The sequence below is a fragment of the Enterococcus sp. C74 genome, assembly GCF_040887125.1.
Taxonomy (GTDB): Bacteria; Bacillota; Bacilli; order Lactobacillales; family Enterococcaceae; genus Enterococcus_B; species Enterococcus_B hirae.
Genome location: NZ_JBFOFA010000009.1, coordinates 115343 through 157522, shown reverse-complemented (window position 1 = coordinate 157522; position 42180 = coordinate 115343). Strand labels below are relative to the sequence as shown.

Annotated in this window: 27 protein-coding genes, 18 tRNA genes, 1 riboswitch and 1 other annotated feature (1 of these 47 running past the window's edge); of the genes, 40 read left to right on the top strand and 5 right to left on the bottom strand. The window is 39.4% G+C overall.

Annotated elements, in window-relative coordinates:
- Window positions 1–9 precede the first annotated feature (9 nt).
- The 22 genes from AB3H93_RS11925 (at window position 10) to AB3H93_RS11820 (ending at window position 6628) form a co-directional block, all read left to right on the top strand.
- Window positions 10–83, top strand: a tRNA-Pro gene (locus tag AB3H93_RS11925).
- A 19-nt stretch (window positions 84–102) separates the two neighbouring features.
- Window positions 103–175 (top strand) — tRNA-Ala (locus AB3H93_RS11920).
- Between the two features lie 28 nt (window positions 176–203).
- Window positions 204–277 (top strand) — tRNA-Met (locus AB3H93_RS11915).
- A 14-nt stretch (window positions 278–291) separates the two neighbouring features.
- Window positions 292–365 (top strand) — tRNA-Ile (locus tag AB3H93_RS11910).
- Window positions 366–389: 24 nt separating this feature from the next.
- Window positions 390–479 (top strand) — tRNA-Ser (locus tag AB3H93_RS11905).
- Between the two features lie 46 nt (window positions 480–525).
- A tRNA-Met gene (locus AB3H93_RS11900) sits at window positions 526–599 on the top strand.
- Between the two features lie 46 nt (window positions 600–645).
- Window positions 646–722 (top strand) — tRNA-Asp (locus AB3H93_RS11895).
- Window position 723: 1 nt separating this feature from the next.
- A tRNA-Gly gene (locus AB3H93_RS11890) sits at window positions 724–794 on the top strand.
- A gap of 14 nt (window positions 795–808) precedes the next feature.
- Window positions 809–882, top strand: a tRNA-Ile gene (locus AB3H93_RS11885).
- 24 nt (window positions 883–906) lie between these two features.
- Window positions 907–994 (top strand) — tRNA-Ser (locus AB3H93_RS11880).
- 16 nt (window positions 995–1010) lie between these two features.
- Window positions 1011–1082, top strand: a tRNA-Glu gene (locus AB3H93_RS11875).
- 18 nt (window positions 1083–1100) lie between these two features.
- A tRNA-Ser gene (locus AB3H93_RS11870) sits at window positions 1101–1190 on the top strand.
- A 46-nt stretch (window positions 1191–1236) separates the two neighbouring features.
- Window positions 1237–1310 (top strand) — tRNA-Met (locus AB3H93_RS11865).
- Between the two features lie 43 nt (window positions 1311–1353).
- A tRNA-Asp gene (locus AB3H93_RS11860) sits at window positions 1354–1427 on the top strand.
- Window positions 1428–1430: 3 nt separating this feature from the next.
- Window positions 1431–1503: transfer RNA gene (locus AB3H93_RS11855), tRNA-Phe, on the top strand.
- A gap of 4 nt (window positions 1504–1507) precedes the next feature.
- A tRNA-Gly gene (locus AB3H93_RS11850) sits at window positions 1508–1578 on the top strand.
- 15 nt (window positions 1579–1593) lie between these two features.
- Window positions 1594–1667 (top strand) — tRNA-Ile (locus tag AB3H93_RS11845).
- Window positions 1668–1679: 12 nt separating this feature from the next.
- Window positions 1680–1751 (top strand) — tRNA-Glu (locus tag AB3H93_RS11840).
- A 343-nt stretch (window positions 1752–2094) separates the two neighbouring features.
- Window positions 2095–2173, top strand: a riboswitch (SMK box riboswitch).
- A complete protein-coding gene (metK, locus tag AB3H93_RS11835; protein ID WP_368020628.1) occupies window positions 2171–3364 on the top strand; it encodes a methionine adenosyltransferase in 1194 nt (397 codons plus the stop codon). It overlaps the preceding riboswitch by 3 nt.
- Window positions 3365–3532: 168 nt before the next feature.
- Window positions 3533–5008 (top strand): MDR family MFS transporter, encoded by a 1476-nt coding sequence (locus AB3H93_RS11830; protein ID WP_368020627.1) that lies wholly within the window; start codon window positions 3533–3535, stop codon window positions 5006–5008.
- A gap of 154 nt (window positions 5009–5162) precedes the next feature.
- Window positions 5163–5951 (top strand): alpha/beta hydrolase, encoded by a 789-nt coding sequence (locus tag AB3H93_RS11825; protein WP_368020626.1) that lies wholly within the window; start codon window positions 5163–5165, stop codon window positions 5949–5951.
- A gap of 131 nt (window positions 5952–6082) precedes the next feature.
- On the top strand, window positions 6083–6628 hold the full coding sequence (locus tag AB3H93_RS11820) for an acyl-CoA thioesterase (RefSeq protein ID WP_010736958.1): 546 nt from the start codon (window positions 6083–6085) through the stop codon (window positions 6626–6628).
- 153 nt (window positions 6629–6781) lie between these two features.
- On the opposite strand, the gene AB3H93_RS11815 is transcribed toward AB3H93_RS11820, so the two are convergent.
- Window positions 6782–7438 carry a TetR family transcriptional regulator gene (locus AB3H93_RS11815; RefSeq protein WP_368020625.1) on the bottom strand — a complete coding sequence of 219 codons (657 nt, stop codon included), beginning with the start codon at window positions 7436–7438 and terminating at the stop codon, window positions 6782–6784.
- 117 nt (window positions 7439–7555) lie between these two features.
- On the opposite strand from AB3H93_RS11815, the gene AB3H93_RS11810 reads away from it, so the two are divergent.
- The 7 genes from AB3H93_RS11810 (at window position 7556) to AB3H93_RS11780 (ending at window position 19795) form a co-directional block, all read left to right on the top strand.
- A complete protein-coding gene (locus AB3H93_RS11810; RefSeq protein WP_034868009.1) occupies window positions 7556–9268 on the top strand; it encodes an ABC transporter ATP-binding protein in 1713 nt (570 codons plus the stop codon).
- A 2-nt stretch (window positions 9269–9270) separates the two neighbouring features.
- Window positions 9271–11040: an ABC transporter ATP-binding protein gene (locus AB3H93_RS11805; protein ID WP_368020624.1), complete on the top strand. Its 1770-nt coding sequence runs from the start codon at window positions 9271–9273 to the stop codon at window positions 11038–11040.
- Between the two features lie 236 nt (window positions 11041–11276).
- Window positions 11277–16091 (top strand): prealbumin-like fold domain-containing protein, encoded by a 4815-nt coding sequence (locus tag AB3H93_RS11800; protein ID WP_368020623.1) that lies wholly within the window; start codon window positions 11277–11279, stop codon window positions 16089–16091.
- 66 nt (window positions 16092–16157) lie between these two features.
- Window positions 16158–16403 carry a hypothetical protein gene (locus AB3H93_RS11795; protein ID WP_368020622.1) on the top strand — a complete coding sequence of 82 codons (246 nt, stop codon included), beginning with the start codon at window positions 16158–16160 and terminating at the stop codon, window positions 16401–16403.
- Entirely contained in the window at window positions 16400–17434 is a 1035-nt protein-coding gene (locus tag AB3H93_RS11790) for a pilin N-terminal domain-containing protein (RefSeq protein ID WP_368020621.1), read from the top strand. Before AB3H93_RS11795 ends, AB3H93_RS11790 begins: the two co-directional genes overlap by 4 nt.
- Window positions 17427–18941, top strand: coding sequence for a SpaH/EbpB family LPXTG-anchored major pilin (locus AB3H93_RS11785; protein WP_368020620.1), 1515 nt, complete (start codon window positions 17427–17429; stop codon window positions 18939–18941). Before AB3H93_RS11790 ends, AB3H93_RS11785 begins: the two co-directional genes overlap by 8 nt.
- Window positions 18942–18967: 26 nt before the next feature.
- The gene (locus AB3H93_RS11780) at window positions 18968–19795 is read left to right on the top strand and encodes a class C sortase (RefSeq protein ID WP_368020619.1); all 828 of its coding nucleotides are present in this window, start codon (window positions 18968–18970) and stop codon (window positions 19793–19795) included.
- Window positions 19796–19975: 180 nt separating this feature from the next.
- On the opposite strand, the gene AB3H93_RS11775 is transcribed toward AB3H93_RS11780, so the two are convergent.
- The 3 genes from AB3H93_RS11775 to AB3H93_RS11765 all read right to left on the bottom strand — a co-directional run bounded on the left by AB3H93_RS11775 (window position 19976) and on the right by AB3H93_RS11765 (window position 22398).
- A complete protein-coding gene (locus AB3H93_RS11775; protein WP_010721030.1) occupies window positions 19976–20545 on the bottom strand; it encodes a class I SAM-dependent methyltransferase in 570 nt (189 codons plus the stop codon).
- Complete coding sequence (locus AB3H93_RS11770; protein ID WP_010736968.1) at window positions 20545–21501, bottom strand: TIGR01212 family radical SAM protein; 957 nt, start codon at window positions 21499–21501, stop codon at window positions 20545–20547. The genes AB3H93_RS11775 and AB3H93_RS11770 overlap by 1 nt, the downstream gene beginning before the upstream one ends.
- Before the next feature lie 246 nt (window positions 21502–21747).
- Window positions 21748–22398 carry a phosphatase PAP2 family protein gene (locus AB3H93_RS11765; RefSeq protein ID WP_010721028.1) on the bottom strand — a complete coding sequence of 217 codons (651 nt, stop codon included), beginning with the start codon at window positions 22396–22398 and terminating at the stop codon, window positions 21748–21750.
- 381 nt (window positions 22399–22779) lie between these two features.
- On the opposite strand from AB3H93_RS11765, the gene AB3H93_RS11760 reads away from it, so the two are divergent.
- From AB3H93_RS11760 to celB, 8 genes are all read left to right on the top strand, one after another.
- The gene (locus tag AB3H93_RS11760) at window positions 22780–24780 is read left to right on the top strand and encodes a muramidase-2 (protein ID WP_368020618.1); all 2001 of its coding nucleotides are present in this window, start codon (window positions 22780–22782) and stop codon (window positions 24778–24780) included.
- Window positions 24781–24879: 99 nt separating this feature from the next.
- Window positions 24880–25090, top strand: a binding site (T-box leader).
- 125 nt (window positions 25091–25215) lie between these two features.
- Window positions 25216–27630, top strand: a complete 2415-nt coding sequence (gene leuS, locus AB3H93_RS11755; protein WP_034868000.1) for a leucine--tRNA ligase — start codon at window positions 25216–25218, stop codon at window positions 27628–27630.
- Between the two features lie 1071 nt (window positions 27631–28701).
- The gene (locus AB3H93_RS11750) at window positions 28702–32391 is read left to right on the top strand and encodes a hypothetical protein (RefSeq protein WP_368020617.1); all 3690 of its coding nucleotides are present in this window, start codon (window positions 28702–28704) and stop codon (window positions 32389–32391) included.
- 221 nt (window positions 32392–32612) lie between these two features.
- Window positions 32613–32927 carry a PTS cellobiose transporter subunit IIB gene (locus tag AB3H93_RS11745; protein ID WP_010721024.1) on the top strand — a complete coding sequence of 105 codons (315 nt, stop codon included), beginning with the start codon at window positions 32613–32615 and terminating at the stop codon, window positions 32925–32927.
- Between the two features lie 16 nt (window positions 32928–32943).
- Window positions 32944–34923, top strand: a complete 1980-nt coding sequence (locus AB3H93_RS11740; protein ID WP_010736973.1) for a transcription antiterminator — start codon at window positions 32944–32946, stop codon at window positions 34921–34923.
- A 12-nt stretch (window positions 34924–34935) separates the two neighbouring features.
- Window positions 34936–35262, top strand: a complete 327-nt coding sequence (locus AB3H93_RS11735) for a PTS cellobiose transporter subunit IIA (protein WP_010721022.1) — start codon at window positions 34936–34938, stop codon at window positions 35260–35262.
- 14 nt (window positions 35263–35276) lie between these two features.
- Complete coding sequence (locus AB3H93_RS11730) at window positions 35277–35795, top strand: hypothetical protein (protein ID WP_368020616.1); 519 nt, start codon at window positions 35277–35279, stop codon at window positions 35793–35795.
- Window positions 35795–37138, top strand: a complete 1344-nt coding sequence (celB, locus tag AB3H93_RS11725) for a PTS cellobiose transporter subunit IIC (protein WP_010721020.1) — start codon at window positions 35795–35797, stop codon at window positions 37136–37138. The genes AB3H93_RS11730 and celB overlap by 1 nt, the downstream gene beginning before the upstream one ends.
- A gap of 156 nt (window positions 37139–37294) precedes the next feature.
- On the opposite strand, the gene AB3H93_RS11720 is transcribed toward celB, so the two are convergent.
- The gene (locus AB3H93_RS11720; protein WP_207427406.1) at window positions 37295–38797 is read right to left on the bottom strand and encodes a UDP-N-acetylmuramoyl-L-alanyl-D-glutamate--L-lysine ligase; all 1503 of its coding nucleotides are present in this window, start codon (window positions 38795–38797) and stop codon (window positions 37295–37297) included.
- 351 nt (window positions 38798–39148) lie between these two features.
- On the opposite strand from AB3H93_RS11720, the gene AB3H93_RS11715 reads away from it, so the two are divergent.
- The 3 genes from AB3H93_RS11715 to AB3H93_RS11705 all read left to right on the top strand — a co-directional run.
- Window positions 39149–39994 (top strand): hypothetical protein, encoded by an 846-nt coding sequence (locus AB3H93_RS11715; protein WP_368020615.1) that lies wholly within the window; start codon window positions 39149–39151, stop codon window positions 39992–39994.
- 95 nt (window positions 39995–40089) lie between these two features.
- On the top strand, window positions 40090–41736 hold the full coding sequence (locus AB3H93_RS11710) for a polysaccharide biosynthesis protein (protein ID WP_034700493.1): 1647 nt from the start codon (window positions 40090–40092) through the stop codon (window positions 41734–41736).
- A gap of 83 nt (window positions 41737–41819) precedes the next feature.
- On the top strand, window positions 41820–42180 hold the 5' portion of the coding sequence (locus tag AB3H93_RS11705; RefSeq protein WP_034700491.1) for a pseudouridine synthase. The gene runs 365 nt beyond the window's last position; the window shows 361 of its 726 coding nt (coding positions 1–361); the start codon lies at window positions 41820–41822; its stop codon lies beyond the right edge, outside the window.

Here is a 42180-nt window from a genome sequence, read left to right as displayed (position 1 = left end):
TTATATCAACGGGAAGTAGCTCAGCTTGGTAGAGCACTTGGTTTGGGACCAAGGGGTCGCAGGTTCGAATCCTGTCTTCCCGATAGATAATAATTTTCACACGGGGCCTTAGCTCAGCTGGGAGAGCGCCTGCTTTGCACGCAGGAGGTCAGCGGTTCGATCCCGCTAGGCTCCATTTCATTTGAATAATGAATATCTTTTTTCGCGGTGTAGCTCAGCTGGCTAGAGCGTCCGGTTCATACCCGGGAGGTCGGGGGTTCGATCCCCTCCGCCGCGATTTTTAAAGAGCCTGGACCTTTAGCTCAGTTGGTTAGAGCAGACGGCTCATAACCGTCCGGTCGTAGGTTCGAGTCCTACAAGGTCCATAGTGACGTTGTAAGTTCCATATTGGAGGATTACCCAAGTCCGGCTGAAGGGAACGGTCTTGAAAACCGTCAGGCGGGTAAAACCGTGCAAGGGTTCGAATCCCTTATCCTCCTTACTTTGTGAGTTACTATAAAGTAGTTGATTCGCAAATCATATTATCGCGGGATGGAGCAGTCTGGTAGCTCGTCGGGCTCATAACCCGAAGGTCGTAGGTTCAAATCCTGCTCCCGCAATTGACTTTGATTTTTCAAAGTCGACAATTAAAAAAACTAAAATCATGGTTTGGTAGTTCAGTTGGTTAGAATGCCTGCCTGTCACGCAGGAGGTCGCGGGTTCGAGTCCCGTCCAGACCGCCATGCGGGTGTAGTTTAGTGGTAAAACCACAGCCTTCCAAGCTGTTGTCGCGAGTTCGATTCTCGTCACCCGCTTTTAGTTTTTTTATGGGCCTATAGCTCAGCTGGTTAGAGCGCACGCCTGATAAGCGTGAGGTCGATGGTTCGAGTCCATTTAGGCCCATTAGTACAAAATCTTATTGGTTTTGGGGAAGTACTCAAGTGGCTGAAGAGGCGCCCCTGCTAAGGGTGTAGGTCGGGAAACCGGCGCGAGGGTTCAAATCCCTCCTTCTCCGTTTCAATATTTTACCTGGCCCGTTGGTCAAGCGGTTAAGACACCGCCCTTTCACGGCGGTAACACGGGTTCGAATCCCGTACGGGTCATGATTATAGTTTTATATTGGAGGATTACCCAAGTCCGGCTGAAGGGAACGGTCTTGAAAACCGTCAGGCGGGTAAAACCGTGCAAGGGTTCGAATCCCTTATCCTCCTTTCTTTGAGAGTTACTACAAAGTAGTTGATTCGCAAATTATATTATCGCGGGATGGAGCAGTCTGGTAGCTCGTCGGGCTCATAACCCGAAGGTCGTAGGTTCAAATCCTGCTCCCGCAATTGACTTTGATTTTTCAAAGTCACCAAATAAGAAACTAAATATGGTCTGGTAGTTCAGCTGGTTAGAATGCCTGCCTGTCACGCAGGAGGTCGCGGGTTCGAGTCCCGTCCAGACCGTTTGGCTCGGTAGCTCAGTTGGTAGAGCAATGGATTGAAGCTCCATGTGTCGGCAGTTCGATTCTGTCCCGCGCCATAATGCGGGTGTAGTTTAGTGGTAAAACCACAGCCTTCCAAGCTGTTGTCGCGAGTTCGATTCTCGTCACCCGCTTTTAGTTTTTTTTATGGGCCTATAGCTCAGCTGGTTAGAGCGCACGCCTGATAAGCGTGAGGTCGATGGTTCGAGTCCATTTAGGCCCATTAGTTTCACCTGGCCCGTTGGTCAAGCGGTTAAGACACCGCCCTTTCACGGCGGTAACACGGGTTCGAATCCCGTACGGGTCATTAAAGATACTTTCTAAAGTATCTTTTTTTATTTGTAAGAATGATTTCAAAAGACTTAAGATAGTTATCGTAGGCGATGATTGTTTTAGGTCTTTTTATTTGATTCTATAGGTGATCAGAAATAGAATGAAAAAAATTTGGTTCTGCTGCAAAGGATTTGTTGTATACTTATGCTCCTAAACTTTGAACCTTTTTTATTTGCTATTCTTTAAACATGTAGCATAGTGAAGCGAAATGATTACCTGGGATAAAGGAAATAACCAGCATAATCAATGAACTATTCAAATTTTTAAGTAATTACGTTAAAAAAACAAGCGTAAATTTCAAATATCTGCTATACTTGGTTCGTTGCAAGTTCCCGAGAGGATCCGTCATCGACGGAGATGCCTTGTAACCGAATTTAACTAGGGGGAATCACTATGGGAGAAAGACATTTATTTACCTCAGAATCTGTTTCTGAAGGACATCCAGATAAAGTTGCTGATCAAATCAGTGATGCGATCTTGGATGCAATTTTAGCAAAGGATCCAAATGCACGTGTGGCTTGTGAAACATCTGTTACCACTGGTCTTGTATTGGTATTTGGAGAAATCTCAACCACTGCCTACGTGGATATTCAAAAAGTGGTACGTCAAACGATCAAAGAGATTGGCTACACACGAGCAAAATTTGGCTTTGATGGAGATACAGTAGCTGTATTAGTTGCAATTGATGAACAATCACCAGATATCGCTCAAGGTGTTGATGAAGCACTTGAGATTCGTGACGAAGCGAAGAGAGATGTATTGGATGAGATCGGTGCTGGAGACCAAGGATTGATGTTTGGTTTTGCAGTCGATGAAACACCTGAATTAATGCCTTTACCAATTGCATTAAGCCATCGTCTAGTTCGTCGTTTAGCTGATTTACGTAAATCCAATGAATTAACTTATCTACGTCCAGATGCAAAATCACAAGTAACAGTTGAATATGATGACAATGGTCAGCCAGAACGAGTGGATACCATCGTTATTTCAACACAACATGATGATGCAGTGGACAATGAAACAATTCGTCATGACGTCATTGAAAAAGTAATAAAAGAAGTTATTCCAGCTGAATTACTTGATGACAACACAAAATACTACATCAATCCTACTGGTCGCTTTGTTATTGGGGGACCTCAAGGAGATGCTGGGTTGACGGGAAGAAAAATCATCGTTGACACATATGGCGGCTATGCTCGTCATGGTGGTGGAGCATTTTCTGGGAAAGATGCTACTAAGGTTGACCGTTCAGCAAGTTATGCCGCTCGTTACATTGCGAAAAACATTGTAGCAGCTGGTTTGGCAAGAAAAGCTGAAGTTCAGTTAGCCTATGCGATCGGTGTTGCACAACCTGTATCTATTTCAATCAATACTTTTGGTACGTCAACTGTTCCAGAAGAAGACTTGATTGCCGCTGTGAGAGAAAACTTTGATCTACGACCTGCAGGTATTATTGAAATGCTTGATTTACGTCGTCCAATTTATCGTCAAACAGCAGCTTATGGTCATTTCGGTCGTACGGATATCGAATTGCCATGGGAAAAAACAGATAAAGTTGATGCAATTAAAGCAAGCTTAGCAAAATAGCTTTTTGATGGCTGGAATGGTTCTCTTTATGGGATCATTCCAGTTTTTTTTATCCTAACGACTGAAGAGAAATCCATGGTCGTTTTTGATTCGTGTTTTTGATAAATGATAAAGCCTATTTTTTTTGGCTAAAATTTATTTGGCAACAACAAAAAAAGGAGGAATAAGATGAAAAGAGAAACAAACGTCAAATTAGTAACGATCAGTGTGTTTATTGCAACTTTCATGACAGCAATTGAAGGAACGATCGTGACCACTGCGATGCCTACGATCGTCGGCTCTCTTCACGGTATGGAGATCATGAATTGGGTATTTTCGATTTATTTACTAACGAATGCGATGCTGACACCGATCTATGGCAAACTTGCAGATAAAGTGGGGAGAAAACCTATTTTTATCTTTGGAACGCTATTATTTATTATTGGTTCTTTATTTTGTGGACTTTCTCAAACCATGATGGGGTTGATTGCTGCTCGTGCTGTTCAAGGAATGGGCGCTGGAGCAATGATGCCAGTGGCGTTAACGATCATTGGCGATTTATATACGATTGAAAAAAGAGCAAAAGTTTTAGGTTTGAACAGTTCGGCTTGGGGAATTGCTAGTGTTTTTGGACCATTAGCTGGAGGTTTTATTGTAGAAACGATCAGTTGGCATTGGATCTTTTTTATTAATGTACCAATCGGGCTTTTATTGATGGTTTTGATCTGGCTTTATTTGAACGAGCCACAGAGAGAACATGAGTCGAAACCGATGGATCTATTCGGGAGTTTTAGTTTGATGGCGATGTTGGTTGCTTTACTTCTTGGATTTCAATTGTTAGGGGATCAAGGATTTACTCCAGTAGTGATCGGGCTTTTGATCGGAAGTCTTCTTCTATTATTTTTATTTATTGTAGCCGAAAAAAGAGCCAAAGACCCTGTGATCATGTTGCATCTTTTTGCTAATCCACTATTTGTGGTCGTGAATCTAGCAGCTGCTTTAGCTAGTGGGTTCTTAATGGGCATCGATGTGTATATCCCGATGTGGATGCAAGGGGTATTGGGGCTAAATGCTGCAGTAGGGGGATTGGTCTTAGCACCGCTTTCACTTGTTTGGATGGTCGGTTCTTTCTTAGCAAGTAAGTGGATGACTCAAATGGCAACGAATTGGGTATTACGAATTGGTCTGTTAATTGCTTCCCTAGGTGGTGCCTGGCTCTGGTTAATGCCATTTGAAAGTAATTTTTTATGGTTCTTTGCTATTTCAACGGTCATTGGTGTAGGACTAGGAATCACCATGACTACCTCAACTGTTAGTGCCCAAAATAGTGTGTCTCGAGATCAACTAGGGGTAGCTACCTCGTTCAATACATTGGTGCGGACGATTGGACAAACTGTGATGGTGGCAGTCTTTGGCTTATTGATCAATGGAGTAACACAACGGGAGCTAAATGCGACTAATTTGACGAATGATGCAGATATCATGAATAAGCTAGTCAACCCACAAACAGCTAAAAACATTGCGTCAGAGTTGATCACGCCTTTACGGAAGATTTTATATGAAGGATTGCATCAAGTCTATTTTGTGGGGCTATTACTAGTAGTGGTCGCTTTTGCATTGACATTTGTCGTTCGTGAAAAAAGTGATAGAATAAGAGAGTATTAGTACAAGAAAGTAGTACTAAATGTTACTTTGTGAGGTCGTTTGACCAATTATTTCACAACGATAACCGGTGTTAGAATAGTTGTTTTATCAAAATTTGTCATTATTGGTCAGGTCAAAAACACTATTTTTCACACCTTAGAGAGGATGTTTCAACGTGGCATTTATTCAAGCAAATATTTATTCAAATGTTTTAGAGATGGAAGTAAGCCTGAATGTAATCCTTCCACAAACAACAAATAAAGTGATCGGTACGAGTTCACAACAAGCGACAACAGATGTTCCTGTGTTATACCTTCTGCACGGAATGGGAGGAAATCATAGTGTCTGGGAGCGTCGGACGTCGATTGAAAGATATGTCGCAGACCATGGATTAGCGGTCATTATGCCTTCTACTGATCTAGGTTGGTATACCGACACGGCCTATGATATGAAATACTGGACGTTTATTTCAGAAGAGCTTCCCGAAATCTGTCATGAACTGTTTCCACAATTAACGACAAAAAGAGAAAAGACTTATGCTGCTGGATTATCAATGGGTGGCTATGGTGCTTTGAAACTTGGACTAGCAAAACCAGAAAATTTTGCTGCAATCATTTCTTTATCAGGAGCCATTTCAGTAGGCAATCGGATGGATGATTTATTGATGATTCGAAAGGCAAAATTCTGGGAGGGCGTATTTGGACCGTTAGATCAGATCAAAGGTTCAGTTAATGATCCTCAGTATTTATTAGAAGAATTAGTAAAGAGCGACAAAACAGCACCTCGTATCTACTTGGCATGTGGAGAATCAGATTTTCTTTATCAAGCAAATCAAGAAATGACCGATTCATTGAAAGCAAATGGAATTGGCGTAACCTTCGAACATGGTCCTGGTGAACATAATTGGGTATTTTGGGATCAGTGGATTCAACGTGCTTTGGAATGGTTATTTGAAGAAAAATAGGGGAAGAATCCTTGATCTTTCTTAGCTTTTGAGACTATTTTTCAGGACGATCGCTAGGGCTAGGACATTGTCTTGGCCTTAGCTTTTTTCTAAGACGAATCATAAGGTAATAATTTGAAAGAGGTGTTTTTTTGGAAGAGATAAAACATTGTAAAGAATCGATAGTCATCCAAACACATCGGATTTTTCCATTTGATCTTAATCCTTTTGGGTTTTTATTTGGTGGGAAATTGATGACGATGATCGATGATGCTGCGTCGATCTCTGTGACAAGACATTGTCGTAGAGGTGCAGTTACCGCTTCTTTAGACAGCTTGAATTTTTTGAAGCCATTGCATGAAAACCATTCTGTGTGTGTAGAATCTTATGTAAGTGGTACTCATCATAAATCGATGGAAGTATTCGTTAAAATTATTGGAGAAAATCTGACAACTGGGGAGCGTTACTTAGCCGCAACTTGTTTTACAACATTTGTCGCTGTTCCGTCTCATATGAATGAAGAAACGGAATTTACAGTACCTAAAGTCATACCTGACACGGCAGAAGAAAAACTAGTGTGCGCAGGATACGAAAAACGGCGCAAACAGCGCTTACAAGAACGAGAAGACTACCGAGCTTTTGCTGCTCAATTATCAACAGACCTTCCTTGGTTAAAAAATGAAGGAATAGATGATTAGACTGCTTCATCTAGGATAAGTGAAATGGCTAAACTAGTAGCTAAACTGGCTATTACTTGTGGAATAGGAAGGTCTATTCATGTGGTCAACTCAAACAGTAAACAAAAAATCATGAAGGCAAGTTCGCGAACTTGCCTTCATGTCTTTTTTTGTTTACGATTCTTTTTGTACAGCCAACCCTTGAAGATAGATCGTCACGCTATCAAGAAAGAGTTGTTTTTCATTTTCTTGGTGCTGGTGAGCGGTGATACTAGCCTTTAGTCCAACTAGTGCATTTTCTTCGACATAACTTTTCATAGAAAGAATAGCATCTTTGAGTAAGTGATTACCGGTCATGATTTTGTGCCGAAGATTCTGTTCATGCTGTTGATCCATCAGTTGACCAATCAACAAGTTATGAAGTGCAAACACTGCTTGACGACTACGGTCAATCGAAAAGCCCGCTTGGATAAGAATCTGGATCATCATTTCTAAGTGTTCCAAACGACTCGCATAAGAAGGAACGGTATTGATTTCTAGCTCTGCACCACAAGGAAAGTGGGTGTAAAGGTCGTAGTAGTTTTCCATGAATTGAACAAGGCGTTCCTGCCAAGGTAAATGAGGATCGGGAATGATTAGTTCATTTTCCATGAATTCAGCCATTTTTTGGAGCAAGTCTTGCTTATTTTTGAAATACCAGTAAAGCGCAGGGGCTTTTACTTGAACTTTTTGAGCAAGGTTTCGCATAGATAGTTTTGATAGTTCTTGCGTTTCTGCCAGAATCGCAAAAGCAGATTTGATAATCATTTCTTGGGAAAGCTTTGGTTCCAAATTTAATCAACCTCTTGTATTGCAATATTTTTTTAAACATGGTAAATTGTTAGTCGGCCTTATTTTACAGTGTTAAATAAGACCTGTCAATTTTAATAAAAAGGGGTGTAACAACCAATGGGCTTAATTTTAAGACATGCAAAAAAATACAAAGTTGCTGTATTTATTTCATTGTTTTCTGTAGCGATTATGGTAAGTGCCGCATTATGGCAACCGAAGCTTTTACAACAAGTATTAGAAGCTATTATTACAGAAGATAACGACAAGATGAAAACGATCGGTGTATACTTGATCAGTTTAGCTTTATTAGGACTGGCAGCTGGAGTTTCAAATACGATTTTTTCAGCGAAAGTGGCACAAGGGATTAGTGCTGATATTCGGGAAGAAGCATTTCGTAAAATCCAGACTTTTTCATTTGGAAATATCGAAAAATTCTCTGCTGGAAATCTGGTAGTTCGACTAACAAATGATATTACACAAATTCAAAACCTAGTCATGATTTCTTTACAATCGCTCTTTAGAATTCCATTTCTGTTTATCGGGGCTTTTGTTTTGGCAATGATGACGATGCCGCAATTATGGTGGATCATTGTCGCATTGATCGTAGCAGTTTTCTTGATTACAGCTTTATCATTTACCAGAATGGGTAAACATTTTATGATCATCCAAAAACTGATTGATAAAGTCAATAGTATTGCCAAAGAAAATCTTATGGGGATCCGTGTAGTCAAATCTTTTGTCCAAGAAGACAATCAATTGAAAGAGTTTAGTAAAGTCAGCGAAGATCTAACGAAACACAACATCATTGTGGGAACCTTGTTTTCTGTGATGATTCCATCCTTTATGTTGGCTGCTAATTTAGCAGTAGTTGGCGCAATCTTTTTTGTTAGTGATTTAGCAAAAGATGATCCAACCTTAATCGGTGGTTTGGCTTCTTTCATGAACTATTTGATGCAGATCATGATGGCAATCATTATTGGTGGAATGATGATGATGATGACATCAAGAGCTGCAGTTTCATTGAAACGGATCAAAGAGATTTTAGACACAGAACCAGATTTAACATACCAAGATGTGCCAGAACAGGATTTAACTGGATCAGTCACTTTTGATCATGTTTCTTTCCGTTATCCTGGCGATGATGCAGACACATTGAAAGACATCAGTTTTTCGATCCAACCAGGTGAAATGGTGGGGATTGTTGGTGCAACAGGAGCTGGTAAATCGACACTCGCTCAGTTGATTCCACGATTGTTTGACCCAACAGAAGGAAAAGTGGAAGTAGGCGGCGTAGATTTAAGACAAGTCAATGAAAAAAGCTTACGTCACACTGTATCCTTTGTTTTACAAAAAGCGATCCTTTTCTCTGGAACGATTGCGCAAAACTTGCGTCAAGGGAAAAAAGATGCTTCTGAAAAAGATATGGAACATGCTTCTGCGATTGCTCAAGCACAAGAATTTATCGAAAAATTAGCAGATCGCTATGAGGCTCCTGTGGAAGAACGTAGTAGTAACTTTTCAGGTGGACAGAAACAGCGGTTGTCTATTACCCGAGGTGTCATTGGTGATCCTAAGATTTTGATCTTAGATGATAGTACCAGTGCATTAGATGCACGTTCTGAAAAGTTGGTTCGTGAAGCATTAGCAAAAGAATTAAAAGGCACTACTACGATTGTGATCGCTCAAAAAATCGCTTCTGTTGTCAAAGCAGACCGGATTCTTGTATTAGATGAAGGCAGATTAGTGGGTGAAGGAACACACGAAGAACTAGTAGCAACCAATCGGGTGTACCAAGAAATTTTCGAAACACAAAAAGGAACGGAGGAGTAGCCATGACTGATTTAATAAAAGCCAGTAAGTTTTTCTATCACTATTTAAAACGGTATAAGGTCTCCTTTTTCTTTATTTTTGTTACAGTTATCATTGCCACTTATCTTCAAGTGAAGGCGCCACAATATATCGGAGAAGCCTTTCAAGAACTAGCTAACTATGTTGGGGCTTTGATGCAAGGAGTCGATGATAAGAGTCGCTTCGTTTCCATTATTTGGAAACTATTAATGTTTTATGTTTTAGCGAGTGCCGCAAACTTCATTTACAGTATCTTATTTACGCAAGTGGTGGGTAAATCGACGAATCGGATGCGTATTGGTTTATTCAATAAACTAGAAAAATTGACGATCCGCTTCTTTGATTCTCATCAAGATGGGGAAATTCTTAGTCGATTTACGAGTGATTTAGATAATATCCAAAATAGTTTGAACCAAGCTTTGCTCCAAGTAATCACCAATATCGTTTTACTTTTTGGGATATTGATTATGATGTTCCGCCAAAATGTTGAGTTAGCTTGGGCAACAATTGCTTCTACACCAGTGGCAGTTTTGATTGCTGTTTTGATTATCCAAAAGGCAAGAAAATACGTTGATTTACAACAAGACGAAGTTGGGAAATTGAACGGCTATATGGATGAAAAAATCAGTGGTCAACGTGTCATCATCACCAATGGATTACAGGAAGAGACAATTGATGGTTTCTTAGAACACAATGAGACTGTTCGTAAAGCAACGTTTAAAGGACAAGCTTATTCAGGATTGCTTTTCCCAATGATGCAAGGGATGTCTTTAGTGAATACCGCAATCGTCATTTTCTTTGGTGGATGGTTAGCACTGAATGGGGATCTGGAACGCTCGGTTGCTTTAGGATTGGTAGTTACGTTCGTTCAGTATTCCCAACAATATTATCAACCATTGATGCAAATTTCATCTGGTTATAGCATGATCCAATTAGCGATCACAGGGGCACGTAGACTGAATGAGATGTTTGCTGAAAAAGATGAAGTAAAACCAGCGAATGGTCAATCCTTTAATGGGATCGATAAAGGCTTATCTTTGGAACACGTTGATTTTGGTTATAACCCTGATAAATTAGTGTTAAATGATGTATCTATTGATGTAAATAAAGGCGAAATGGTCGCGTTAGTTGGACCGACTGGCTCAGGTAAAACAACGATCATGAATCTATTGAATCGTTTTTATGATGTGAATAGTGGTGCAGTAACGATTGATGGGACAGACATCCGTGAGTATGATTTAGATGCTTTACGAAAACATGTAGGAATCGTTTTACAAGAATCCGTCCTATTCTCGGGTACTATTCGCGACAATATTGTCTTTGGGAAACCTGATGCGACAGATGAAGAAGTGATCAATGCCGCTAAGCAGGCGAATATTCATGACTTTATCATGAATCTAGAAAAAGGGTATGAAACAGAAGTATCTGAAGAAAACAACTTGTTCAGTACCGGTCAGAAACAATTGATCAGTATTGCCAGAACGATCATTACGAATCCTTCATTGTTGATTTTAGATGAAGCAACAAGTAACGTGGACACAGTAACAGAAGCTAAAATCCAAAAAGCCATGGACGAAGCAATCAAAGGACGTACTAGTTTTGTGATTGCCCACCGGTTAAAAACGATTTTAAATGCGGATCGTATTGTTGTTTTACGTGATGGAAAAGTAATCGAAGAAGGAAATCATCATCAGTTGTTGGCAGAAGATGGCTTCTATGCTGAACTTTATCATAATCAGTTTGTCTTTGAATGATCTGTTTTTGATGAACAAATAAGCTAACTAATAGACTACTTAGAAGAGGGAATGGCTCTTTTCTAAGTAGTCTTTTTTTGCATATAGAGATCTCTTTGACTTTTGCTATTGTGAGATAAGAATCGTTATTTTTCAGACTTGTCTGAAAAAGTTGAAGTAAGCTGTTTCAAGAAACCTGTTATATTTCATGTTAAATAAGGCGCTCCTTAAAAACTATAAAAAGGCAGGTAATGGGTATGAAGGTAAAAATAAGGCAGGTGTGCTTACAATTGATGATGCTCTTGACGATTTTGGTTCCTTTGTCCAACCCGCTCTTTTTGATGGGGCCGCTAGTCCATGCTTCCTCAAATGGTCATTTCCAGGTAACTGGACAACCAACAGGTTTTCAATTAGGTGAGGCTTACGGGAACAATGATAACGGCGTCCAATTGATGATCGATCCTGAAAAAGACGGCACGTATACGAGTGATTTGCCCGAAACAGGCGTTCCAAGCGATACGAATGTCCGCCTTCAAATCAATTGGTGGTTGGTCGATGACGATATTTATCCTAGTGGCGATCTAATGGCTAATGAACGCTATACGATCATTGAAAATATTCCTGACACATTATTGATTCCAGCAGGTGGTCTATCGGGCGAATTGATGGATGAAACTGGACGATTTTCTTTTGGCACGTTTTATGTAAATGAGGATCGTAGTATAGCGATCCAATTTAATACCCGTATTTATAATTTTAGTGAGATTCAGGGTTCGTTTTCTATTGATACGAGTTTTGATAATATTACCGAAGAATTGATCGTAGATTTGGGAGAATATGGTGTAGTTGAAGTGCCAATCATTGTTAAAGGGGAAGAGATCGTTGAAAAACAGGGGATTAGTTTTAATCGGGATACTGGAATTGTTGAATGGGAAGCGTTGATCAACGAAGAACATCGGGCGTTGACAAATGTGAAAATCACAGATTTCTTTGGTGATAACCAGGAATTTGTGTCAGTTAGTATCCAAAAGAAAGAAGTTGAAGATGAACAGTTCCATCCTTTATTAGCAAGTGATTATAGTCAAGCGCAACAAGATAACCAAATAACTTGGACGATCAGAAATAATGAAGCACCTAAACGAACCGCTTATCGATTAATCATCCGTACCAGAGTCAAAGATCTGAGCCAACCAACTGTTCATAATCAACTCATTGTCGAAAGTGATGAGTTGGGTCGGACAGAAACGAATGACGTCGAATTTGATATCGTAAAACAAAATTTTTCAAAACGAATAGCTAAAAATCCAAATGGATCAGACAAAATTGATTTTTATCGGGCGACAGATGAGCCTGGTCAACCAACGGGGAATCGCGAAGCGTATGACTATGTACTCGTGACTTGGCAAATCGACACGTATTATTACGTCGATGGTGAAAAAGACCCTATCGTCGATCGATTATCCGTCATTCCAGCAAATGCTGCGAGCCATACCTTTGAACAAAATTCACTGCAGATCACTGGAACGAATGCGGAAGGCTTTACAGTCGGTTTCAATGCAGAAAACACAGAGATGACGCTCACACCACCAGGGGATGCGAATGGCACCTACCGAATCACCTACCAAACGAGGATACAAACGACGGATGGACAGGTTTCAGCGGATACGATCCAGTTTTCCAACCATGCGATCCAAGGAAGTTTTGGTGAAGGTAGCGCTGGCGGAATCATTCCTAACCCAAGCATGCCAGGGATCGTAAAACGTGGAGTTGGGGGTGACCAGACTCAGCAGATCCAACATTGGGAGATTTTGTTCAATCAGGAAAACAAATTAGTTGAACAAGTAGAAATCCGTGATTCTTCCATCATCTTTGAAGAGGATCTCGTGCGATTGTTCGATCCTAATAACTATCACGGCTACTATGAGAACAATGTTCGTCCTTTTAAATGGATCTATTATGCTCGCTCATTACTAGAATCGACATTAATCATCACAGATGACGTAGGCAACACATTAGAAAAGGGTGTTGATTTTGAGTTGGTTTTGCATAATCTTTCTGAACCAGGCGAACGATTGATGTTGCCAGATGGGAGTTATTTACATCAAGCGAATAGTGCTTATCAAACAGGGTTTACGATCCGCTTGATTGGAGATTACGAAACAACGGATCGAACCATTAAGATTCATTTTTCAACGAAAGAGCATCAGTTATCTAGTAGAGGTTATTTAAAAATCTGGGATGAAGACCCTTCTCAGTTCAATAGAAGTAATTACTATTCCAGCGATCCAGTAGTCCAAGGGATCTATCCTTGGTTAGGTGGAACGTATATCCATCCAGATATTACGTTCTTCAACTACGCCAAAGCAACTTGGCGGCAAGGAGACGTTCAGTATTCTCAAGATTCAGTTGGTTATGGAACATTTGGCAATTGGCACTATAGCCTCATAAACGATGGACATAAAAAAGGGTTATTCCTACAGCCAGGGCAAAAGTATGAAGAAGCAATCGCTGAAGATGCAGAACAAGCTGATGCTGGAAATATCGGAACGTTTGAATATTGGACAGATGAAAGTTTTTCAAATGAGAGTCGACAACCGGTCTACACTGGAATCGTTGATCGCTACCAAACACTGTTTCGTCTAGAATTCAATCCTTCCAGTGGTCCATTACCAGCAGGAACCGTCATTGAAGATGATTTTTCGACCCTTGCTGGTTGGGAGTTTAAGCCAGACTCTGTTCACGTCTTTCAGGGGACCGCCAACCTAGCTGGTCCGATTGATCCTGATACGAACCAACACCGCTGGAAAATAGCGGCAGGAGATTATGCAGGGAATGAACGACTAGTGAAAGGTACGGATTATCGCCTAGAATATGATCCGCAAACACAATTGATGCGGATCGTTCTCTTAAAAGAGAGTCATCGACCAATCGTTATCTTCTTCATTGCCGATTATGTTGCCACTCAAGAACTAGCTGATAATCCATTACTAGCAGGTTCTTATAAAAATATAGCGACACTGACAAGTCCTGGTGGGCGCAAGACAGAAGTAGAAACGCAAGTCACGATACCGACAGAAAGTTTAGTGATCAAGACGGGTGAAGTAGCAGACGACGGCGAACATATCACCTACCGCGTGATCGTGAATCCAGGTGGCGCCAAATACCAGAATTTGTATCTCTTTGATCTCATGGATCATGAAGAAGAAACGACGCTTCTGCTAGATCCCGATACTGGAAAATATCGAATCAACGTTTTTGAAGGAAAATACAATCCCCAGACTCAGCAATTTGAAAAAATACGCCGTTTAATCGATGAACAAGATTTTCTACTGTTGGCACCACAACAACTCTTAGTCCCATATTTGCCAGAGTACATTGGCGTAGATGGGCGAGGTGCTTATCAAATCTTTGAATGGCAAGCAAATCCAGAAAATGATACAAGTGAAGCTCATTGGATCAGTCAGCAAACAGGAAGAGCTTTAAGTGAGCCAGGTGTGAAGGCAGAAACCGCCTTTGACCAGTTAGCTGCGGACGGTTTGATCAATTTATCGCAAAAAACTGCTCATTTCCAATTAGTTGTAGGTGATAATACTGGTCAGTCAGAAGTGACAGATAAAACATTGATCGTAGAATATACTGCCCAAACAACCGCTGATTCTGTCAATAATCGTGCAGGTGTTTTCTTGAATGGAAAACAAAAAGTGACGGAAGAATCCATTACGGACATCACGACGGGCGAAGGTTATGCTTCAGGAATCCATCGAATCGTGGAATTCTATAAAGCCGATCACGAAGGAAATGACCTTACAGGTTCAGAATTTCGTTTAGAGAAAAAATCTAAAGATTTTTTCCAAGAACAATTTCCTGAAAGAGTATTAGGGACATTTACGGTAGATAATCCTACTCAGATCGGTGGTGTTCATGAAGAAGAGGCTTATGGATTGACGAACGGAATCTATCGTCTGACAGAGATTACTCCACCAGCAGGTCCGTTTGCTGTACTACCAGAGCCCATTTATTTCAAGGTACAGGCATCAGGAACGACTAGTAGAGAAGAGGAAATTTTTTTCACCGATGAACAAGGGATTCCAGTGACACAAGAACGAGCAACAATCCAATTAGACAATGGACAGTTCAAGTTGACTGTTGAAAACCGACCAAAGCCTTTCATGATCGAAAAAAATTGGGATTTTACCACGCCTAATGCGGCAGTACCAGAGGAGATCAAAGAAGATTATGAAATTACGGTCAATTTATTAAGGGAACAACGGCATGAACAAAGCGATGAGTGGCGCTTGGATGCTTCATTCACACCCATGACTTTCACTTTGAATCAGGAGAATGAGTTTAAAGTGCTGGTCGAAGAGTTAGCCGATTTAGGTGAGGATTATCGATATATCGTAAAAGAAACCAGCATCATCAATACCAAAACAGGAAAAAACCTGCAACCATATTTTGATTTAAGTAGTGGGGAAGAGGGCGATCAAGTTGATAATCTCAATAAGATCGTGAAAGATGCTAATCAGAATTGGCAAATCATCCTGAAAAATAGCACGACACCTGAAAGTACCCCTGAACGTGTCTATGTGGGATTTGAGAAACAATTTGAATTCAGCGATTTAGATTACTCGAGCATTAACTACATTACCTTTGAGTTATTTAGAAGTGTCGAAGAAGGGGAAAAGCAGAAAATCCAAACGATTCTCTTAACGCCAGGAGATACAGGTGAAGGGTTGAAATGGATCAGTAACCGCTTGGAGAAATTTACTCCAGATGGTCAAGCTTATCATTATTACATTAGAGAAATAAGTATTACTGATCACGAAGGTAGTGACCTTTCTGAACGATTTAGGCTAGCTGATACAGATTACATTTTGTTACAACCACATGAAGCTGTCCAAAACTTGGACGAAATGGAAGTCGTACCAATCATGAATACGGAAACGTCTGGCTTATTGCCAATGACAGGTGGACCTGGACTTCGCTTCTTTCTAATTGCAGCCCTCACTACCATTGTTTTATTACTAGGTTGGTTGTTCTATCGCTTGAGAAGTAAGCGAAATAGCAAATAGTAATTAGGACGGTCTGATGGCATTTCAGCAAATGAGAAAGGAGTAGAGGATATGCAGAAAAAAAGAATGTTTCAATGGCTGCTGCTAGGACTGCTGTTAGTAACCGGATTCTTCCCATATAGAGGCTATGCTACTGATCCTGAGACTGTGACGTTCATCTTACACAAGAGAGTCCTTGTAGATGAGTCGATCACAGATCCACAGACCTCTCCATCAAATGGCAGACAATTGACAGAAAATGAATTGGCTAACTTAAATGGCCTTGGTCTGAGTGTTCCTTATAATGGGCCACGTTTCATGTCTATCATTTGACGGATTACTATCTTCAAGCACAAGAAGATGCGCAAGCTTTAGCTAAACGCTTGGGACAGATGAACCCGATCCAGATCGAACAATTTATTGCAGAGCAGCAATTAGAAGAAGTGACAGGTAGTCCTGTCCTAACGCAGACTCATGCTGAATTTGGCGAAGGAGTGGGTGTGGTCGATGTTCCCAGAAAGCACAACGGTCACTATGGAATTTATCTGATCGTTGAGGATCATTCCCAGCAAACTAGTTATTTCAATGTGACAAATGCTGCACCGATAATGATTGGCTTGCCTCTAATGGACCCATTAAATGAAGTAGAGCTGACTCAGATTCATCTTTATCCTAAAAATGCTGGGTATTTTCGACAACCGTATTTTTACAAATATGGCAAAGAAGAAGACACTGAGCAGACCGAACCTCTCGAAGGTGTGATTTTTTCCCTGTTTCGTTATAACGAAGCTGGGGAAAAAATCTATTTGGCACAAAATCAGGAGGCGTTAGGGGATGTATGGAAACAAAGTGATGATCCCTTAAATGATGAAGCAATCGCAACCTTCATCTCTGATGCTGCAGGGCGTGTCAAGATAGCAGACCATTTTTTGATCGGTGGTGAATACTATTTTGAAGAATTGCAAACTCTTCCGGGGTATGAGATCAGTGAAGAAAATCGGCAGATTCCATTATTTATCCCAAATACTTGGAAAAATGAATCAGGTGAGTTTTTATTCATGACACTTAATGAACAAAAAATGTCGGAACCTTTTTCTGATGAACAGGACGAATCGGTAGAGAAAGGACCTAGAATCTATAACATTTCACGAACAGGAGAGTCTCAAAAGGACGATGATCTGCCAACGGATGCTGGGGGAGAACAAGGAGGAACAGCGACAGGGACGGAACAGCTATTCAATCGTCTGTTACCACGTACTGCAGAAATGAGACAAGCGCTAGCTATTTTAGGTATTGCGTTGTTATTACTGGCTTACTTGTTAAGGAAGTACATGAACAAAACTAGGAGGGAAGAAGATGACTGAAAGTAAAAAGAATAAATTCAGGATATTCGTGATGCTTGCTACGTTGTTGTTTTCGGCATTCAGTCTTTTAGGAATGAGTCTTCCAGTAGCAGCAGCCCCAGAGCATGTGAATGTCACGCTTCATAAACGTGTTTGGCAGGATGAGATCCCGAAAGAAGCGTATCAACAAAATACTGGTGAACTAATGGAAAACTTTGGCGGTGATCCGTTAGACGGCGTGACATTTTCTGTCTATGATGTCACAGAACAATATTTTCGTTCTATCAGAGAGGATGGGAAAACAGCACGAGAAGCCTTGGAAAGAATCCAGTCTGATGCGGCTTTATATAAAAGAGCCCCTGATTATGCCAGTGGCCCTTTGCAGACTCAAGTGACAGCAACCGCAAGTGGCGAGACCGATCCAAACAGACAGGGGATTGCGGTCTTTGACCAATTACCTCGAAAAGATGCCCAAGGTAGAGATGCTGTTTATCTCTTTGTCGAAGAAGAATCACCAGCGAATATATATGAAATGGCATACCCACTACTTTTGGCTTTGCCAGTCTATGCTGGTGATGGAGAACTAACAGAGATCCACCTCTATCCTAAAAATATTTTGAAAGAACATTCGAAAACTTTAGTAGATAGCGGTCGGTTTAATGAAGTAACAATCACTCAAGATGGGAATCAAGTAACCTACTATGATGTTGGAACAGATGACATCTTAAATTATCTGTTGACGGTTGCTGTTCCCCGTGACTTAGGTAACAAAGCATTTTTCGAAATCACGGATACACCAACTAATGGGTTGCGACTAACGACCCCTGATTCAATCGAAGTATTGATTGATGGTGTAGCGGTACCTAGTAGTTATTTTACGATTGATACAGCTACTCCGAATGGTGGGTTTACGATTACTTTCCACATTGACAATGAGGAAGTGGTTGAATTATTACAAGGAAAAACGCTCACGATTTCTTATGACATGTCGCTCACGGGTGATGCAATCACTCAACTATCTGATAATACCGCCACAATCGATTTTGGCTCGGATCCTACGATCTTAGATGGACCAAAAGTCAAGACGAATGAGCATCAATTTAGAAAGATCAATAGTCATGATGGCAATCCATTAAGTGGGGCGGTCTTTCGGATTTTTAAAGATTCTGATGGTCAAGTATTGTACGCACGTCTGAATGAAGAGAATGTCTTGATTGGTTGGGATGATGTCGGGACAGAAATAACCTCAGGACCAGATGGCTATTTTGATATTCGGGGCTTTAAAGCGGGAACCTACACGTTGGAAGAGGTGACGGCTCCAAGTGGTTACGTCATTTTAGATTCTTATACCACTTTTGAAATTGATTCAACTGCTTCAGAGACACCTTTAGTCACGATCGAAAACCAACCTCAAGGGCTTTTACCGGAAACGGGTGGTATGGGTATCTATATTTTCCTGCTGATCGGGGGACTGATTCTCTTAGCAGCTTATGTGGTGTACCGACAAACGAAAAAAAAGCCAATGTAAACAGGTTTTGAAGGAGGGAATATCCAATGTCCCAAAAACAGCGACCAAAAAAGTGGCTTCGGATCGTGATGTATCTCCTTTTTTTAACAGGTGGGTTAATTGCGAGTTATCCTTTTTATGTCAATGCCTTCAACCAACTCGTTGATCATTATCGCATCAATGAGTCTCAAAAAACAAAAGCAGAACAGCAACAGGCACGAGAAAGAGCCAAAAAGTATAATCAAGAACTAGCAGAAAGAGGCATGGGAGCGATCACGCTCCCAACCTATACTGGTCGGAAAGAAGCGGATCTCGCTAATTATTTAGCGAATCACTTGATTGGTTCGATCCAAATCCCTAAGATTAGGGTCAGTGTTCCGTTGTTTGACCATGCAAGCCCGACGATCCTCCAATATGGTGCTGGTGTTTTGGAAGGGACGTCCTACCCTACTGGTGGTAAAAATAACCATAGTGTGATCTCAGCCCATAGTGGGATTCCTGAAAGAAAATTTTTTACGGATCTCGATCAACTGGAGTTGGAAGATATTTTCATTATCACCTATGCAGAAGAAAAGTTGGCCTATGAAGTGAATGACATCACTATTGTGACCCCTGACGACGTTAGCTCTCTAAAAATTTATCCAGAGGAAGATCTCGTGACTTTAGTCACCTGTACACCGTATATGATCAATTCCCATCGATTATTAGTCAGAGGACATCGAGTGCCTTATACAGAAGAACTAGCCCAAAAAGAAGCGAATGCAGAACAAAGACAATGGTGGCTCAATCTCATGATCTTACTCATTTTATTGCTCTTTGTAGGAAGTCTATCCCTGTTCATTCTGCGAGTCATACGTGAAAAGCCAATAGAATAGAAAAAGACATGTTGGATTACTTGAGAGAACCAACAATGAGAAAAAGCCCATAAGCATAGAAAGCTTAGTGAAAACTTTCTAGTTATGGGCTTTTTTATATTCGTCAATTAACAAAACTGTCCAAAAAACATTGATAAGCCATAAAGAAGCGAACGGAGTAATTGAACAAAGCCAATTATTTCAACATTTTTTCTTCTCCACACAATACAAAATCGGTGGATTGTTTTTTTGATTAATAAATTGATAGTTTAAAACATTATACTGATCTTGAGGGAGCATTTGACAAAACTGTTGTACCATATCCAGTTCTGATTTTCCACCTTCATGACCATAGTAGACGACGATAATCATGCGTCCTCGAGGGGCTAAACGTTTCAGTATCTCTTCCATTGCAATTTTCGTTGTTTCAGGTAAAGTAATGATTGCTTTGTCACTCTTAGGAAGATAACCTAGATTGAAAATCCCTGCTTTGATTGGTTGCTCTGGAGCCACGACATTCCCCAGTGTCTCATGACCTTGTAAATAAAGAGAGACTCGATCGGTCAATGCTTGTTCAGCGAGTTTTTCTTTCGTGGATTGCAAGGCAGCAGGTTGGATATCAAAACTGTAAACATGTCCGGTCTTCCCGACCAATTCAGCCATAAAAAGCGTATCGTAGCCATTACCCATGGTGGCATCAATAGCATGGTCACCTGGTTGCAGGATTTCTGTTAATAACGTATGGCTAAAGTGTAAAGCAGTTTGTAGCATTAGCAACGCACTCCTTTACGAACATCAAATTTCCCTTGATAACTATTGCGACGAACCAATTCTTCATCTATCGCATTCAAGACTTCCCACTTTTTCAAACTCCACATTGGTCCGATCAATGAATCCCAAGGCGCATCACCGGTAAGCCGATGGATAATGATTTCTTGAGGGATCATTTCCAATTGATCACAAATCACATTGACATAATCAGGACGGGTCATCAGTTGTAAACGACCTTCATGGTAATCACGAAGCATCCTTGTTTTGCGCATCAAGTGCATTAAGTGAAGCTTGATTCCTTGGATATCTGAATCAAGGATCGTACGTCGGACATTTTCACGCATCATTTCTAATGTTTCACCAGGTAAACCGTTGATTAAGTGAGTGCAGACACGAATGCCATGTTTTCGTAATTTATTCACACCATCAAGGTAAGTTTGGTAGTCATGTGCGCGATTGATCAGTGTAGAGGTTTCTTCAAAAGTCGTTTGTAATCCTAATTCGACCCACAGATAAAGCCGTTCATTTAGTTCTGCGAGATAATCCACGACCGCATCTGGTAAGCAGTCTGGGCGAGTACCAATCGACAACCCGACAACACCAGGAAGATTGATCACTTGTTCAAAACGCTCACGAATGATTTCTACAGGTGCATGAGTATTCGTGAAATTTTGGAAATAAACGATATATTGGGTTACCCCTGGCCATTTTTGATGCATCATATCGATTTCTTTATGGAACTGAATAGGTAATGGGTCTTCGGGAGCGACGATCATATCACCTGATCCAGAAACACTACAAAAAGTACAGCCCCCGTGAGCCACTGTACCATCACGATTGGGGCAGTCAAATCCTCCATCGATTGGCACTTTGAAAATTTTCCCGCCAAATTCATTTCTTAACGCATAATTCCATGAGTGGTAGCGTTTATTTCCATCTGAATATGTAAATTCCATTGTTATCCTTCTTTCTTAATGGTGCTAAATTCATCACTTTCTTCTACTCGTATTGAACGATTCAGATCATTATACCTGATGAATGACGTAAAATCTAAGCACTTTATAACGAGAATCGTTCTTAGAATCAAGTAAAGAGACAGATTAACTAATCATCAAAGAAAAAAGTTAACTGTCTCTCCACAATTTTTTATTGATTTGGATGATTTGTAATAAAAGTTCTCACTAAAAAATACTTGTGTGAGATCAAGACGTTTTCTGCGTGTTTAGCCATTTTTCTTTTTGGGTTCGATAAATTGGATACGTGAAGCATAACCACGAGAGGCTAAGTAAAAAGCCACCTAGAATATCACTTGGAAAATGAACGCCTAAATAAATACGGCTAATCCCAACACTTACTATAATAAACGCTAGAAGTATTTGAATCAATGGACGAAAGACCTTTTTTTGAATAATGACAGGAATTAGAAAAATCAGTGTACCATATAAAATCATACTACCAGCTGCATGACCACTAGGAAAACTGTAACTGTGCTCTACCACAAGGTGTTCAAGGGTTGGGCGAACGCGCATCACGAATAGTTTGATCACAGGATTGATGATCCCAGCAATGGCAATAAAATTAACCGCTAACCAAATCATTTCAGGTCTTTTTTTCTTCCACCATAACAAAAATGAAACCAGCAAGAAGACTAAGATGACCGTGAGTGGATTGCCAAATTTTGTCATAAACAGCTGATAAGCATTCCAATGGGGATAGGGAGCGCGGATCATTTCTGTTATTGATTGATCAAATCCCGCCAGTAAAGAAATACGGTATTTGACAATGTAGCCTAAGACTAAAAAGAGCAGTAAAAAACAAGCTCCAGCTACATGAAAAGTTGTACGTTGCTTCATAAATATCCTCCTTTTCAACAATGACTCATTATAGCATTATTCGCTCTATAAATAATATCCATAATTATTTATAGAATCGAGCACTTAATCAAAAAATAAAAAAGGTATTTTATTTGTAAATCACTTTGTAATCTCCTAGACATTTTCAAGTAATATAACTGACATACTTTGTCTGGGAAAGTTTAAATCGATTATTTGTTAAAAGTCGTTAAAATCAAGCGGGGAAAGGTGCTATTTTTTTCTCAGTGTTGAACATTACGAAAGGTTACAGTCTGATTACAATAAGCAGTCACACACTTAAATAACTTTTAATAAAGATTAAGAGAAGTTATAATTATTATAATAGTATAGAAATTGTAGATAGAAGTTGGAGGATAGAAGATGGAAAACATTGCAAGAAAAGAACGTAGACGTTTAAATGAAACCAAACGTTTTCGTAAAGTAAAACGTAGTGCTGCACTTGTCGGTACGGCGATGGTCGGCTGTTCTGTGGCAGCGCCATTGATTCAGCCTGTACAAGTAGATGCTGATCAAACCCCCACACAATTCGGTGCCAGAATCAATACAGCAGCGTTTATTGCTGAGATTGCTACGTATGCACAACCAATTGCTCAAGCCAACGATTTATATGCCTCAGTCATGATTGCTCAAGCAGTCGTCGAAAGTGGTTGGGGAAGTAGTGCCTTGTCACAAGCACCTTACTATAATCTATTTGGGATTAAAGGAAGTTATCAAGGTCAAACTGTTTATATGGATACACTCGAATATCTTAACAATAAATGGGTATCTAAAAAAGAACCTTTCCGTCAGTACCCTTCTTTTGCAGAGTCATTTAATGACAATGCCTATGTTTTAAGAAATACCTCTTTTGGTAATGGCTATTATTATGCAGGTACTTGGAAAAGCAATACTAAATCTTATACTGATGCTACTGCTTGTTTGACAGGTCGTTATGCAACTGATCCAGGGTACGCTGGAAAACTAAACAATATTATTACAACCTATGGATTGACCAAATACGATACACCAGCTAGCGGCAACGCTGGAGGCGGTGCAACGATTGGAAATGGCGGGAATACGGGAAATACATCCAATTCTGGAAGTACTAGTGGGAACTCAGGCGGTTCTGCAACTACGACTGGTACGACTTATACCGTCAAATCAGGAGACTCCGTTTGGGGAATCTCTCATTCATTTGGAATCACGATGGCGCAGTTAATCGAATGGAATAATATCAAAAATAATTTTATCTATCCAGGACAAAAATTAACGATCAAAGGTGGCCAATCTGCAGGTTCTTCAACCACTAACACTGGTAATAATGCTTCTTCTGGAAATACTTCTGGCAACACGAATACGTCTGGCAGTACGGGGCAAGCAACTGGTGCAAAATATACGGTTAAATCAGGCGATTCTGTTTGGAAAATTGCGAATGATCATGGGATTTCGATGAACCAACTGATCGAATGGAATAACATCAAGAATAACTTTGTTTATCCAGGTCAACAGTTGGTTGTTTCAAAAGGTAGTTCTTCAGCAAGCGGTTCTACTTCTAATACATCGACAGGTAATACATCTAGTAATACGGCAAATACAGGAAGTACTACTTCTGGAAGTACTTATACTGTCAAATCAGGCGAATCGGTTTGGAGTGTTTCGAATAAATTTGGAATTTCCATGAACCAACTGATTCAATGGAACAATATTAAAAATAATTTTATTTACCCAGGGCAAAAATTGATTGTCAAAGGTGGCTCATCTTCAAGTAATGCGTCCGCTTCGACAGCTAATAACAAGAACACCGCATCAAGCAATACCAGCTCAACTGCGACAGGGCAAGCGACTTATACTGTCAAGGCAGGCGAATCAGTATGGGGTGTTGCCAATAAAAATGGAATTTCCATGAACCAGTTGATTGAATGGAACAATATTAAGAATAACTTCATTTATCCAGGACAGAAATTGATCGTCAAAGGTGGAAGCAGTAAAGCAAGCGCAACAGCAACAACCAAACCAACAGCTTCAACGCCAGCTTCTACAACTCCAACGGCTTCTTCAACGGGTGATACGAAGTATACTGTCAAAGCAGGCGAATCGGTGTGGGGCGTTGCCAATAAACACCATATTACGATGGATCAGTTGATTGAATGGAACAACATCAAAAACAATTTTATTTATCCAGGACAAGAAGTCATCGTTAAAAAAGGCACTGCACAATCAACGCCAGCGAAATCAGATGAAAAAACCTATACCGTCAAAGCAGGCGAATCAGTATGGGGCGTTGCCGATAGTCATGGAATCACCATGAATCAATTGATCGAATGGAATAATATCAAGAATAACTTTATTTATCCGGGACAACAGTTGATCGTCAAAAAATAAGTAATGACACATGGCAGGAAATCAGTAAATGTGTGAAATAATATTTGAACTTGTAGCATTTATTTGTTACTATGAATCTACACTTTTGAGTAAATAAAAATCAACGCCTGAAAAGGAAGTAGTAAAAAGTCGAAAGTTTTAGAGAGCACATGGTTGGTGGAAATGTGTACGGACGCTTTTGAACTCGCCTTTGAGTTGCGCCTACTGAAATCACAAACAGAGTAAGTAGGAGCGGTGACGACCGTTACAACGTTTGAGGCCTTTGTGAAAAGGCAAAATTAGGTGGTACCACGTAGATTACGTCCTATAAAAAGAGCAATCTTTTTATAGGACTTTTTTGTTTTCTTCAGATGAAAAAAACAAAAAGGTGAGGCTAGACTTCACTAAACTTCGACAGATTAATGTGGAAGTACAAATAGATCAGGGGGATAGAAAATGAGTTATAACCATAAAGAAATCGAAAAGAAATGGCAAAAATACTGGGCAAAAAACAATACCTTCAATACCCATGATGATCCTGAAAAACCAAAGTTCTATGCGTTGGATATGTTTCCATACCCATCAGGTCAAGGATTGCATGTTGGACATCCGGAAGGCTATACAGCAACAGATATCTTATCTCGTTTTAAACGCAGTCAAGGATTCAATGTCTTGCATCCGATGGGATGGGATGCGTTCGGACTACCAGCCGAACAGTACGCATTAGATACAGGAAATGATCCAGCTGAATTTACACAAAAAAACATTGAAACATTTCGTCGTCAAATCAATTCTTTAGGGTTTAGTTATGACTGGAATCGTGAAGTCAACACAACTGATCCAGAATATTACAAATGGACACAATGGATCTTTACAAAATTATACGAAAAAGGTTTGGCATATGAAGCAGAAGTAGCAGTTAACTGGGTACCTGAACTTGGTACGGTGATCTCTAATGAAGAAGTGATCGATGGAAAAAGTGAACGTGGCGGCTACGATGTCGTCCGCAAACCAATGCGTCAGTGGATGCTAAAGATCACTGCATACGCAGATCGTTTACTTGATGATCTTGATTTAGTAGATTGGCCAGATAGCATCAAAGAAATGCAACGCAACTGGATCGGTCGTTCAGTAGGAGCAAATGTTGAATTTAAAGTTGCTGGAACAGATAAAACGTACACGATTTTTACCACACGACCAGATACACTGTTTGGCGCAACGTACTCTGTTTTAGCTCCTGAATTAGACTTGGTGCAAGAAATCACGACGCCAGAACAAAAAGCAGCAGTTGAAGCATACATCGAAGAGACAGCTAAAAAATCAGATTTGAAACGTACAGATCTAGCGAAAGAAAAAACGGGTGTCTTTACTGGAGCTTATGCAATCAATCCAGTTAATGGAAAAGAGATCCCGATCTGGATCGCTGACTATGTGTTAGCTTCTTATGGTACTGGAGCAATCATGGCTGTACCTGCTCACGATGAACGTGATTATGAATTTGCAAAAACCTTTGATTTAGAAATTCTTCCCGTGATCGAAGGAGGAAATATTGAAGAGGCTGCTTATACGGAAGATGGTCCTCATATCAACTCTGAATTTTTGAATGGCATGAATAAAGCAGAAGCCATTGCTAAAATGAATGAATGGTTAGAAGAAAATAGTTGTGGGAAAAAAGAAGTCAGCTATCGTTTACGTGACTGGTTATTCTCACGTCAACGTTACTGGGGGGAACCAATTCCGATCATTCATTGGGAAGATGGTACAGTCACAGCTTTACCAGAAGAAGAGCTGCCATTACGTTTGCCTAAAACGACTAATATCAAACCAAGTGGAACAGGAGAATCGCCACTTGCCAACATCGAAGAATGGGTGAATGTTGTCGATCCTGTGACTGGCAAAAAAGGTCGCCGTGAAACCAATACAATGCCACAATGGGCAGGAAGTTCTTGGTATTATTTACGTTATATCGATCCACATAATAAAACAGAATTAGCGAACTATGAGAAATTAGAACGCTGGTTGCCAGTAGATATCTACATTGGGGGAGCAGAACATGCCGTTCTTCACTTGCTGTACGCTCGTTTCTGGCACAAATTCTTATATGATATCGGTGTTGTACCTACGAAGGAACCATTCCAAAAATTATACAACCAAGGAATGATCTTGGGAGAAAACAACGAAAAAATGTCTAAATCACGTGGCAATGTCGTTAATCCAGATGATGTCGTGGCCAAATATGGCGCAGATACATTACGTTTATATGAAATGTTTATGGGACCATTAGACGCATCGATTGCTTGGAGTGAAAATGGACTAGAAGGAAGCCGCAAATTCTTAGATCGTGTTTGGCGTTTGATCGTGGATGAAAACAATAAGATGCGTGATCGAATCACCACTTTAAATGATGGGAAATTAGATAAAGTGTATCATCAAACCGTCAAAAAAGTTACGGAAGATTACGAAAATCTTCACTTCAATACAGCCATCTCTCAATTAATGGTGTTTGTCAATGAAGCGTATAAAGTGGATGCACTACCTTATGAATATATCGAAGGATTTGTTCAATTGTTGGCACCGATCGCACCACACATGGGTGAAGAACTATGGGCAATCTTAGGAAATGAGGAAGGTATTTCTTACGCAGCTTGGCCAACTTATGATGAGTCAGCTTTAGTCGAAGATGAAATCGAAGTTGTCTTCCAAATCAATGGTAAGGTCCGAGGAAAAGCTAATGTTTCACGTGACTTACCAAAAGATGAACTTGAAAAAATAGCGATGAACAATGAAACGATCAAAGAAAACATTGCTGGCAAAACTGTTCGTAAAGTGATCGTTGTACCAAATAAATTAGTAAATATCGTGGCTAATTAAAAAGCAGGAACAAGTGAATTATAAGAGATTGTTGAAGGAGCTTTCGATGAAACCCAGAGCCACTTTCAGAATGAAGAACAGATCATTAAAAACAATTTTGGCTGTTTCAGTATTTTAAGATGTTTTATAAGTCGCAATCAGTTCAGCAAGTTTATAACTGAATAAACAAAAAAGAGATTATGACAAAAGTGTCTAGCTCTGAGAAATAAGCCGGAAAAGAGGTTGAGCCATGTGTTGGCTCAACCTCTTTCTTCGGCTTATTTTCCGTTAGAGCTTGAAACACCGTGGATAAGATCGTGAAAGAGGCGGATAGCTCCGAGCAGATGCTTAAATACTATTTATTTGTCTTGGGTCGCTTCATCTCAAACTCTTTTATAGAAAAATAAAGTGAAGAGAAACTAAAACAAAGAAAATATCAATTGAAGAGTTAGAACCATTCACCGAGTGGAAGTTTGCTGATGTTTTTTTTTGTGAATGACTATCCAAGATGAACAGTTATTTTTTGTTAGTTACAAAAGTGAAAAAAACAAAAAGTGTTTTATTAAAATTGCTTATGTCTCACAATATTTGCATCGTGATACCTTTTGAACGTAAACAAATGACACATTTTTTTAAAACATTGTTATTTTTATTTAGTTGGCATGTTTTCTTTTTTTTTAATACCAAGCTATAGTATTACGCTATTTTGTTTTTTTTATTTTAGAAAAATGACAGGCCGATGAAACAACCGCAAATCTGTTAAAAATTACCATTCTATCGGTAAAAAAAGGTTTTGTTCTAAGCGGATAATCGTAGATAATTTTAGTGTAGGTGTTTCATATGTTTTTGGAGGTGAGTATACGTAAGATTAAAATGAAAAATTTTTCTTTACATAGTGATTTTTGTTATGTTAATAGTCAAATAAACTATCATCTCATGAGCAAAAAAGTAACCTTTTACAAATATTAGGAACGTTCACACTAGGAATGTTCATAAGAAATAATAAAAATTTTGTTTATTTAATCTTTCCTTTTAGAGAATTTGAGCAAGGAAAAAGAGTGAGTGTATTAGTAAGAGAGGAGGACAGAAAATTTGAAAAGCAAGCATTTGCGAACGATAACAACCTCTTTGTTGTTGTTCCAAAATTGTCTTTATCCATTAACCGTTTTTGCTGAGGAAGCACCACCAGAACTAGATACGGAGTTTGTACAGGATTTACAAAATCAAGGGGAACAACCAGTGATGCAAGAACCTGTTTCACCTGAAACAGCTGCAAACGACTCAACAGAAGAGTCAATCGAGGTAGAGGAGCCAGTAGAAGAAAATACAGAGGAAATCGTAGAAGAAGCACCTGTAGTTGAGGAAGTACCGATCGTTGAAGAACAAGAAGTGGAAGAAGTACCAACTGAAACACCAACTGAACAGCCAACTGAAGTAACGGAACCTGTGACTCCATGGGAAGATCCTGTACCACCAGTCCTTCGACAAAGTGCTGAGTTAAGGAAGAATAATTTACCAAACCTAGATAAATATCGACCTGATCTGATAGCAAATGGGAAAAAAAGTTATATTGAGAAAACGTTAGCTACACAGATTAATCGCACTATTATGTTGGGAGCTGCCGTTGGTTCGAAGACTTCCTTTACTGTGAATGTGCCTACCTATGAGAAGGTCACTCAAGATAAAGATCATGGTTGGATTTCTTGGATAGCAAGTAATCTAACCACAACGGATGATTATCCATACGATACGATGTATTATGGGAATCATTCATCTTACCGCGGAACGTATACGTTAACGATTCCATCTGATCAAAGTGTCAATGGGTACCAAGTGACGGTTACGAAGCCTAGTATTTCTTCTTATGCCGCATCTTTTACCGTCACGATCACTAGGTTGGCATCGACCAGTGCAAAAGAAGATCGATTAGTACTTAACGGAGACGTGAAACTAGGGACGACGGCTGTAGCCTCCCAATACTCTGTTTTAGACTCGATCCCGATCGAAGATGTTTCGTATGTCAATGCTTTGCTGGGAACGATTACAGTGAAGAAAGAGCAACCTGAATTTGAGATCAAAAATGAAGTGACCGTTGAAGCACAAAGAGGAAAAGAACTGTCTACGAGCATCCTAAAATCGTGGTTTTCTACGATATCGGAGAATTCAGGGAATTATGACTATAGTCTGTCTTCCGGACCGGCAGAATGGGCACCTGGAGCAACTGGAAAAGCTACAGTTATTGTCAAAAATAAAACAACGAATAACACGCAAGAATTTACGACTAACTATACTGTTGTAGATACTACTGCACCAAAATACACAGTAATCAGGGATGCACCATTGGAGGCTAGACGAAAAGGGAGTCTCACTGATGAAGAACTAAGGAGTATATTTGAAAAACTAGAAGATAACTGGAGTAAACCGGAGGATCTCCAGATTGAGTTATTTGATTATAACGGTTCCAACGTTCCTTGGGAGATTGCTGGGATTCAACCAGGTGTTGAAATTGTCAAGGTACGTGTGACCGACCAAGCAGGGAATGCTGCTACGGGAAGTGGTTATCGTATCCAAGTGGTTGATACTACGCCTCCTGATGGGAAACTAAAAGACAAAATCGTGATTGAACAAGGAATGGAGCTGAAAGATTTAAGAGATTTACTAGAGGGTGATCCAACCGACAATTGGTCCTTACCAGAAAAAATCAGTCTTTCGTTGGCTGTTGATGGTGGAAAGCAAGTCTCGGAATTACCTAGGGGAGAGCATAAATTTACGCTAACCTTGACGGATGAGGCTGGAAATCCTAAAGAGCTCAAAGGTACGTTACACGTCGGTGATGCGTTTAAAATCAAATCGGAAGTGGTTGTCCAAGCACAAAGAGCCAAAGAGCTATCAACTGAAATTCTCAAAAGCTGGTTTGAACAATTACCAAACAATCCTGACAGTTATGACTATCATCTGTCTTCCGGACCGGCAGAATGGGCACCAGAGACTAACGGACAAGCAACAGTCGCTGTCACAAATAAAGCAACAAATGAAACAAAAAAATATGAAACGAAATACTCCGTCGTAGACACTAAAGCACCCACCGCAACACTTAAAAAAGAGATCGTGTTTGAAGCAAGGCGTACAGGTGCGCTCACGCAAGCAGAACTACGAGAACTGTTGATTGAGAGTGATCTGCAAGATAATTGGAGTTTACCAGAAAAGATTACGATCGGATTGACTAACATCGGATCCGCAAATGAACCGTTTGAACTTGTTGGAAAGGCACCAAGTATGTACAGTAATATTTTTATTACCTTAACAGATGAAGCAGGAAATACGAGTCGATATCTGAAAAATATTTCAGTCGTTGACACGCAAGCACCAGAGGGCAAGCTTAAGGAGTCACTGTTTTTTGAAAAAGGCAGTAAAGAGCCAGATTTACGAGAGTTATTAGATGGCGAACCCACCGACAACTGGTCGCTACCAGAAAATATCAAACTTGCATTAAGCTTCAAGGACGGCAAGCAGTTTTCAGAATTACCTGAAGGGGCGCACGAGTTTACGTTAACCTTGACGGATGAAAGAGGAAATGCTAGAGAACTTAAGGGTAAGTTGTACATCGGTGAACGGTTTGAAATAAAGTCTGAAGTGGTTGTTGAAGCCCAACGAAGCCAAGAATTATCTCGGGCAATTCTAGAATCATGGTTTGATAAACGACCAAAAGATACCGATGATTATGAGTATCGTCTGACTAATGGACCGAAAGAATGGGCACCTGGAGCAACTGGAGAAGTAACAGTTGCTGTCAAAAACAAAACAACGAATCACACGCAAGAACTTACTACTAAATATACAGTAGTAGATACGAAGGCACCGACAGCAGAGTTTGAACGGAGTGTTTCATTTGAAGCAAGACGTACAGGCAGTCTTAGCCGAGAAGAGTTAATGAGTGTGATTAAAGAAGGGGCTTTACAAGATAATTGGAGTTTACCAGAAAAGATTACGATTGGGCTGGAGGATCTTCAAGGAGGAAAGTTTGAAATTGCTGGGAAAGTGCCTTCATCTACTGCGTATGTTGTAGCCTCTGTTCTAACAGACGAAGCAGGAAACCAACAACACTTTTCACCTATAAATCTATTGATCGAGGATACAACACCTCCAGAAGGAAAGCTAAGAGATTCACTTGTCTATGAGCAAGGAAGTGAAATGCCGGATTTACGAGAGTTGTTAGATGGCGATCCAACTGACAATTGGTCCTTACCAGAAAATATCCGATTTGAGTTAACTTTCGAGAATGGCTTAGAATTTTCTGAGTTGCCTGCAGACGATCATCGATTTACGCTGAAATTGATTGATGAATTTGGCAATAAAACAGAACTAGACGTAATATTGACGATTACATCTAACGCACAATACATCGATGTCACCATTCCTGCACGTATGAGTTTTGTACAGGAGGATATTCTAGCTGGTATCGCTTCACCAAATTATGAGATCAAAAATAATTCCAACCGTCCGGTATCCGTTTATGTGGATGCCATGACTAGTCTTGAAGAAACCGAACGATTAACTGAACTGACATTAGGTTTGCAAAATACGGATCATGAACAAGAGGTAGTTTTAGTAGCAAATGGTCAAAATCTATCAGAAACCGTTGAACTTGTCACTTTAACAAGTGAACAGAATGCTTATGAGTTCTCTTTCTTTGGAACAGCAGGTGACAACATCTTGTCGGAAACCTTAGATGCGCCAATCAGACCTAGTTACTTGATGCAGTTGCATTTTAAAACACCATGAGATATAGACCTATTCAAAAGAGATCGTGAAAGCATCGGATAGTTCCGAAAACAAACAGAAAGAAATTTTTAACCAACTAAAAAAGAAACTGAGGCAAGTTTTAGCTCAGTTTCTTTTTTTGTATGTTTTTTTCTTCCTAATCGATACGGAAGTATTTCTTTTGTAAAGAAAACGTTTACAATCTATACTTTAAATAGAACGAAAAGGAAGGAGCAAATAAAATGAAAAAAGCATTGATTATTTGTGCAGCAGGGATGTCATCTTCTATGATGGCTTCTAAGACCACGGATCTATTCAAACAAAAGGGGGAAGAAATCGAAGTCGATGCGGTATCTGCGACAGAAGGCGATAAAATGATCAAGTCAAGCGACTTTGATTTATTTCTCATTAGTCCTCAAACCACGATGTTTTTAGATAAGTTTGTTAAACTAGGAAAAACGGTTGATAAACCTGTGGTTAGTATTCCCTTTCAAGCGTATGTTCCGATTCCCACAGGTATTCAGAAATTAGCGGATTTGATTGAAGAAAATATCTAACTAGGAGTGGATAAAGATGAAACAGATCGAAAAAGCATTGTTAGGGCTATTGATCAACTATCAAAAAAAATATATCACTAGTCATGAGCTTGCTTCTGAATTGTCTTTATCTGATCGAACAATCCGTAAATACATGGTTGATGTCAAAGAGAAAATTGAAAAAAACGGAGCAAAAATCATTGCCAAACAAGGACAAGGATATCAGTTGGCGATCTTAAAGCCTTTGGCATTTGCATTTTTTTTAAAACATCAAAATATCGCAGCTGATCAAGGCATGTCTGAAATGGAATTTTTTGAAACTGAAGATCGTCAAAAATATCTGTTAAATAAGTTATTGCTAGAAGATGAAGCCATTTTTATGGATGAATTAGAGTCGGAACTCTTTATCAGCCGTTCTAGTTTATCCAATGATCTAAATGAGATAAAGGCAAAAATCGAGCCCTATGCGTTAAAAATTTGTTCTAAACCACGACAAGGAATGTGGATCGAAGGATCAGAGCAAAACAAGCGCCATTTTATTATGGACACATTTTTTGGTGATCAAGCAGCGAACTCTTTAAAAGATTATTTAGTGAACAGTCACTTTTTCAATGAATTCAATTTTGAAGAGGTTTTAATCATTATTTTAGATGAAATCCGAGAAGCAAATTTAAAAGTTTCTGATTTTATCATGCAAAATCTAGCATTACACCTAGCCTTAACGATCAAGCGAATCAACGAAGGATTCCCCATTGAAGCTTTAGATTTTAGTGAAGAGTTAGTGGATCGCCGTGAATATCAAGTAGCAAAAAAGATCGTTCAACGAATGAATCGTGTGACAAAAGTACCTTTTCCAGAAGCGGAAATTCATTATCTGACATTGCATTTGGTTGCTAAGTCTAATCCCATCGAAAAAATAAATGATGAGCTGCTTTACGAGGAATTAGCAAGAGTGATTGAGCAGCTTGCCGACTTTTTTGGCGATTCACTGATTGAGGATCAACAATTAAAAAATGGTCTGCTTAATCATTTGACGCCAATGGTGGTTCGTCTACGGCAAGGGATTACTTTAGAGAATCCGTTGACTGAGGATATAAAAAAAGAAAATATGGTCGCCTTTGAACAGACGAAAAGAATATTTAGTCAAATGCCTATGTTACGACAATTCACGATCAATGAAGATGAATGGGCGTATCTTACCTTACACATCATGGCAGCTTTAGAAAAAGTCAGAACAGCGAAAAAAATACGTGTATTGATCATTTGTGCAACTGGTTATGGAAGTGCGCAATTGTTGAAGAATCGTGTGCTTGCTGAGTTTGGCGAAATGCTCTTAGTGACCAATGTCAAAGGTTATTACGAGATCAATGAAATGACTTTGATGGGCGTAGATATGATTATTTCATCAATCGATTTATCAACGATGATTTTTAAGATCCCCGTATTACATGTGAGTGTCTTTTTGAATCCACTAGATAGCCAAAAAATTCGACAGACGATTGCGGACTTACAACCTTGTCCGTCAAAAAGAATAAAAACTATTTGCACAGATTCTCCGAAAAAAAGACAGGATTATCATGGCCAGCTTTCTGAAAGATGGTACAAAGTCTATTCTGAAAGACCAACTAAAGAGACGGTGATTTTAGACCTACTCTCGCTTTTAGAAAAAGACGAAGTAAAAGATTATACCCTTGAAATGATGGCACAAATCAGCAAGCGAGAGAAAATGGGACAGATTGTCTTCAGTGAAACCGTTGCAGTCCCACATCCAGCTATTCCAGTAGGGGTCACGACAAAAATTGCAGTCGCAGTGATTCCTGAGGGGATGTTTTGGGATGATTACCAACAGATCAAATTTGTTTTTCTCGTGTCACCATCTTTTATTGAAAACGAAGAAATTACTATAGTGACAAAAGCAATTGTGCAATTAATTGATCGCACAGATTTGCAACAACAAATTTTAATTGAACCAACGTTTGAAAATTTTAGCAATCATTTTGACGAGGTGATTGAATAAGGAGGAATACGTGTGACTGGAAATATGACGAGTGAAGAATTACAAGTCATCGCTTTTGATATTATTTTGCATAGTGGAAATGCCCGAACATTGATTCATGAAGCCTTCAAACTTCTACGGCAAGGAGAAAAAGCGGAAGCGAGTCAACAATTAGATAAAGCAAATGAAGCTATTTTAGAAGCGCATAAAGCCCAGACAAACTTGCTAAAAGAATATGCAAGTGGGCAAAAAATCGAGATGGAGATCATTATGGTCCATGCCCAAGATCATTTAATGACAACAATGACCCTTTTAGAAGTTGCAAATGAAATGAGTTATTTGTATCAACAAAAAGCTTGAAAGAGGAGATTAAGGTGGATGAAACTAAGAAGCAACAATTAGCTTTAGAAAAGAAACAATTTAGTTTGAAAATCATGTACTTCAATCGTTATCTTGTGATTCGTTATTTGACAGCCTTTTTCTTTTTCATCAATCTTAATTGGCTAGTACTACTATTAATCGCAAGAAGCAGTGCCTGGCTGCTGCCGCTTAGCTTGCTGGGTTTGATCGTTCCTGCTATCGGTGAACAAGTCATACTTTATCGTACGCACACGAACCGAACACCTTGGACGAGCAATTATTTTAAGATTCAAGGAATGATGAACGTAGGAATCAGTGGCTTACTACTTACCCCATGGTATCGCTCATTTTTTCCATTTATGGCTAATGATCATAGCGCCAAGCTATTTTTACTCGCATCATTTGTAAGCGGTATCTTTGTTTGTGGCTTTTGCTGGTTCCGCTTAGAAAAAATTGAACGTAATCAAGACCGTCAATATCAACGTGTTAAACAATATGAAAAGAGTTCACAATTAGGGAAGGGGAGTAACTAATGTTTAAATTTTTGGAAAAGTATTTGATGGGACCGATGGGAAAAATTGCACAAATGAAAATCGTTCGGGCGGTAATGGCAGCAGGGATGGCTTCGATTCCATTTACGATTGTCGGGTCGATGTTTTTGGTTTTGAATATCTTACCTTTACCATTTCCATTTCTTGAAGGGTTTTTCAACGCTACATTTTTTAAAGTCAGTGATTTGTACATGATCATCAACACGATGACCATGGGGATTTTATCCATTTATTTTGCTATTGTTTTTGCTTATGAACTGACTTCAATCGAACGAGATGAACAAGGGTTGAATGTCAATCCTTTAACTGGTTCGCTGCTTGCGGTATTTGCTTTCTTCATGTGTATTCCGGAATTAGTGTTATCCGATGGGAAAGTAAGCTTGATTGCTAGTATCTCAGATACGGAAACTGTCGTGAACGGGATTCGGATGGGCTCATTTGTCGAGCGGCTAGGCACTTCCGGTATCTTTACAGCAATCATCATGTCATATATAGCTGTTGAATTATATTGCATCTGTGTCAAACGGAATTGGGTCATCAAGATGCCTGATGTAGTACCTCCAGGTGTTTCTCGTTCCTTTACAGCTTTGATCCCTACATTTGTGATTGGCTTCGTCGTGATGCTTGTTAATGGTCTGTTGGTTGTATTAGGAACAGATATCTTCAAAATGATTGCGATCCCATTCGGATTTGTTACGCAATTAACGAACACATGGTTAGGGATCATGGTGATCTATTTCTTGATCCATGCACTATGGATCGTGGGTATCCACGGCGCCAATATCATTACTTCTTTCTTGACACCAATCGTATTAGCGAACATGGCAGCAAATGCACAGGGAGCGAATTTCCCGCTTGCTGGCGAATTTAATAATTCCTATGTAACAGTAGGAGGATCAGGGGCCACATTAGGATTGATCTTCTTCATTGCCTTTTTGGCTAAATCCGATCAATTAAAAGTACTAGGGAAAGCTTCTCTAGTTCCAGGTATCTTTAATATCAATGAGCCAATTATTTTTGGGATGCCAATTGTTTATAATCCGTATCTGGCTGTTCCATTTTTCCTAGCACCGATGGCATCGGCTTCACTAGCTTATTTTGCCATTCGCTTCGAGATCGTTAAGCCAATGCTGGCGCAAATGCCTTGGCCTTCGCCAGTTGGTGTGGGCGCATTTGTCGGTAGTGGGGGAGACTGGAAGGCGGCTGTTTTAGCAGTATTATGTGCAATTTTAGCGTTCTTCATTTGGTTACCATTCATCAAATACTATGACAATAAACTGTTGACTGAAGAAAGAGAAAAAGCAGCCGAATTAGCTGCGGAATAAAGCCATGTGATTTGCTTCAATTAACTCATTAAAAACAAAGATAGAAAACTACGATAAATATGAAGCGACCTCCAAAAAATCTAATTTTTGGAGGTCGCTTCAATACGTTTCGCATCTCGTATTTTTATTGTAAACAAGTGGTATTCATTGAAATACTCAGTCTTCAATCAGTTCTTTGACGACTTCATAATCGCCTTTATAAGGAACATCTATCCCATTGATTTTTTGATAAGGATCGACTCCTTTTCCAGCGACTACAACGGAATCTTCAGGATTGCTGATCGCTAATGCTTGTCTGATCGCTTCTGGACGATCCATTTCATAATGAACCTCAAGCTCAGCATTAGTGATAGCTGCATTGATTTCTTCAGCGATTTTTTGCGGATCTTCAAACGCTGGATCATCCGCTGTTAAAAAGACGACGTCAGCCGTTTCTGATAATACTTTTCCGAAATCCTGACGGCGAGAAACTGCTTTGTTTCCGGGGCTACCTAGGACAACGATGACCCGACCCTTCGGATGTTCTTTTTTGGCAAATTCTAATAATGTTTTTAAACTGAGATAATTATGTGCATAATCGACATAAACATGACTACCATTTTTTTGGATCAACTGATCCATCCGTCCAGGCACACGTGCTGCTTTGAGTCCTTTTTGGGCATCCTCGATGGAGGCGCCAGTCAACGCAGCCGCAATGATAGCACTTGCTGCATTTTCTTGGTTGAAATCACCGGCTAATTGGATCTCATAGTCTGCTTCGATATCAAGTTTTCCGTTGTGTTTGATCAAGTGAAAGGCATGGTTCCCTGAAGTTAAACTGTTTACTTCATAATCAGATTCGGCAGAACGTCCATAAGTGATGTAAGGGACGTTTGCTAACTCAGCCGTTTCCTGTAAAAGATCGAAATGATCACTTTCATGATCTAAAATCACAGTTTTAGAATTTAAAATCAATTGACGTTTGCAATAGAAATAATCATCAAAAGTTGGATGTTCAATGGGGCTGATATGATCAGGAGAGATGTTCAGGAAGATTCCTACATCTAGCGTTAAACCATATACCCGTTGCGTTTTGTAAGCTTGTGAGGATACTTCCATCACTAAATGTGTCATGCCATTTTTTACCGCTTCCGCCATCATGCGATACAAGTCTAATGATTCAGGCGTTGTTAAATGGGATTTAAAAAAAGTTTGTCCATCTAAAGTCGTGTTCATTGTTGAAAGCAACGCTGTTTTGTTGTTTGTCGCATGATCTAAAATGGCTTTGGTAAAATAAGCTGCTGTCGTTTTTCCCTTAGTTCCAGTGTAGCCGATCACTTGCAATTGGTTTTGGGGATAATGATAAAAAGCCATGGAAAGGATCGCCATCGCTTTGCGAATATCAGTCACGATGATACCAGTTGCTGTATTTTCGTAAGGCTGTTCAGCAACGTAGTAGCTCAAACCATTCGAGATCGCACTTGTTAAATACTCTTCTTTGAAATTCAGACCTTTACAAAAAAACAGCGTCTCATGATCTACTTGGCGTGAGTCATAACTTAACTTTTTGAATACAAATTGCTCAGGAGCATCTAAATGCCAACCTTGAACAGAAACAAATTCTTTTAATAAATTTTCTTTGATCAATAATTTACGGATATCTTCTAAAGAGAAGCTCATTGAATCATCCCTCACTTTATTATTCATTGGGTTCTGATCCATTATAGCATATTTCAAAAGGCTTACGGGAAGGGAAGAAGGAGAATAAAGTTGATTGCAAAAAGGAAAAAGCTAGCGTAAGACGATGACCTCACTGATTACAGGGCTAGTTTTTTGTAAAAAGATGAGAGGAAGAAAAGATTTACTCAATTTTTTTGATATTAGTATAGAAATGTTTTAACCTTTAAGTACAAGGACCTTCTGTTTTCAAGATGTCTTTGATTACTATAGAGAGGAGGATAAGGAAATACCTGATTCCAATAAGAAATGATAGATTGATTAAGAAAAATATGAAAATGAAAGGGAAATAGAATGGTTGAAATAGAAGAGAAGCAAATTCTAGTTTTGGGGTTGAAATCAGAAAGAGATAAGTTTATTCTCTCGTATTCAGATGAAAAGTTAACCCGAGAAAACTACATTGATACTTATAACAATAAAATAAAAGAAGCTATTTTACAGGAAGCTGAAAAATTGACCACTAAAGAGAGGTGGCAGAATTTTACCAAGAATTTATATTCCTATATTCCCATAAATATTAAAATGGATCCTATAGGGAAACATTATCTTCAATCTTTGCAAGAAAAAGAGAAAAATAAATTAGAAAATATTTATAAAGATGTACATATATTGAAGTTAAAAGAAAAATGTTTGTTCGAAAAAGATGGAGAAGTTATTTCCCCTATTTTACATGCCAAAAGAGGATGTAAAATAGGGATCGATGCTGCTATAAAAAATGCCAATACTCAATTATTTTTTGTTATAGACGGAATAAATATGCGGAATGTTATTCATAAAAAAGATTTGTATAACCGAAGTATTACAAATAGAGAACTGAGATATATTTATCGTCATCGCTACGCTTTAGAGGGGAAAATCACATTTTTTTCTAATGGAAAACAATGTGAAGCACCTTGGGAAAAAGATCCGCAACTATGGAGTGAATACAAGCATTCCTCACAAAGCTTTATTTATAAATATAGAGATATAATTAGTAAAAAACAAGGCATGTTGAAGTCTGGAGAACATTCGAGTATAAAACAACCACTCAATCACTTAACGGAAAAGGCTATCAATGAACAGAAACACAGGAACAGTTTGTTATCTAATTCTAATGAAAATATAAAAATAAAACAAAACAAAGAGTTATCTAAAGAATAGTGAATTTACAGAAAAATCACACAAAAAAGATTGCCAGTTTCCCATTTTGCTATTAAACTGTTAGTAATGTTTTGAAGAAAGTTGGAATCTGATCGATGACTAATCAACGAAAACCAGCAATGGAAAATTTAACACCTCAAGAAAAAATGGCTCGTGGCTCTGCTTGGATGACAGCTAGTAATATCATTTCCCGGTTACTCGGTGCGATCTACATTATCCCATGGTACGCATGGATGGGAGAGAATGCGAAAGCTGCCAATGGATTATTCAATATGGGCTACAATATTTATGCTTTGTTCCTACTGATTTCAACAGCTGGGATTCCGGCGGCGATCGCAAAGCAAACCGCTCGCTACAATTCATTAAATGAATATGGGACCTCTCGGCGTTTATTTATTCGAGCATTACAGATGATGGGTGTACTAGGACTCTTATTTTCATTATTTATGTATGTGGCTTCGCCTTGGCTCGCACATGCTTCTGGTGGCGGAGCAGAATTGATTCCAACGATGCGATCACTCAGTATCGCGGTACTTGTTTTTCCTTGTATGAGTGTCATACGTGGGTATTTCCAAGGAAACCAAGAAATGATGCCGTATGCACTTTCCCAAATCGTGGAACAAGTCGCACGGATCTTTTACATGTTGCTTGCGACCTTTATTATTATGAAAGTCATGAAAGGCGATTATGTCACAGCAGTTACTCAGTCGACTTTTGCTGCATTTATCGGAATGTTAGCAAGTATTTTGGTTTTGTTGTATTTTTTGAAAAAACAACAGGCGTATTCAGCAGCACGTGTCCAGTATAGTCATAACCAAGTCAACGTAGCGACAAAAGAATTGTTACTAGATACGATCAAAGAAGCGATTCCGTTTATTATTGTTGGGTCAGGAGTGACGATCTTTAAATTAGTAGATCAGTTTACCTTTATTAAAATCATGTCAGCAACGACTGAATATTCCAAAGATCAGTTATTGGATCTCTTTTCAATTTTCAGTGCAAACCCAGATAAATTGACGATGGTCGTGATTGCACTTGCTACTTCCATCGCTTCTACTGGGTTGCCGTTGATCACCGAAGCGGTGACGATCAAAGATCATCGTGGTTTAGCGAAACTGACAAGTGGCAATTTACAATTGTTTTCGTTCTTTATGTTTCCTGCTACCTTTGGCGTGATCCTGCTAGCCTATCCTTTAAATACGTTGTTTTATGCACCTGATAAACTAGGAAGTCACGTGTTGATCCAAGCCAGTTTTGTGGGGCTGTTCCTTGGTCTATATATGTTAGTTTCCAATATGCTTCAAGGGATGTTTGAAAATGCCGCAGCGATCCGTTATCTTGCAATCGGTTTTGTCGTGAAGGTGATCTTGCAATATCCAGCGATCCGTCTGTTTGAAGTCTATGGTCCATTATTTGCGACGATGATCGGTTTTGCTGTTTCTTGCACGTTGATTTTAAAAAAGATGCGTCAAGTGGCACGTTTCAAACCAAGTTTTGTTTGGCGGAGAACACTATTGATTTTTATTTTGACACTGATCATGCTGGTAGCAGCTGGGGTCACGAAATCTGTTTTCGGTTTATTCCTCAATCAAGATAGTAAAATTCAGTCATTGTTCTTGATTTTATTTGTAGCTGGTGTTGGCGGTACGGTGTACGCATACTTAGCGTTAAAAATTCGATTAGCTGAACGTCTTTTAGGACCAAGTATGGTTCGATTACGCCATCGATTAAGAATCAAGTAGTAAATAAAATTTGAAAAAAGAAGTTAGGAATAATGTTCCCTATTATCCCTTAACTTCTTTTTTCAATCAAATGGAGGAAAAGCATGCGATTAGACAAATTTTTAGCGGATGTCGGATTAGGCAGTCGCAAAGAAGTCAAGGCACTGATCAAAAAAGGGCACATCAAAGTGAACGATCAAACCATTAAAAGTGACAAATTCCAAGTAGATGAATGGAAGGATCAAGTGACTTATGAAGGCGAACAGTTCATTTACCAAAAAGATTTTTATTATATCCTCAATAAACCAGCTGGAGTAATTTCAGCCACTCAAGACAACTACGATCAAACAGTGCTTGATCTATTCGATGATACTTCTTATCGGGAAGACCTTTTTCCAGTCGGGCGTTTAGATAAAGATACAGAAGGCTTATTGGTTGTGACAAATGATGGCGGCTTGGCTCACC

Coding starts and splice junctions, on each gene's coding strand:
- metK (WP_368020628.1), top strand. CDS start 2,171: ATGGGAGAAAGACATTTATTTACCTCAGAATCTGTTTCTGAAGGACAT.
- AB3H93_RS11830 (WP_368020627.1), top strand. CDS start 3,533: ATGAAAAGAGAAACAAACGTCAAATTAGTAACGATCAGTGTGTTTATT.
- AB3H93_RS11810 (WP_034868009.1), top strand. CDS start 7,556: ATGGGCTTAATTTTAAGACATGCAAAAAAATACAAAGTTGCTGTATTT.
- AB3H93_RS11805 (WP_368020624.1), top strand. CDS start 9,271: ATGACTGATTTAATAAAAGCCAGTAAGTTTTTCTATCACTATTTAAAA.
- AB3H93_RS11800 (WP_368020623.1), top strand. CDS start 11,277: ATGAAGGTAAAAATAAGGCAGGTGTGCTTACAATTGATGATGCTCTTG.
- AB3H93_RS11795 (WP_368020622.1), top strand. CDS start 16,158: ATGTTTCAATGGCTGCTGCTAGGACTGCTGTTAGTAACCGGATTCTTC.
- AB3H93_RS11785 (WP_368020620.1), top strand. CDS start 17,427: ATGACTGAAAGTAAAAAGAATAAATTCAGGATATTCGTGATGCTTGCT.
- AB3H93_RS11780 (WP_368020619.1), top strand. CDS start 18,968: ATGTCCCAAAAACAGCGACCAAAAAAGTGGCTTCGGATCGTGATGTAT.
- AB3H93_RS11775 (WP_010721030.1), bottom strand. CDS start 20,545: ATGCTACAAACTGCTTTACACTTTAGCCATACGTTATTAACAGAAATC.
- AB3H93_RS11770 (WP_010736968.1), bottom strand. CDS start 21,501: ATGGAATTTACATATTCAGATGGAAATAAACGCTACCACTCATGGAAT.
- AB3H93_RS11765 (WP_010721028.1), bottom strand. CDS start 22,398: ATGAAGCAACGTACAACTTTTCATGTAGCTGGAGCTTGTTTTTTACTG.
- AB3H93_RS11760 (WP_368020618.1), top strand. CDS start 22,780: ATGGAAAACATTGCAAGAAAAGAACGTAGACGTTTAAATGAAACCAAA.
- leuS (WP_034868000.1), top strand. CDS start 25,216: ATGAGTTATAACCATAAAGAAATCGAAAAGAAATGGCAAAAATACTGG.
- AB3H93_RS11745 (WP_010721024.1), top strand. CDS start 32,613: ATGAAAAAAGCATTGATTATTTGTGCAGCAGGGATGTCATCTTCTATG.
- AB3H93_RS11740 (WP_010736973.1), top strand. CDS start 32,944: ATGAAACAGATCGAAAAAGCATTGTTAGGGCTATTGATCAACTATCAA.
- celB (WP_010721020.1), top strand. CDS start 35,795: ATGTTTAAATTTTTGGAAAAGTATTTGATGGGACCGATGGGAAAAATT.
- AB3H93_RS11720 (WP_207427406.1), bottom strand. CDS start 38,797: ATGAGCTTCTCTTTAGAAGATATCCGTAAATTATTGATCAAAGAAAAT.
- AB3H93_RS11715 (WP_368020615.1), top strand. CDS start 39,149: ATGGTTGAAATAGAAGAGAAGCAAATTCTAGTTTTGGGGTTGAAATCA.
- AB3H93_RS11710 (WP_034700493.1), top strand. CDS start 40,090: ATGACTAATCAACGAAAACCAGCAATGGAAAATTTAACACCTCAAGAA.